The 55,828-nt window shown below is 55.8% G+C and carries 58 protein-coding genes (2 of these 58 only partly in view); 35 read left to right on the top strand and 23 right to left on the bottom strand.

Features of this window, described 5'->3' with window-relative positions; all coding sequences use genetic code 11:
* Positions 1–1,197 carry the 3' portion of an MFS transporter gene (locus ABJM03_RS16130; RefSeq protein ID WP_348418863.1) on the top strand. The gene continues 267 nt to the left of window position 1, outside the view, so the window shows 1,197 of its 1,464 coding nt (coding positions 268–1,464); the start codon falls outside the window, past its left edge; the stop codon is at positions 1,195–1,197.
* A 27-nt stretch (positions 1,198–1,224) separates the two neighbouring features.
* Here the strand turns inward: ABJM03_RS16130 and ABJM03_RS16135 are convergent, their stop codons facing one another.
* Entirely contained in the window at positions 1,225–2,001 is a 777-nt protein-coding gene (locus ABJM03_RS16135) for an enoyl-CoA hydratase (RefSeq protein WP_348418864.1), read from the bottom strand.
* Positions 2,002–2,063: 62 nt separating this feature from the next.
* The gene (mutM, locus tag ABJM03_RS16140; protein ID WP_348418865.1) at positions 2,064–2,915 is read right to left on the bottom strand and encodes a bifunctional DNA-formamidopyrimidine glycosylase/DNA-(apurinic or apyrimidinic site) lyase; all 852 of its coding nucleotides are present in this window, start codon (positions 2,913–2,915) and stop codon (positions 2,064–2,066) included.
* A gap of 17 nt (positions 2,916–2,932) precedes the next feature.
* Between mutM and ubiE the strand changes: the two genes are divergently transcribed.
* Positions 2,933–3,739 (top strand): bifunctional demethylmenaquinone methyltransferase/2-methoxy-6-polyprenyl-1,4-benzoquinol methylase UbiE, encoded by an 807-nt coding sequence (gene ubiE, locus ABJM03_RS16145; protein WP_348418866.1) that lies wholly within the window; start codon positions 2,933–2,935, stop codon positions 3,737–3,739.
* A 1-nt stretch (position 3,740) separates the two neighbouring features.
* The gene (gene ubiB, locus ABJM03_RS16150) at positions 3,741–5,273 is read left to right on the top strand and encodes a 2-polyprenylphenol 6-hydroxylase (RefSeq protein WP_348418867.1); all 1,533 of its coding nucleotides are present in this window, start codon (positions 3,741–3,743) and stop codon (positions 5,271–5,273) included.
* A gap of 70 nt (positions 5,274–5,343) precedes the next feature.
* Here ubiB and ABJM03_RS16155 read toward each other — a convergent pair whose 3' ends face one another.
* The 4 genes from ABJM03_RS16155 to ABJM03_RS16170 all read right to left on the bottom strand — a co-directional run bounded on the left by ABJM03_RS16155 (position 5,344) and on the right by ABJM03_RS16170 (position 10,230).
* Positions 5,344–6,522 (bottom strand): acetyl-CoA C-acyltransferase family protein, encoded by a 1,179-nt coding sequence (locus tag ABJM03_RS16155; RefSeq protein ID WP_348418868.1) that lies wholly within the window; start codon positions 6,520–6,522, stop codon positions 5,344–5,346.
* 79 nt (positions 6,523–6,601) lie between these two features.
* Positions 6,602–7,336, bottom strand: a complete 735-nt coding sequence (locus ABJM03_RS16160) for a metallophosphoesterase family protein (protein ID WP_348418869.1) — start codon at positions 7,334–7,336, stop codon at positions 6,602–6,604.
* A gap of 65 nt (positions 7,337–7,401) precedes the next feature.
* A complete protein-coding gene (gene serA / locus ABJM03_RS16165; protein ID WP_348418870.1) occupies positions 7,402–8,997 on the bottom strand; it encodes a phosphoglycerate dehydrogenase in 1,596 nt (531 codons plus the stop codon).
* Positions 8,998–9,087: 90 nt separating this feature from the next.
* A complete protein-coding gene (locus ABJM03_RS16170) occupies positions 9,088–10,230 on the bottom strand; it encodes a phosphoserine transaminase (RefSeq protein ID WP_348418871.1) in 1,143 nt (380 codons plus the stop codon).
* Positions 10,231–10,386: 156 nt separating this feature from the next.
* Between ABJM03_RS16170 and serB the strand changes: the two genes are divergently transcribed.
* Positions 10,387–11,262 (top strand): phosphoserine phosphatase SerB, encoded by an 876-nt coding sequence (gene serB / locus ABJM03_RS16175; protein ID WP_348418872.1) that lies wholly within the window; start codon positions 10,387–10,389, stop codon positions 11,260–11,262.
* 87 nt (positions 11,263–11,349) lie between these two features.
* Here the strand turns inward: serB and ABJM03_RS16180 are convergent, their stop codons facing one another.
* Positions 11,350–12,330, bottom strand: a complete 981-nt coding sequence (locus ABJM03_RS16180; RefSeq protein ID WP_348418873.1) for an asparaginase — start codon at positions 12,328–12,330, stop codon at positions 11,350–11,352.
* 193 nt (positions 12,331–12,523) lie between these two features.
* On the opposite strand from ABJM03_RS16180, the gene ABJM03_RS16185 reads away from it, so the two are divergent.
* The 3 genes from ABJM03_RS16185 to ABJM03_RS16195 all read left to right on the top strand — a co-directional run bounded on the left by ABJM03_RS16185 (position 12,524) and on the right by ABJM03_RS16195 (position 14,727).
* Positions 12,524–13,054 carry an invasion associated locus B family protein gene (locus ABJM03_RS16185; protein ID WP_348418874.1) on the top strand — a complete coding sequence of 177 codons (531 nt, stop codon included), beginning with the start codon at positions 12,524–12,526 and terminating at the stop codon, positions 13,052–13,054.
* A gap of 107 nt (positions 13,055–13,161) precedes the next feature.
* The gene (rlmN, locus tag ABJM03_RS16190) at positions 13,162–14,340 is read left to right on the top strand and encodes a 23S rRNA (adenine(2503)-C(2))-methyltransferase RlmN (protein WP_348418875.1); all 1,179 of its coding nucleotides are present in this window, start codon (positions 13,162–13,164) and stop codon (positions 14,338–14,340) included.
* A gap of 171 nt (positions 14,341–14,511) precedes the next feature.
* Complete coding sequence (locus ABJM03_RS16195; protein WP_348418876.1) at positions 14,512–14,727, top strand: hypothetical protein; 216 nt, start codon at positions 14,512–14,514, stop codon at positions 14,725–14,727.
* Positions 14,728–14,739: 12 nt separating this feature from the next.
* Here ABJM03_RS16195 and ABJM03_RS16200 read toward each other — a convergent pair whose 3' ends face one another.
* Complete coding sequence (locus ABJM03_RS16200; protein ID WP_348418877.1) at positions 14,740–15,582, bottom strand: LOG family protein; 843 nt, start codon at positions 15,580–15,582, stop codon at positions 14,740–14,742.
* A gap of 189 nt (positions 15,583–15,771) precedes the next feature.
* Here ABJM03_RS16200 and dapD point away from each other — a divergent pair, with 189 nt between their 5' ends.
* From dapD to ABJM03_RS16215, 3 genes are read left to right on the top strand one after another with little or no spacing between them, the layout of a single operon-like run.
* Complete coding sequence (gene dapD / locus ABJM03_RS16205; RefSeq protein ID WP_348418878.1) at positions 15,772–16,599, top strand: 2,3,4,5-tetrahydropyridine-2,6-dicarboxylate N-succinyltransferase; 828 nt, start codon at positions 15,772–15,774, stop codon at positions 16,597–16,599.
* A complete protein-coding gene (locus ABJM03_RS16210; RefSeq protein ID WP_348418879.1) occupies positions 16,599–16,955 on the top strand; it encodes a hypothetical protein in 357 nt (118 codons plus the stop codon). The genes dapD and ABJM03_RS16210 overlap by 1 nt, the downstream gene beginning before the upstream one ends.
* Positions 16,956–16,962: 7 nt before the next feature.
* On the top strand, positions 16,963–17,301 hold the full coding sequence (locus tag ABJM03_RS16215) for a hypothetical protein (protein WP_348418880.1): 339 nt from the start codon (positions 16,963–16,965) through the stop codon (positions 17,299–17,301).
* Between the two features lie 12 nt (positions 17,302–17,313).
* Here the strand turns inward: ABJM03_RS16215 and ABJM03_RS16220 are convergent, their stop codons facing one another.
* Positions 17,314–18,408, bottom strand: a complete 1,095-nt coding sequence (locus ABJM03_RS16220; RefSeq protein ID WP_348418881.1) for a Hint domain-containing protein — start codon at positions 18,406–18,408, stop codon at positions 17,314–17,316.
* On the bottom strand, positions 18,409–19,992 hold the full coding sequence (locus ABJM03_RS16225) for a Hint domain-containing protein (RefSeq protein ID WP_348418882.1): 1,584 nt from the start codon (positions 19,990–19,992) through the stop codon (positions 18,409–18,411). It abuts the gene before it with no gap.
* A gap of 269 nt (positions 19,993–20,261) precedes the next feature.
* On the opposite strand from ABJM03_RS16225, the gene dapE reads away from it, so the two are divergent.
* The 5 genes from dapE (at position 20,262) to ABJM03_RS16250 (ending at position 25,970) form a co-directional block, all read left to right on the top strand.
* Positions 20,262–21,416: a succinyl-diaminopimelate desuccinylase gene (dapE, locus tag ABJM03_RS16230; protein ID WP_348418883.1), complete on the top strand. Its 1,155-nt coding sequence runs from the start codon at positions 20,262–20,264 to the stop codon at positions 21,414–21,416.
* Positions 21,416–21,829, top strand: a complete 414-nt coding sequence (locus tag ABJM03_RS16235) for a GNAT family N-acetyltransferase (RefSeq protein ID WP_348419157.1) — start codon at positions 21,416–21,418, stop codon at positions 21,827–21,829. The genes dapE and ABJM03_RS16235 overlap by 1 nt, the downstream gene beginning before the upstream one ends.
* Complete coding sequence (locus tag ABJM03_RS16240; protein WP_348418884.1) at positions 21,826–22,398, top strand: TIGR04282 family arsenosugar biosynthesis glycosyltransferase; 573 nt, start codon at positions 21,826–21,828, stop codon at positions 22,396–22,398. Before ABJM03_RS16235 ends, ABJM03_RS16240 begins: the two co-directional genes overlap by 4 nt.
* 37 nt (positions 22,399–22,435) lie before the next feature.
* Positions 22,436–24,691 (top strand): ribonuclease R, encoded by a 2,256-nt coding sequence (rnr, locus tag ABJM03_RS16245; protein ID WP_348418885.1) that lies wholly within the window; start codon positions 22,436–22,438, stop codon positions 24,689–24,691.
* 79 nt (positions 24,692–24,770) lie between these two features.
* Positions 24,771–25,970, top strand: coding sequence for a lytic murein transglycosylase (locus tag ABJM03_RS16250; protein WP_348418886.1), 1,200 nt, complete (start codon positions 24,771–24,773; stop codon positions 25,968–25,970).
* Here ABJM03_RS16250 and ABJM03_RS16255 read toward each other — a convergent pair.
* From ABJM03_RS16255 to ABJM03_RS16275, 5 genes are all read right to left on the bottom strand, one after another.
* A complete protein-coding gene (locus ABJM03_RS16255) occupies positions 25,959–27,137 on the bottom strand; it encodes an ABC transporter permease (protein ID WP_348418887.1) in 1,179 nt (392 codons plus the stop codon). The genes ABJM03_RS16250 and ABJM03_RS16255 overlap by 12 nt on opposite strands.
* An 11-nt stretch (positions 27,138–27,148) precedes the next feature.
* A complete protein-coding gene (locus ABJM03_RS16260) occupies positions 27,149–28,753 on the bottom strand; it encodes an ABC transporter permease (protein ID WP_348419158.1) in 1,605 nt (534 codons plus the stop codon).
* Positions 28,754–28,927: 174 nt separating this feature from the next.
* Positions 28,928–30,019: an extracellular solute-binding protein gene (locus ABJM03_RS16265; RefSeq protein ID WP_348418888.1), complete on the bottom strand. Its 1,092-nt coding sequence runs from the start codon at positions 30,017–30,019 to the stop codon at positions 28,928–28,930.
* Positions 30,020–30,137: 118 nt separating this feature from the next.
* On the bottom strand, positions 30,138–31,238 hold the full coding sequence (locus ABJM03_RS16270; RefSeq protein WP_348418889.1) for an ABC transporter ATP-binding protein: 1,101 nt from the start codon (positions 31,236–31,238) through the stop codon (positions 30,138–30,140).
* Between the two features lie 209 nt (positions 31,239–31,447).
* Complete coding sequence (locus ABJM03_RS16275; protein ID WP_348418890.1) at positions 31,448–32,833, bottom strand: aspartate aminotransferase family protein; 1,386 nt, start codon at positions 32,831–32,833, stop codon at positions 31,448–31,450.
* Between the two features lie 225 nt (positions 32,834–33,058).
* Between ABJM03_RS16275 and ABJM03_RS16280 the strand changes: the two genes are divergently transcribed.
* The 5 genes from ABJM03_RS16280 (at position 33,059) to ABJM03_RS16300 (ending at position 38,351) form a co-directional block, all read left to right on the top strand.
* Complete coding sequence (locus ABJM03_RS16280; RefSeq protein WP_348418891.1) at positions 33,059–34,144, top strand: polyamine ABC transporter substrate-binding protein; 1,086 nt, start codon at positions 33,059–33,061, stop codon at positions 34,142–34,144.
* Positions 34,145–34,208: 64 nt separating this feature from the next.
* Entirely contained in the window at positions 34,209–35,336 is a 1,128-nt protein-coding gene (locus tag ABJM03_RS16285; protein WP_348418892.1) for an ABC transporter ATP-binding protein, read from the top strand.
* Positions 35,336–36,211 carry an ABC transporter permease subunit gene (locus ABJM03_RS16290; RefSeq protein WP_348418893.1) on the top strand — a complete coding sequence of 292 codons (876 nt, stop codon included), beginning with the start codon at positions 35,336–35,338 and terminating at the stop codon, positions 36,209–36,211. The genes ABJM03_RS16285 and ABJM03_RS16290 overlap by 1 nt, the downstream gene beginning before the upstream one ends.
* On the top strand, positions 36,208–37,026 hold the full coding sequence (locus ABJM03_RS16295; RefSeq protein WP_348418894.1) for an ABC transporter permease subunit: 819 nt from the start codon (positions 36,208–36,210) through the stop codon (positions 37,024–37,026). Before ABJM03_RS16290 ends, ABJM03_RS16295 begins: the two co-directional genes overlap by 4 nt.
* Positions 37,023–38,351 (top strand): FAD-binding oxidoreductase, encoded by a 1,329-nt coding sequence (locus ABJM03_RS16300; protein WP_348418895.1) that lies wholly within the window; start codon positions 37,023–37,025, stop codon positions 38,349–38,351. Before ABJM03_RS16295 ends, ABJM03_RS16300 begins: the two co-directional genes overlap by 4 nt.
* Here the strand turns inward: ABJM03_RS16300 and ABJM03_RS16305 are convergent.
* Together ABJM03_RS16305 and ABJM03_RS16310 are read right to left on the bottom strand one after the other, a co-directional pair.
* On the bottom strand, positions 38,348–39,025 hold the full coding sequence (locus ABJM03_RS16305) for a flagellar hook capping FlgD N-terminal domain-containing protein (RefSeq protein ID WP_348418896.1): 678 nt from the start codon (positions 39,023–39,025) through the stop codon (positions 38,348–38,350). The genes ABJM03_RS16300 and ABJM03_RS16305 overlap by 4 nt on opposite strands.
* Positions 39,026–39,034: 9 nt before the next feature.
* On the bottom strand, positions 39,035–41,245 hold the full coding sequence (locus ABJM03_RS16310) for a flagellar hook-length control protein FliK (RefSeq protein WP_348418897.1): 2,211 nt from the start codon (positions 41,243–41,245) through the stop codon (positions 39,035–39,037).
* A gap of 120 nt (positions 41,246–41,365) precedes the next feature.
* On the opposite strand from ABJM03_RS16310, the gene ABJM03_RS16315 reads away from it, so the two are divergent.
* From ABJM03_RS16315 to ABJM03_RS16340, 6 genes are all read left to right on the top strand, one after another.
* Entirely contained in the window at positions 41,366–41,650 is a 285-nt protein-coding gene (locus ABJM03_RS16315; RefSeq protein WP_348418898.1) for a rod-binding protein, read from the top strand.
* On the top strand, positions 41,640–41,993 hold the full coding sequence (locus ABJM03_RS16320; protein ID WP_348418899.1) for a flagellar biosynthesis protein FlgN: 354 nt from the start codon (positions 41,640–41,642) through the stop codon (positions 41,991–41,993). The genes ABJM03_RS16315 and ABJM03_RS16320 overlap by 11 nt, the downstream gene beginning before the upstream one ends.
* 237 nt (positions 41,994–42,230) lie before the next feature.
* Positions 42,231–43,073 (top strand): flagellin, encoded by an 843-nt coding sequence (locus tag ABJM03_RS16325; protein ID WP_348418900.1) that lies wholly within the window; start codon positions 42,231–42,233, stop codon positions 43,071–43,073.
* 76 nt (positions 43,074–43,149) lie between these two features.
* Entirely contained in the window at positions 43,150–43,503 is a 354-nt protein-coding gene (flaF, locus tag ABJM03_RS16330) for a flagellar biosynthesis regulator FlaF (protein WP_348418901.1), read from the top strand.
* 13 nt (positions 43,504–43,516) lie between these two features.
* Positions 43,517–43,921: a flagellar biosynthesis repressor FlbT gene (flbT, locus tag ABJM03_RS16335; protein WP_348418902.1), complete on the top strand. Its 405-nt coding sequence runs from the start codon at positions 43,517–43,519 to the stop codon at positions 43,919–43,921.
* Positions 43,921–44,712, top strand: coding sequence for a DUF1217 domain-containing protein (locus ABJM03_RS16340; protein WP_348418903.1), 792 nt, complete (start codon positions 43,921–43,923; stop codon positions 44,710–44,712). The genes flbT and ABJM03_RS16340 overlap by 1 nt, the downstream gene beginning before the upstream one ends.
* A 10-nt stretch (positions 44,713–44,722) precedes the next feature.
* Here ABJM03_RS16340 and ABJM03_RS16345 read toward each other — a convergent pair whose 3' ends face one another.
* Positions 44,723–46,060: a FliI/YscN family ATPase gene (locus ABJM03_RS16345; RefSeq protein ID WP_348418904.1), complete on the bottom strand. Its 1,338-nt coding sequence runs from the start codon at positions 46,058–46,060 to the stop codon at positions 44,723–44,725.
* Between the two features lie 81 nt (positions 46,061–46,141).
* On the opposite strand from ABJM03_RS16345, the gene ABJM03_RS16350 reads away from it, so the two are divergent.
* From ABJM03_RS16350 to ABJM03_RS16390, 9 genes are read left to right on the top strand one after another with little or no spacing between them, the layout of a single operon-like run.
* Entirely contained in the window at positions 46,142–46,528 is a 387-nt protein-coding gene (locus ABJM03_RS16350) for a FlgB family protein (RefSeq protein ID WP_348418905.1), read from the top strand.
* A gap of 11 nt (positions 46,529–46,539) precedes the next feature.
* Positions 46,540–46,932, top strand: a complete 393-nt coding sequence (flgC, locus tag ABJM03_RS16355) for a flagellar basal body rod protein FlgC (RefSeq protein WP_348418906.1) — start codon at positions 46,540–46,542, stop codon at positions 46,930–46,932.
* A gap of 39 nt (positions 46,933–46,971) precedes the next feature.
* The gene (fliE, locus tag ABJM03_RS16360) at positions 46,972–47,262 is read left to right on the top strand and encodes a flagellar hook-basal body complex protein FliE (protein WP_348418907.1); all 291 of its coding nucleotides are present in this window, start codon (positions 46,972–46,974) and stop codon (positions 47,260–47,262) included.
* Positions 47,262–47,531 (top strand): flagellar biosynthetic protein FliQ, encoded by a 270-nt coding sequence (locus tag ABJM03_RS16365; protein WP_348418908.1) that lies wholly within the window; start codon positions 47,262–47,264, stop codon positions 47,529–47,531. The genes fliE and ABJM03_RS16365 overlap by 1 nt, the downstream gene beginning before the upstream one ends.
* A gap of 2 nt (positions 47,532–47,533) precedes the next feature.
* Complete coding sequence (locus tag ABJM03_RS16370; protein WP_348418909.1) at positions 47,534–48,253, top strand: flagellar hook-basal body complex protein; 720 nt, start codon at positions 47,534–47,536, stop codon at positions 48,251–48,253.
* Between the two features lie 12 nt (positions 48,254–48,265).
* On the top strand, positions 48,266–49,051 hold the full coding sequence (gene flgG / locus ABJM03_RS16375) for a flagellar basal-body rod protein FlgG (RefSeq protein ID WP_348418910.1): 786 nt from the start codon (positions 48,266–48,268) through the stop codon (positions 49,049–49,051).
* Positions 49,051–49,470, top strand: coding sequence for a flagellar basal body P-ring formation chaperone FlgA (gene flgA, locus ABJM03_RS16380; RefSeq protein WP_348418911.1), 420 nt, complete (start codon positions 49,051–49,053; stop codon positions 49,468–49,470). The genes flgG and flgA overlap by 1 nt, the downstream gene beginning before the upstream one ends.
* A 4-nt stretch (positions 49,471–49,474) precedes the next feature.
* The gene (flgH, locus tag ABJM03_RS16385) at positions 49,475–50,209 is read left to right on the top strand and encodes a flagellar basal body L-ring protein FlgH (RefSeq protein WP_348418912.1); all 735 of its coding nucleotides are present in this window, start codon (positions 49,475–49,477) and stop codon (positions 50,207–50,209) included.
* Between the two features lie 14 nt (positions 50,210–50,223).
* Entirely contained in the window at positions 50,224–50,766 is a 543-nt protein-coding gene (locus ABJM03_RS16390; protein WP_348418913.1) for a flagellar basal body-associated protein FliL, read from the top strand.
* 14 nt (positions 50,767–50,780) lie between these two features.
* On the opposite strand, the gene ABJM03_RS16395 is transcribed toward ABJM03_RS16390, so the two are convergent.
* The 5 genes from ABJM03_RS16395 to ABJM03_RS16415 form a co-directional block, all read right to left on the bottom strand.
* A complete protein-coding gene (locus tag ABJM03_RS16395; protein WP_348418914.1) occupies positions 50,781–51,185 on the bottom strand; it encodes a hypothetical protein in 405 nt (134 codons plus the stop codon).
* Positions 51,182–52,267 carry a flagellar type III secretion system protein FlhB gene (locus ABJM03_RS16400; protein ID WP_348418915.1) on the bottom strand — a complete coding sequence of 362 codons (1,086 nt, stop codon included), beginning with the start codon at positions 52,265–52,267 and terminating at the stop codon, positions 51,182–51,184. Before ABJM03_RS16400 ends, ABJM03_RS16395 begins: the two co-directional genes overlap by 4 nt.
* A complete protein-coding gene (locus ABJM03_RS16405; RefSeq protein ID WP_348418916.1) occupies positions 52,264–53,037 on the bottom strand; it encodes a flagellar biosynthetic protein FliR in 774 nt (257 codons plus the stop codon). The genes ABJM03_RS16400 and ABJM03_RS16405 overlap by 4 nt, the downstream gene beginning before the upstream one ends.
* A complete protein-coding gene (gene flhA, locus ABJM03_RS16410; RefSeq protein ID WP_348418917.1) occupies positions 53,034–55,112 on the bottom strand; it encodes a flagellar biosynthesis protein FlhA in 2,079 nt (692 codons plus the stop codon). Before flhA ends, ABJM03_RS16405 begins: the two co-directional genes overlap by 4 nt.
* A 187-nt stretch (positions 55,113–55,299) precedes the next feature.
* Positions 55,300–55,828, bottom strand: partial view of a hypothetical protein gene (locus ABJM03_RS16415; RefSeq protein WP_348418918.1) — the end only. Its footprint extends 1,742 nt past the window's final position; only the last 529 of its 2,271 coding nucleotides appear in the window; its start codon lies off the right edge, out of view — the gene reads right to left on this strand; its stop codon occupies positions 55,300–55,302.

A 55,828-nucleotide genomic window follows, 5' to 3' on the forward strand; every position in this document is an offset into this window, starting at 1 on the left:
TTCACGCTCGCGTCCGGTTTATGCGGTGTAGCGTGGTCAGTTGACTCGCTGATTGGCGCGCGGGTGCTTCAGGGTGTTGGCGCTGCGATGATGTCTCCGCAGGCGATGGCGCTTATTCCCGCTCTTTTCGCGCCAAATGAGCGCGGCAGTGCATTCAGCTTTTTTGCGCTTGCGGCGGGGCTGGCTTCGGTTTCAGGGCCGATTATTGGTGGGCTTTTGATCGGGGGGAACCTGTTCGGGCTCGATTGGCGGCCGATCTTTCTGGTCAATGTGCCTGTGGGGCTCATCACGATCATGCTCGCCATCCGCTTGGTGCCGGATGTCGCGGGGGACAGGAAAATCGGTATTGATGGCGTTGGGATTCTGCTGGCGGGTTTTGCGCTGTTCAGCGCATTGGTGCCCTTGGTCGAAGCGCCGGGGATCGGTTGGCAAACATGGATGTGGTTCTTTGTAATCGCTTCGCCGATTTCGGCAGTCAGTTTTGCAAAATGGGAACACAGGCAGGCATCTTTGGGACGGCCACAGTTAATCCCTGTGACATTGATGAAAAAGAAATCATTCATATCGGGCGGGATTTTGGTCGGGTTGCTGTTTTCAGGGGTGCCGGGGTTCTTTTTGGTGATGGCGCTTTACCTGCAAGAAGGCTTTGGGCTGTCGCCGCTTTGGTCTGGCCTGACGGTCACACCGTTTTCCGTAGGGATTTTGCTGACTTCGCCTGTCTCTAAACGGCTGGGCAACCGATATCTGCGGGAGCGGGTCGTGGCCGGTTCCTTAACGCTTGCCGCAGCCCATGTGGCGCTGCATTTCGTGGTTTTGGCAGAACAGGGAACCTATAGCTGGATCGGGTTTGCGCCCATCCTATTTTGCGCGGGCTTCGGTCTGGGGTCGACAACGGGTCCGTTGTTCCAGATTGCCTTGTCAGGTGCCAGCGGCACAGATACGGGATCTGCTTCGGGGGCGTCACGCGCGATCCAGCAGGTGGGATCGGCATTTGGCATCGCGATTTTGGGCGGAATTTTCTTTGGCACATTGGGCAATACGCCAGACGCGGGGATGAGTGCCTATACCGCTGCGATGATCGCGTCATTGTACTATACGATCAGCGTATTCCTGATCCTGGCGGCCTCGGCGTTCTTTTTACGTATCAAGGCAGACCCTTACAGCGAAGATGCAGCGCATGCGCCTGTGACCGAATAGGTCACAGGAAGCTGTGCAAAAGCGCGGTTAACGGTCGCGGAACTGGGCTTCGCGTTTTTCAAGGAAGGCACTCATACCTTCTTTTTGGTCTTCAGTCGCGAACAGCGAATGGAACATCCGGCGCTCAAACAACAGGCCTTCGCGCAGCGGTACTTCATAGGCGCGGTTCACGGCCTCTTTTACCACCATCACTGACATGGATGACTTTTCGGCGATTTTCTGGGCGGCTGCCAATGCCTCGTCCATCAGCTTTTTCACCGGCACCACACGAGAGACAAGCCCGGAACGCTCGGCTTCTTCTGCGTCCATAAAGCGGCCCGTCAGGTTCATATCCATCGCTTTGGATTTGCCGACAAGCCGGGTCAGACGCTGTGTGCCGCCGATGCCCGCCACAACGCCAAGGTTGATTTCGGGCTGACCAAATTTTGCAGTCTCGGAACAGATGATGAAATCACACATCATCGCCAATTCGCATCCGCCGCCCAAGGCATAGCCGGATACGGCCGCGATGATCGGCTTGCGCACGCGCATGATCTGGTCGGTTTCTTCTGTGAATAAATCACCGCTAAAGACATCGACGAAAGATTGGTCTTTCATCATCGCAATATCGGCACCGGCGGCAAACGCTTTGTCCGAACCGGTTAGGATGATGCAACGCACCTTCTCGTTGTTTTGACATCCCTTAAGGCAATCCGCCAATTCGCGCATCAACTGGTCGTTGAGCGCATTGAGCGCATCAGGCCGGTTCAGCGTGATCGTCGCCACATGGCTATCAACGTCGAGAATGATGGTTTCATAAGCCATATAAGCGGCCCTTTGTTGTTGCACAGACGTAAGTGCATATCACGGGCGCATAAGCGATCAAGTTATCTTTGACATACCGGACAATAGAAAGATGACCGTCCCGATTGTACCACACGGGCAATTGACGCTACGCAACCTTGGGTTTTGCATGGGGCACCTTCACGACCATAAACATCAAAGGAATGTTGAAAATACCCAAGTTCTCCATCGGCTTGGCGGAAATCGCGCAAGGACGAACCACCCGCCTCGATTGCTTCGCCCAGCACGTCGCGAATGATGGGAACCAGCCCTGCAACCTTTGCTGCGGCAATCCGTCCCGCCTTGCGCTTTGGGTTTATACCTGCGCGAAAAAGCGTCTCACAGACGTAGATATTGCCCAATCCAGCAACAATCCGTTGGTCCAGCAGGGCTGATTTCACCGGTGTGTTTCGTCCTTTGAAGGCTTCAACCAGAATCGAGTCGTGAAAATCGTTGCTCAAAGGTTCTGGTCCCAGAACGGCCAGCAGTTTGTGGTCGTCCTGCTTTGCGGTCTCGATTAAATCCATCGCCCCAAATCTGCGGGGGTCATTAAATGTAATGCGTGCGCCGTTATCCATGTAAAAAACCACATGATCGTGTTTTTGCGCGGCTGGATGCTCATGCACAAATGCGCCCAGCGGATCGCCGGAAATCAGCATCCGCCCCGACATTCCCAGATGCACCAAAAGCGTTTCGCCGGATGACAAATCGGCCAACACGTATTTCGACCGTCTGCGCAACCGCTCCACCCGCTGACCTGTCAGGCGCTCTGCCATCCGTGCAGGAAAGGGCCATCGTAAGTCGGGCCGGTTCACATCGGCACGTGTAATCACCGCACCCTCCATCACTGGCGCAAGGCCACGGCGGACGGTTTCGACTTCGGGCAGCTCTGGCATAAAGGCTCCTGCGGCAAATGGCGGTTTGCACCTGCCTATCTGAGGCTATATCCCATGTGCAACAGATCAGGACACAGCCCATGAGCGACAAAACAACCCATTTCGGTGCACAAACAATCCCCGAGAACGAAAAGGCGGGCAAGGTCCGCAATTTGTTCACGGATGTGGCCAATAAATACGATGTGATGAACGATGTGATGAGCATGGGCATCCACCGCATCTGGAAAGAGGCGATGATGGACTGGCTTGCACCGCGTCCGGGGCAAAAGCTGCTCGATGTTGCGGGCGGTACGGGCGATGTGTCGTTTAAGTTTCTCAAGCGGGCAGGGTCCGGCCATTCTACGGTTTGCGATCTCACCGAAGGCATGTTGATCGAAGGCCGCAAGCGCGCCGAAGCTGAAGCCATGCAAGACAGCCTTGATTGGGTGGTGGGCGATGCGATGGACCTGCCGTTCGAGGATAACACCTTTGACGTCTATACAATCTCTTTCGGTATCCGGAACGTGACCCGCCCGCAGGTCGCGCTGAACGAAGCTTACCGCGTGCTCAAACCCGGTGGCCGCCTGATGGTGCTGGAGTTTTCGCAATTGCCAAACCCCGCCATGCAAAAGGCCTATGATCTCTACAGTTTTAATGTGATCCCGCGCATGGGCCAACTGATCGCCAACGACCGCGATAGCTATCAATACCTTGTCGAATCGATCCGCAATTTCCCCGATCAAGAGACATTCCTTGGCATGGTGCGTACCGCTGGGTTCAGTCAGGCAAAATACCGCAACCTCACCATGGGGATTGCGGCGCTACACTCGGGCTGGAAGATCTAGCATGCGCGGGATTCACAATATCTGGCGATTGATCCGTACCGGTGCCACGCTTGAGCGGACAGGTGCGATGAACTTTGTGCTGGATGCTTTCGAGGCACCCAAGGCGGTGCGCTTTGTCGCGCGCACCTTGGCGATCCCGTTCAAGCCGCTGGGCTACAAGGGCGACCCTGCGTTGCAACCTGCCACCCGTGCTCTGACGGCCCTTGGCCCCGCCTATATCAAATTCGGCCAAATCCTCAGCACCCGTCCCGATGTTGTGGGCGAGGAGATGGCACAACAGCTGCGCGTCCTTCAGGACCAGTTGCCCGCCTTTCCTGTTGAGGTCGCCAAGGCCGAGGTCGAAAAAGAGCTGGGACAGCCGATTGACGCGATCTTCTCCGAATTCAGCGAACCTGTGGCAGCGGCCTCCATTGCTCAAGTACACAAGGCACGCCTGAACAGCACAGGCGAAGAGGTCGCGGTTAAGGTTCTGCGGCCGGGCATTGAAAAAGCCTTTCAAAAAGACGTCGATGCCTTCTATCTAGCGGCAAGAATGGTCGAGCTGTTCTCACCAGGATCGCGCCGCTTGCGCCCGATGGACGTGATTGAGCATTTCGATGGCGTCGTGCGCGGCGAACTGGACCTACGCCTCGAATCCTCCGCAGCCTCTGAATATGCCGCCAATACGAAAGATGACGCAGGCTTTGAGCTGCCGGATATCAAATGGGACTATTCTGCGCGCCGTGTGATGACCCTCGGCTGGGCCGAAGGTGTGGCCATGGGCGATAATGCCGCCATTGACGCCGCAGGTCATGACCGCGTCGAACTGAGCGAACGCATTCTCGCGCTCTTCCTGCAGCATGCTCTTCGAGACGGCTATTTCCATGGGGACATGCATCAGGGGAATCTCAAAGTCGCAGCTAATGGCAACATCATCGCGCTCGACTTTGGCATCATGGGCCACATCGATGAATACACCCGACGCGTCTATGCTGAAATTCTCTACGGGTTCATTCGCAAAGACTACAAACGCGTGGCAGAGGTCCACTTTGAGGCTGGCTATGTCCCGGCTCACAAGGATGTGGACGAATTTGCCCGTGCCCTGCGCGCCGTAGGGGAGCCCATCTTCGGAATGGATGCCGACCGCATTTCTATGGCCCGCTTGCTTGCTTATCTGTTCGAAGTAACCGAACGGTTTGGCATGGAAACACGAACCGAGCTTATCTTGCTCCAACGCACAATGGTTGTCGTTGAAGGCGTTGCCCGCTCTTTGAACCCCCATATGAATATCTGGGAGGTCGCAGCGCCGATTGTCACTGACTACATCACCAAATCGATCGGGCCAAAGGCCGTGATTTCGGATTTGACCAAAACCGCGCGCGTATTGTCACGCTTTGGCCCGCGCCTGCCCGCCTTGGTCGAAGCCGCGCTGATCCGGCAGGCGCATCCATTGCCGCCTGCGCATAAGCCGTTCAAACGCTATATCGCTTTGGCCGCCATCCTTGGGGCTGTCGGTGCGACAGGTGTGATGGCCGTGGTACAGGCGCTGAGCTGATCCCTATTTTCTCTAGCTAGAAATACTCAAACACAGGGCAGGGGCTTAATGCCCCTGTCTTGTGTTCAAATCAAACCCGCTCGATGCCCAGTGCGATCCCCTGACCGCCGCCAATGCACATCGTGATCAACGCCCGCTTACCGCCGGTGCGCTGCAGTTCATATAGCGCCTTTGTGGTAATAATCGCACCGGTTGCGCCGACTGGATGCCCCAAGGCAATGGCACCGCCGTTGGGGTTCACGCGCGCGGGATCAAACCCCAATGCCTTGCTCACGGCCAAAGCCTGTGATGCGAAGGCTTCGTTGCTTTCGATGATGTCAAAATCATCCGGGCCCAATCCTGTCTTTTCAAACAGTTTGGTTACCGCCGGAATAGGACCAATCCCCATGACTTCCGGCCGGACGCCAGCGTGGGCATATCCGATAATCCGGGCAAGTGGCTTTAACCCTGCTGCTTGGGCACTGCTGGCGCGGCCAAGAACCAGTGCAGCGGCTCCGTCATTGATGCCCGAAGCATTGCCCGCAGTGACAGATCCGTCCTTCTGGAACACTGGTCGCAGTCCGGCGAGTTTGTCCAATGTGGTGGCTTTGGGGTGTTCATCAACCTCGAATACCACTGTCTCCCGCCCGCGGCGCACCTCAACCGGCACGATTTGCTCTGCGAAATGGCCTGCCTTGATTGCGGCCGCAGCACGTTCTTGGGATTGCATGGCAAAGGCATCCTGTTCAGTGCGGCCTATCTCATGCTCCTTGGCGACATTCTCGGCGGTGACGCCCATATGACCCGTGCCAAATGGGCAATTCAAAGCACCCAACATCATATCCATTGAGGCAACATCGCCCATTTTTTGGCCCCAGCGTGCAGCGGGCAGAATGTAGGGCGCGCGGCTCATGTTTTCGGCACCACCGGCCAGTGCAAACTCCGCATCGCCCAGCATCAGGGATTGCACCGCAGACACGATCGCTTGCACGCCGGAGCCGCAAAGACGGTTCACATTCATGGCAGGCACTGCCTCTGGCACACCGGCCTCTATGGCGGCAACGCGGCTCAAATACATGTCGCGTGGCTCGGTGTTGATGACGTGCCCAAAGACGACATGGTTGATCTGGGCCGGGTCAACACCGGCACGGGCTATAGCTTCACGTGAAACAACGGCTCCCAGCGATGTGGGTGGCGTTCCGGCCAACGCACCGCCGAAGGTGCCGATGGCGGTGCGCGCAGCACTCAGAATAACAATATCCTCTGTCATGGTCTCTCTCCCTACTGGTTATGCAAACCGTAGGGAGCCGTAGGCTGTTTGTCAGTTGAAACCTTCCGTCACAACGCAGCTATGGTTTCGGCAAAAGTGGCACGCGGCCTTCATCTTCCAAAGTCCAGCATGTGCGCCCCTCAAAGACGACAGCGCAGAGCGGCTTGCCATAGCCGGCACCGACGTCAATGTTGACCCGATTACCATAATGCGTGGCCCGTTCCACCGGCGTGTGGCCATGCACAACCAGCTTGCCATGGTCGCGCTGATCAATGTGGAACTCTTTGCGAATCCACAGCAGATCTTCTTCGTCTTGTTGGCCCAAGGGAACACCGGGCCGGATGCCTGCATGGGCAAAGAAAAGATCAGGCGTTTCAAACGACAACGCCAATCCGTTCAGAAATTCGACATGTGACTGCGGCACGGCATTTCTAGCACGTGCATGAACGTTCAACGCGCGGTCTGTTTCCGTAAATGCAATATCATAGGAGGCCAGCGTTTTGTCGCCGCCCAACCGTTCGTGCAACCAGTAAAGGTACACCGGAAGATAGGCGTCATGTCGTGGGTATTCTTGCAGGAACCAGCTGAACATGCGGTCGTGATTGCCTTTGAGGCAATGCCATGGCTTGCCTTGGGCGACGCCATCAATCAGCACATCCAATACCTGCGCCGAGGCGGGGCCGCGGTCGGTATAGTCGCCCATAAAGACGATCTCTGCGTTCTCGCCACCGTCTGCTTCGATCAGGGCTAATACGCGGGTGAGCTCGTTTAGTTGGCCGTGAATATCGCCGATGGCATAAATGGGTCTGGTCATGCTCTCTCCAATAAAAAAGGCGCGGCCCCGAGGGAGCCGCGCCTTTGGTTGTCTCATTGATAGGCTTAGGAGATGTCGAATTCCAGTGGTTTGACCTGCGTGAACAAACCGGTGTCACGCAGCTTGGCTACGACCTCGGCTGGTGCTGGTGCGTCTATTTCCAAAAGGCCAATCGCTTCGCCCTTCACATCGGCACGGCCGAGGGTGAAGTTCGCGATGTTGACGTCATGGGCGCCCATGGTTTGCCCCAATGTACCGATGATGCCCGGCACGTCAGTGTTGGTGGTATAGACCATGTGACGACCGACTTCGGCGTCGATATTGATGCCTTTGATCTGGATAAAGCGTGGCTTGCCATCCGAGAACACGGTGCCCGCGATGGAGCGTTCGCGTTTGTCTGTGACAACCGTGACTTTGATATAGCCGTCGAATGTGCCGGATTTGTCCTGATTGGTCGTGGAAATCTTGATGCCTTTTTCTTTGGCAACCACTGGGGCAGAAACCATGTTCACGTCCGGATTGGCACGCTTCATGATGCCCGCGACTACACCACAGTTCAGCGCATCGAGGTTCATTTCCGAAACAACACCGTCATAGAGGATGTTGATTGCTTTGATTGGCTCATCTGTCATCTGACCGGTGAAGGCACCAAGATGGCCTGAAAGCTTCAGCCAAGGACCCATGACCTGCGCTTCCTCGGCGGTGACGGACGGCATGTTGAGCGCGTTGGTCACAGCACCTGTCAGCAGGTAGTCGGACATTTGCTCGGCCACTTGCAAGGCGACGTTTTCCTGTGCTTCGGTTGTCGCGGCACCAAGGTGAGGCGTGCAAACAACGTTTGGCAGGTTGAACAGCGGGTTCTCGGTCGCTGGCTCTTGGGCGAAAACGTCAAAGGCAGCGCCGGCGACGTGGCCGGATTTCAACAACTCGGCCAGCGCTTCTTCGTCAACCAGACCGCCACGGGCACAGTTGATGATCCGCACGCCCTTTTTGGTTTTGGCGAGGTTTTCGCGGCTCAGGATATTGGCCGTTTGCTCTGTGAAAGGTACGTGCAGCGTGATGAAATCGGCGCGGGCCAGCATTTCGTCCAACTCAACCTTTTCAACGCCCATCTTTGCGGCTTTTTCTTCGCCCAAGAAGGGGTCATAGGCCACAACTTTCATTTTCAGACCGCGCGCACGGTCGCAGACGATCCCGCCGATGTTGCCCGCGCCAATAACGCCCAGCGTTTTGCCGGTCAGCTCAACGCCCATGAATTTGGACTTTTCCCATTTGCCCGCATGGGTCGAGGCCGAAGCTTCGGGGATTTGGCGTGCCACGGCGAACATCATCGCAATGGCGTGCTCGGCTGTGGTGATCATGTTGCCAAAAGGCGTGTTCATGACAATCACGCCTTTCTTGGAGGCGGCGTCTTTGTCGATGTTATCAGTGCCGATACCGGCACGGCCGATGACTTTGAGGTTGGTTGCCGCTGCAATGATCTTTTCGGTTGCTTTGGTGGCAGAGCGGATGGCGAGGCCATCATAATTGCCGATGATTTCGGCCAGCTTGTCTTTGTCCTTGCCCAATGTAGGCTGGAAATCCACGTCAATGCCGCGGTCTTTGAAAATTTGAACAGCTGCTTCGCTGAGGCTGTCGGAGATGAGTACTTTAGGCGCCATGAGTGCGGTCCTTTGAATTTTTGATAACGGAGGCTCGTCTCTTCCTTCGGGCGATCCTTGCGCGGATCGGCCCGAAGGGACGGAGGAGCGTTACTGTGCGTCGAGCTCGGCGTTGAACGCGTAGTCGAGCCAAGGCAGCATTGCTTCGATGTCGGATTTCTCAACCGTAGCGCCGCACCAGATGCGAAGGCCCGCAGGGGCATCGCGGTAAGCACCAATGTCGAGCGCGACATCTTCATCGCCCAGACGTTTTGCAACGGCTTTGGCAAAGGCCGCACCGTCTTTGATGCGGTCATCCGTGAACTTGAGGCATACGGATGTGTTGGAACGCGTCGCAGGGTCCACGGCAAGGAAATCAATCCAGTCGTGGGTTTCAACAAAGGCGGTGATCGCTGCGGTGTTCGCATCCGCACGGCCGATCATGCCTTTCAGGCTGCCCACAGATTTTGCCCATTCAAGGGCGAACAGGTAATCTTCAACGCATAGCATTGAGGGGGTGTTGATTGTGGCACCCGTGAAAATTCCGTCAATCAGCTTGCCCCCTTTGGTCAGGCGGAAGATTTTCGGCAGGGGCCACGCAGGGGTATAGCTTTCCAGACGTGCAACCGCGCGAGGGCTGAGAATGATCACGCCGTGGGCTGCTTCGCCACCCAGCGCTTTTTGCCAGCTGAATGTGGTGACGTCCAAACGGTCCCAAGGCAAATCCATCGCAAAAGCGGCAGAGGTTGCATCGCACAGGGTCAAACCGGCGCGGTCGGCAGGGATGTCAAAGCTTGCGGGAACCCGAACACCCGAAGTGGTGCCGTTGTAGGTAAAGCAAACATCATTGTCGAAGTTCACGCCGTCCAGATCAACAATCTCGCCGTAGGGGGCTGTTTTCTCTGTGGCATCAATTTTCAATTGCTTGAGCGCGTCTGTAACCCAGCCCGCGCCAAAGCTTTCCCATGCGAGCATTTCAACGTGACGCTCGCCGAGCAGGTTCCACATGGCCATTTCATATGCGCCGGTGTCAGACGCAGGCACGATGCCGATTTTATAATCAGCAGGTACGCCAAGGACTTCACGAGTTGTCTCGATTGCTTCCAGCAGCTTTGCTTTGCCAGGAGCCGCACGGTGGCTGCGGCCAAGGGGCGCGCCAGACAGCTTTGCGAGATCAAATGTAGGGGGTTTGGCGCAGGGGCCAGATGAAAAACGCGGATTGGTCGGCCGCGTGGCCGGTGGTGTAATAGCCATTATGCTATCCTCTCAGATAATCGCCCTTCGTTGGGGAAGGGTGTCCCGCCGCAAGACATAGGGCGGGTTGGGCTCTGGTACAAGCTGCAATTCGGGGCTAAACCGCCGCATGAGAAACTATTTGCGACACACCTGACGCTGATCGGAAACCAAAAGATGTATACTGTTGTTCTACTGACTGCCCCTGCTGGCCCCGCACTTGATCCTTCTTTGGTCGAGTCGCTTCGCAATGCTTGGGGAGGTGGGGATGCGGTTTGGTTGTGTCCCGATGTGGCCGCAGAGTTTGCTTTGGCGCAGATGCCGGATAATCTGTGGGATGTTTGGGATAGCTGCCAATCCATGCAGGTTGATCTGGTGATTGTCCCGACCGAGGGGCGTCGCAAAAAGATGCTATTGGCGGATATGGACAGCACCATGATCCAGCAGGAATGCATCGACGAGCTGGCCGATGAGGCTGGTGTTGGTGAGCGCGTCAAAGACATCACTGCCCGCGCCATGAACGGTGAGTTGGATTTTGAGGCCGCCCTGCGCGAGCGTGTTGGGCTTTTGAAAGGTTTGCCGGAAGCGGTGATTGACAAAGTGCTGGCTGAGCGGATCACGTTAATGCCCGGCGGTTCTGTTTTGCTGGCCACGATGAAAGCGAATGGCGCCTACGCCGCTCTGGTCTCTGGGGGGTTCACGGCATTCACGGCGCAAGTGGCGGGCATGTTGGGTTTTGATGAAAACAAGGCCAACACATTACTACACTCGGATGGTGTGCTCACAGGGGAGGTGGGTATGCCAATTCTTGGCAAGCAGGCTAAGGTCGATGCGCTGGAAGAGATCACGGCCAAGCTTGGGATTGCAGAGGTTGACGTGATCGCCGTTGGCGATGGTGCAAATGATTTGGGAATGTTGACGCGCGCAGGTTTGGGCGTTGCACTACACGCCAAGCCTAGCGTCGCCGCGCAATGCAACGTGCGGATTAACTTTGGTGATCTTACGGCACTTCTATATGTGCAGGGATATGCGCAGACGGATTTTGTTACTTAGGTAGGAAGATGGGGGCCAGCCCCCACCGGCCTGAAGGCCGGCTCCCCCGGAGTATTTTTAGCTAGAAGAAATGATCTGTTGCCGGGATCAGAGAAGGTTTTGGGCTGGTTTTAGCATGCCGGTGACGAGACCGTCCCAGTTTTTGATTGGCGTATTTATACGTTTAAGCGTTGCTGGGTGGTTCGCGTCCAATACACCGAGGCGGACAAGAAGAGCGGCGATTGCGGCTTCGGCTGCGCGGGTGGTGCCGCAGGCGGCTTTGAGCGCGATGCCCATTTTTAGTTCGGGCAGGATCGCGATGAAGAAACCTTCGGCACCGGTTTTGAGGGCGGCTTTGCCATTGCAGGCTTGCATCAATTCCGTACAGGCGCGGCCTTCGCCGGCGACCAGTTCGGGGTGCAGGCGCATGGCCTGGTGCAAGCGCGCTTCGGCGCTGCCATCGGGGGCAGCGGCGAAATGGGCCATGGCGCGCGCGACGCCGTGCAGGCTGGCGGCATAGTTCGGGGCAGAGCAGCCGTCGACGCCGTAGCCCGGGCTTGTTTCGCCTGTGACTTCCTCGAAGGCTTCAAGGCAGGCGCGCTGTACCGGATGGTCGGGCTGAACGTAATCAGGCCCTGCTTTTAGGTGTTGTGTGAGTGTCAGAAAGCCTGCGTGTTTGCCCGAGCAGTTGTTGTGCACGCGGCAAGGGCTTTGATGTGCGCGGATTTGCGCCTCCCTCACATTGCGGTCACGCGATTCCTGAGGGCCGCAGCGGAAGGCTTCGTCATCCAGACCCAGTTCGTTGATCCATGTATTTACGCCGTCCACGTGAATGGTCGCCCCCTCATGTGAGGCGCAGGCCAACGCCAATTGCCGTGTGCCCAGCCCGAAGGCATCGGCCGCGCCGGAGCGCACCAGAGGCAATGCTTGTAGCATTTTTGACGAGCTGCGCGGCAATACCACCAGATCGGGATCGCCCCAGGCGTCCACGATCTGGCCGCTTGCGTCGCAGATGACGGCATGGCCGCTGTGCACGCTTTCGAGGAACGGACCGCGCCAGATTTCGGCGAAGGGAGCGGGTTGTGTCATGGTCACGTCCTTTTGTGGCTTGCTATGCGCGAAAACCTGCCAATGCGGGGTTTTAGTACAGCCGTATTTCGCGTTATGGTGTTTGGTGTTGAGAATAGGACGGATCATCGCATCAAATTGGCCCACACGAAAGAGGTCGCTGCATGGTTTTGTCGATACGTTGAGGCAACAAGACGGCTGGAGAGTTGGACAGATGGCATTTTTGAAGACTGGTGTGACTGCTGCACTATTTGCGGGGTTGATTGCGGGCAGTGCGTTTGCACAAAGCCAAAGCAGCAACCGTGTTGCGGCACAGACCGATTGGAGCGTGTTTGTAGAGGACAACCCGACCGAGTGTTGGGGGGTCTCCACGCCGAAAGAGACCGTAAACTCACGCAATGGGAATGTGGTTGCGGTGAACCGTGGGCAGACGCTTTTGATGGTGTTCTACCGTCCTAGCGCAGGTGCCAATGGTCAGGTTGCCTTTACCGGTGGGTATCCCTTTGCGAGTGGGTCTTCTGTGACGCTTAATATCGGGGGCACGACGTTTGATTTGTTTACCGAGGGAGAATGGGCATGGCCTGCGACCACCGCGGATGATGCAAAGATTATCGCAGCCATGAAACGTGGCGCTGAAGCAAAGCTAACGGGCCGCTCTGGTCGCGGGACGCAGACAGACGATACGTTCTCTTTGTTGGGGTTCACGGCAGCTGTGGATGATGCGGCCAAGCGCTGCGGCGGCTAAACCGGACTTTATAATTCTACGCAGCTCTGTCCGGTCAGGATGGGGCTGTTTTCATTTCTGGCCCCAGGCCACTATATAATGCGCACACCTTTACAGGAATCGCTCTTATGTCCGCTCCGATTACTCAAGACGTCCACACTATCCCGCGCAAATTGCCTGATGGGCCGATGAACCTTGTGGGGTTGACCCGTGAGGCGATGCGCGATGCGTTGATCGCCATTGGTACGCCTGAAAAGCAGGCCAAAATGCGCGTGGGGCAAATCTGGCAGTGGATTTATAATTGGGGCGTGCGCGATTTTGATGCGATGACGAACCTGAGCAAATCCTTCCGTGCTGATCTTGCTGCGCATTTCGTGGTAGAAGTGCCCGAAGTTGTAACCAAACAGGTCAGCGAAGACGGCACGCGCAAATATCTGGTACGCATTGCGGGCGGGCACGAGGTCGAGGTGGTCTATATTCCCGAAGCTGATCGCGGCACGCTTTGCGTCAGCTCTCAGGTCGGGTGCACGCTGACCTGTTCGTTTTGCCATACAGGCACGCAAAAGCTGGTGCGCAACCTGACCGCTGGTGAAATCATCGGGCAGGTCATGGTTGCCCGTGATGATCTGGATGAATGGCCGAAAAGCGGTACGCGCACCTATGAGGCGCGGCTGCTGAGTAATATCGTGCTGATGGGGATGGGCGAGCCGCTTTATAATTTTGAAAACGTACGCGACGCGATGAAGATCGCGATGGACCCTGAGGGTATCCAGCTGAGCCGTCGCCGCATCACGTTGAGTACCTCTGGCGTTGTGCCGGAGATTGCCCGCACCGCTGCTGAGATCGGCTGTCAGCTGGCCGTTTCCTTCCACGCCACAACGGATGAGGTGCGCGATAAGCTGGTGCCGATTAACAAGCGTTGGAACATCGAGGCATTGCTGGATGCGCTGCGTGAATATCCGAAAGTGTCCAATTCCGAACGGATCACGTTCGAGTATGTCATGCTGCACGGCATCAACGACAGCGACGAAGACGCCCACCGTCTGATGAAATTGATCGAAGGTATTCCGGCCAAGATCAATCTGATCCCGTTTAATGAATGGCCAGGGGCACCCTATAAGCGTTCAAGCAATAACCGTATTCGAGCGTTTTCGGACATTGTCCACAAGGCCGGCTATGCTTCGCCGGTGCGCAAACCGCGTGGTGAGGATATCATGGCAGCATGCGGGCAGCTTAAATCCGAGACCGAGCGCGCGCGGAAATCCCGCCGCGAGATTGAAGCGGAAGCCGGCACTGCCCGCCGTTAGGTTATGATTCTTAAAAGACATGAATAAGGGCGCTTCGTGAGTAACGTAGCGCCCTTATTGTTTCCACTTTGGCCTGTTTAAAAACCTATATTCTGCCGTATTCTTATCCGAATTTCGCCATGGCGTGCAGTGAGATTGTTTCCATTGAGGAATTAATCAGGAGTGGAAACAATGTCAGTTGTCATTAAGCAAAGCGGCCCTGTCGCCGAAGAAGTCATTCAGTTGGTCACGCGCGAACGCGTATCTGCGCTTTCGGCGCGCGAATGGAAGCACCGCCTTGCTGGCTATGGTTATTCCATCCGCGACACGCATGACGGCAAACATGTGCTTGAAACACTGCCGCACCACGTTGCGCTGTGCGAATTGCCGTCAGAGTTGTTTCACTAAAATCGCGGTGATCTAGCGACCCGGAACGCTGCTTCGGGCCGATGCGTCGCCCCAGTTTTCGATCAGGTCCATGGCTTCGGCGGCTGTTTCGACGAAACGGAACAGGTCCAGATCATCTGCTGAAATCGTACCGGCATCGGCAAGCGCATCCCAGTTTATGATGCTTTCCCAGAATTCCCGGCCGAACAGCAAGAAAGGCACACGCTGCATTCGACCTGTTTGGATCAGGGTCAATGCCTCGAACAGCTCATCCATGGTCCCGAACCCGCCGGGGAACACGCAGATCGCTTTTGCACGCATCAGGAAATGCATTTTCCGGATTGCGAAATAGTGAAAGTTGAAACACAGATCCGGCGTCACAAATTCATTGGGGGCCTGCTCGAAGGGCAGCACAATGTTCAGGCCGATGGATACGCCACCTGCATCAACCGCGCCGCGATTCCCGGCCTCCATCACGCCGGGGCCGCCACCGGTCACGATCACATCCTCTTTCCCGCCGCTTTCGTTTGACTTGAGCGTCATCAGCCGCGCGAATTCACGTGTCTCGTCGTAAAATCGCGACAGGTCAGCCAGTGTTTTTGTACGCGCGGTGTCTTTTTTCGCGGGCTCCGGGATGCGTGCGCCGCCAAAGAGAACGATTGTCGATTGCACGCCGTATTCATCCAGCATCATTTGCGGCTTGAGTAGTTCAAGCTGCAGGCGCACGGGGCGCAGTTCATCCCGGCACAGGAAATCATTGTCGTTAAAGGCTAAACGATAAGCAGGTGCTTGTGTTTGTGGGGTGACGGGGACGCCATCCGCTGCAGCGCGGTCTGTTCCTGCATCGCGCAGTGGGTGTTTGTTCTTGTTGCTCATAAATACCTCGGACTTTTCTCTTGGTTACAGCATGCACGGGATCGTGGGCGATGACTATGACATTATAGTTTGCAACATCACAACACGCGGACGCGATGTGATGTTGCAGAAGCGGTGGTGAGCATTGCGCGGGCCCGCCCGTAAGCGTATAGCGCCACCTAACAGATTTTCTTGAAACGGAGTTCCGACATGTCCAATGCACAGCTTGAAACAGCCATCGAGGCCGCGTGGGAAAACCGCGACGCAATCACTTCGGCTACCACCGGCGAGACACGCGATGCGATCGAATCCACGCTTGCCGCACTTGATTCAGGCAACTTGCGCGTTGCCGAAAAGCTGGACAGCGGTGATTGGCATGTAAACCAATGGGCCAAAAAGGCCGTGCTGTTGGGCTTTCGCATCAAAGACATGGAACATCAGGAAGGCGGCCCGCAAGGCGCTGGCTGGTGGGACAAGGTTGATAGCAAATTCAAAGGCTGGGGTGATGCACAGTGGAAAGAGGCAGGCTTTCGCGCTGTGCCGAACTGCGTTGTACGCAAATCTGCCTATATCGCGCCCGGCGTGGTGCTGATGCCGTCGTTTGTGAACATTGGTGCTTATGTCGATTCAGGCACAATGGTGGATACATGGGCCACGGTGGGTTCTTGCGCGCAGATCGGCAAAAACGTGCACCTGTCCGGCGGCGTTGGCATTGGTGGCGTTCTTGAGCCGATGCAGGCGGGTCCGACAATCATCGAAGACAACTGCTTTATCGGGGCGCGCTCAGAAGTTGTTGAAGGCTGCATCGTGCGCGAAGGTTCGGTTTTGGGCATGGGCGTATTTATCGGCCAGTCCACGAAAATCCTCGACCGCGAAACCGGTGAAGTCATGTACGGCGAAGTGCCTGCCGGTTCGGTTGTTGTGGCTGGCTCCATGCCGTCCAAGAATGGCGTGAACCTGTATTGCGCCGTGATCGTAAAGCGCGTCGATGAAAAGACACGCTCCAAAACTTCGATCAACGAATTGCTACGCGACTGATGCGGTTCGCCCTGTCCCTTGTATTGCTTGCGGTTTCGGCTGTGGCGGTTGGGGCAGGGCCCTATGACGGGCGCTACCGGCCGGATCATTCCAGCGGTGACAGTTGGGATTGCAAATCTATCGGTCAGGATCAGGGCGCGGTTCTGTTGACCAGCAACATTTTCTTTGCGCTGGGCACCCGATGTACACTGCGGGATCCGGTCGCGGTTACGGGTATGGATGGCACGTTGTATAATGCGATTTGCCGTGCGGACGGAGAACCGTGGCATCGCCGAATTCTGATTATGAACAGGGAAAACGGCATCGCCGTGATCCAGAAAGGCGGGCATATCAATTTGCTGCGCCGTTGCGAATGAGGGTGTTATGACTGACGAGAAAAGGCCAAAGAAACCCTCCCGCCAGCAGGTTTATACCTTGTTGGTCGAGATCGGCCGCAAAGAAGGGGACGGTTTGCCTGACAAGGCAACGGGTGCGGCGCTTATGTGCTTTGCCTCCGGTATTGATGAAGCCGAGGCCGTACGTGAAACGGTTGCGATCCTGAAACAGGCTGACACTGCACCGCTGGATGTCACAGGCTACGGCACATTGGCCGAACGCGAGGCCGAGGGCCACGAGATTGACGCCGAGGAACGCGAGCTGATGCAGCGCGCTCTGGATGAGAATTCAGTTATCGTAGCCCAGATGACGCCTTTTTTTGACTAAGCTCGGGCGGCGTCAGGCTGCTCGGCGTTTGGCCAGATGAATGGCTTCATACCACTTTAGAACCTTATGCGATGGTGCGCGGTGTTCGGGCAGGTCCTGACGATCGACACCAAACAGCACGCTTGAAGACAGCTGATGGCTGTCGCGGCGAATACGTCCGATGTACATGCTCTCCAGCGGCGCGCCGCTGGCAAGGACCGTTTCATGGTTGGGTAGGATCAGCTGCGTGTAGGAGGTGAGAGGGCCGCAAGGCTCTGTCCGCGCGGCAAAGCCGTTGACCAGATGGCGCGCTGGCGTCAGCACTTTTTCGCAGGAAAACAGATATTCGACCTCTGGCCCGTCGATAACTACATGCTGCTCGGGGGCGATGATGATGTCGTCCTGAAGTCCGAAATAGGGGGCGCGCATCCTGATCGGAGCAAAGCTGCCGCGTGCAGGTACCGTCCGGCTGACCGTTTGCAGCACCGGCACCACCTCTCCTTCGGCGGTATAGACCGTGTCGCCGCGTTTGAGCGTGCCCGCATTGCGGTAGCCCCAAGGTGTCGCAATAGGTGTGTTGGGCGATAGGGTCGGGCTCACGCCAATCGGCTCGATCTCGTTCGACAAAGCGGCATAGACCATTTCGGGAGCATAATCATGGGAGCTGCGCCCCAGCATCAGGTCGCGCAGATCATCCAGCGTGAGCGGCAGCGGGTTTTCAACCGCGACAGAGGTGACCGCGTTTTCACCCACCAGTTCCAGTGTCAGGCGGCCCCAGTTGTATTTGGTGTCCCACGCATAACTTAGCCGCAGGATTTCGGCGCGTCCGGCGTTTTTATGGGCAATGGCGGCATGCGAAATCATATCGCCCTGCACATGTACCATAGCGACACCGCCGCCCGGAATGGCCTGAAATATCAGGCTGCGATGACGTGGGTGTGTGGTGGTATATCCAAACAGGACCTGAGGTTTGGTGTCCTCGGTCATTTGGGTTTCAAATGTGATCGTCCCGCGGGTCAGCTCCTGTTGGGGGTGATCGGCAATCACGGGGGCGGCGTGTTTTTCAGTACCAAGGCCACGAAGCGAGAGGCGGCGGTCGGTGTGGTCGGTCAGCGCAAGCCAGGTCATTTAAGCCACCTTTGCGGCGCGCAAAAGCTCCGCCTCATATCGTTTCAGGGTACGGCGCGCCGCAATGGGATAGCCTACACCGGTTTCAGGGTCTAATTCAGGGAAAATACTGTAAATCTCTTCGACCATATCCGCTTCAAAGCTGCTGGCGGTTTGCGGTCCGGGTAGAAAGCTCTCTGTCTCTAACCCTTCTGAAAACACCACTTGATGGCGGTCAAACAGCAGGTGGACATATGTGATACGGCCGCCCTCACGGCGGGTGATCGAGCGGTCATTGACTAGATCACGGGCCGTCACAAGCACTTCGGCTTCGCCAAAAAGGAGCTCGGCAAGGTTGTCGCGGATCAGCACGCGGTGCAGCGGTGACACAAGCAAATCACGGTGTTGGCCAAGCGTGTTGGCGCGGATGTGGATGGGCGCAAAGGCACCCGTCGCAGCGACCTGCCGTGCCCCGATCCAGCGCAACGGTTGTGCGCCTTCGTCCTTGGTCATCACCAGATCACCGGGTTGCAGGGTTTCCGCGCGGCGGTCGCCATCGGGCGTCGCAATGAGCGTTCCGGCTACAAAACATGGTACCGAAGTCGCGTTTACAAAACCCACATCCGTATCGACGCCATTGTCGACCGTGTAGGTAAAGTTGAAGTTTTCTTCGTCGCCATCACCAACAACAGTGATTGTGCCATCTGCGTTAAGCGTGACCGCCTGACCTGTGGGCAGTATGATTTCTGTCCCTACGTTGACGGGTTGGCCGTTAATATGCGTGATGGTTAGGGTCGAACCGGCAGTATTGTTCAAATCGTTGGCGAGTACGTCGAATGTTTTGGTCCCGTCCGGAAAGACCTCTACATTATCCGACAGGGCAACCAGATTGGTCTGAACAGAATCTCCTGCAATCAGAACGTTCGAGTCGAAATTGCTATCGCCTACATCAGCCAGCGCGATCCGGATCGAGTTTGTTTCGTTCGGGATGACGTCAATCGTCAGCGTCAGTGTGATGGTGAAACCGTCCATCTCGGTGTTGAAGTCGTCTGTGGTGTTGTCGACATACAGGTTGATGTTGTTCGTGGTCGAGATGTTGAAAGGGTCGGTATCCCCGTCGCCTACATCGTGCTCAACAAGTTGGCCATTGACCCAGACGCCAAAGAAATCCTGATAGATCGAATTGGCAAATTCCGGATATTCCTCTGACGCAAAGACAAATTGCATCGTCAGCGTGTCATTTTCGGGGATGAAATCGACATCCAGCGTCGCGGCGTCAAAGGTCGTTCCGCCTGCGGCGTTATTGTATTGGCTGAAATTATTGGTGCCAGAGGTGTTGGTACTGGTGTTTGTGCGTTGGTTTGCCTGTCCGTTGGAGTTTGTGAAGTCTTGGGCATTGCCGGTAGATAGAATCACACCGGTATCGCCGGGAACAACGCCGAGCGATGTTGAATCGCCACCCGTATAAATCCCGGCACTGTCGATATCACCAAAGAACGTGGCGTCGGTCACTGTGACGCCATTGCCGAAAATTTCCTCGGCCAATGCCCGCGCATTGGTGCCTTCGCGCACAGTTGTAATGTCGAGTTCGGATGCGTCTACCATGTCACTGCCTCAAACCTTTTGAGAGACAACACACAGTTGCAGATGGACCAAGGGCGTGCCCTTTTTCCAATCATGTCCGTTTTTCCGGACGTATCCACCCCTGTTTTCAGGTGATGAATCTGCTCATGCCCTGCCTCGGGTCATTATCATTCGATTACGTTATCACAATTTTGACATAAATGAAGTGTGATTTCAGGGTGGCCTGTGGGGCTGGCACTTTTGCGCCACAAGGGGGATAAGATGGCAAAAGCCGCAAGGAGCCCTGTATCATGTCCCTGAAATCAAATGTTGATCCGGTTGAATTGACCGCCGCCTTGGTCCGCTGCCCCTCTGTGACGCCTGCGGATGCCGGAGCGTTGGACATTCTGCATGAATTGCTGAGCGATGCGGGCTTTGCCTGCGCATGGGCTGACCGTGGCGGTATCCGTAATCTGTTTGCGCGCTGGGGCAGTCAAGGCAACACACGCAGTTTTGGCTTTAACGGGCATACTGATGTGGTGCCCATCGGGGATGAGGCAGCATGGACCATGCCGCCTTTCAGAGCCGAGATCAAAGACGGCATCATGTATGGCCGTGGCACGACTGATATGAAATCAGGTGTCGCTGCCTTTGCGGCGGCGGCGATTGATTATGTGCAAAACACGCCGCCCGACGGTTCGGTGGTGATCACGATCACCGGCGATGAGGAAGGCGAGTCGATTGATGGCACCCTCGCCTTGTTGGAATATATGGAGCAAAATAACGAGCGGATGGATGTCTGTTTGGTCGGAGAGCCGACCTGCCCCAATACCATGGGGGAGATGATCAAGATCGGGCGGCGCGGCTCGATGACGGTCAAATTTCGCGTGATCGGTAAACAGGGGCACTCGGCCTATCCGCACCGCGCGAATAATCCGCTGCCGGCGATGATGCGCCTGATGGACCGGTTGGCCAGCCGTGAACTTGATGCTGGTACGAAACATTTTGATCCCTCGACCCTTGCCGTTGTAACCGTGGATACCGGCAACCCTGCGACCAATGTGATCCCCGCCGAATGCTCGGCTGCTGTGAATATCCGTTTCAACGACGAACACTCGGGTGCCAGCCTAAGCGCGTGGATCAAAGAAGAGGTCGAAGCCATTCGCACGGGCTTTGGCGTGCAGGTAGAGACACATGTGAAGATATCCGGCGAAAGCTTTATCACTCCACCCGGTGACCTTTCGGCGATGGTATCGAGGGCGGTTCAAGAGGTGACAGGTGTGACGCCTGAGCTGTCCACAACGGGAGGCACGTCGGATGCCCGTTTTATGAAATCCCATTGCCCCGTGGTCGAATTCGGCCTTGTGGGGCAATCCATGCACCAAGTTGATGAACACGTAAGTGTCGAGCATATCGTGCAGCTCAAAGAGGTCTACACGCGCATTCTTCAGGATTACTTCGCGTGATAGGCATAGCACCGACAACAGATCTCGAGAGTTGCTACGCTCTTCGCCGCAAGGTGTTTGTGGACGAGCAAGGATATTCAGCCGAAGGAGAGGTTGATGCCCTTGATCCACTTAGCCATCACTTATTGGCGCATGAGGACGGCCTGCCTGTGGCAACTGCTCGGGTGTATCTTGAGGATGGCACAGCCAAGATTGGCCGCGTGTGCGTTTTGAATACGTTTCGAGGCACAGGTCTAGGGGCAGGGCTGATTTTGGCTGCCGTAGCGCTTGCGCGTGACCATGGTGCAAAGCGCGCTGTGTTGGGCGCGCAAATCCATGCCGTGGGGTTCTACGAAAAGCTTGGATTTAGCCCCTATGGTGATGTCTATGCTGACGAAGGGGAACCGCATCAGATGATGGAACTTAGCCTGTGAAGCGAACACTTGTTATTATGCTAAAGGAACCCCGTGCAGGGCGTGTAAAGACGCGGTTGGGGCGCGACATCGGCATGACCGCCGCCGCGTGGTGGTTCCGTCACCAGACGCGGCGTCTGCTGCGCCGTGTGAGTGATCCGCGTTGGACGGTTGTGCTGGCGGTTGCGCCGCATGATCGGGTTAAATCCTCGCGGGCGTGGCCTGCGCATTTCCAGCGTATCCCCCAAGGCAGTGGCAATTTGGGCGACCGGATGGCCCGCGCGCTGCGGCATGCTCCTGCGGGGCCTGTTTGTGTTATCGGTGGGGATATTCCGGGCATCACTGCGCCGCGCATCGCTGAGGCGTTCAAAGCCCTAGGTAGCAATGATGCGGTGTTTGGCCCGGCGCCTGACGGAGGGTATTGGCTTATCGGGTTGCGCCGGTCACGGGCTGTTCCGCCACGTCTTTTCAACGGTGTGCGCTGGTCAACCGAGCATGCATTGGCTGATACAATGGCCACTTTACCGGATCACCGCATCGCCCATGTGGCCACGTTGCAGGATGTGGATACGGTGGAAGATTTAAAATAATGTGACGTGGGCCCATGCGCATGCTACCTGCAGTCATATGAATAATATCCCTACCAAGAAAGAGATCCTTGAATGGATCGAACAAAACCCCACCCTGACCGCCAAGCGCGACATCGCCAAGGCCTTCGGGATCAAAGGGGCTGCCCGTATTGACCTTAAGCGCCTGCTCAAAGAGCTGGAGGCCGAAGGCCATCTGGAGAAGCGCAAAAAATCCTATGCCGATCCCGAGCGTTTGCCGCCTGTCAGCGTTTTGCTGGTGACGGGTGCGGGCCGCGATGGCGACCTATATGCCAAGCCGATGGAATGGGGCGGCGAAGGTGTTGAGCCCATTGTGCTGATGATCCCGCGTGCGGCCGATCCCGCGCTTGGCGAGGGGGACCGCATTCTTGCGCGCCTGACATTGGTGAAGGGCGAAGACCACCATTACGAAGGTAGGCTGATCCGTCGCATCGGCTCTAACCCGAAGAAAATCGTGGGGATTTTTCGAAAGCAGGCCGAAGGTGGCCGGATCAAACCCATCGACAAGGGCGCGGATAAGGAATGGATCGTCTCGGCGGATGCCACTGGCGGTGCCAAAGAGGGCGAACTGGTCGAGGCCGAGCTTGCCGGACCCAAGGGGCGGATGGGCCTACCCCGCGCGCGTATTGTCGAGCGTTTGGGGGATCCCTCCGCTCCCAAAGCTGTCTCGCTTATCGCGATACATGAACACAGTATTCCCGACGATTTCCCCGATGACGTAATCGCCCAAGCAGATGCCGCAGAGCCGATGGGCCTCAAGGGGCGCGAAGATCTGCGGACATTGCCATTGGTCACGATCGATCCGTCTGATGCCCGTGATCACGATGACGCCTGTTTTGCCGAGGCGGATACCGATCCTGCCAATGAGGGTGGTCATATCCTGTGGGTCGCGATTGCCGATGTGGCGGCATATGTCACGCCCGGTTCTGCGCTGGATCGCGAAGCACGCAAGCGCGGTAATTCGACTTATTTCCCTGACCGTGTTGTGCCGATGCTGCCGGATGTATTGTCCGGTGATCTATGCTCCCTTCATGAAGGGGTCGAGCGGGCCTGTATCGCGGTGCGGATGGTATTGGATAAGGATGGCAACAAACTGCGCCATGATTTCCACCGCGGATTGATGAAATCGCCCGCCAGCTTGCATTACGAAGAGGTGCAAGAGGCGATGGATGGTGCGTCGAATGCACGCACCGAACCTATGTTAGAGACTGTTATCAAGCCGCTTTATGCTGCCTATGATGCATTGGTTGCGGCAAGGGAACGACGTCAGCCGCTTGAGCTGAACCTGCCGGAACGGCGGATCGAATTAGATGACAATGGCACTGTCCGGTCGGTCAATTTCCGGATGCGGCTTGATGCGCACCGGTTGATTGAAGAATTTATGGTGCTGGCCAATGTCGCCGCCGCCGAGACATTGATCGCCAAGAAAACCCCGTTGTTGTTCCGCACTCATGAGGAACCCACACCGCAAAAACTGGATGCGCTGCGCGAAACCGCAGCGGCTGCGGGGTATACGCTGGCCAAAGGGCAGGTGTTGCAAACCGCACATCTTAACCGCTTGCTGGATCAGGCAGCGGGTACAGATGACGCAGAGCTGATCAATATCTCTACTCTGCGTTCGATGACCCAAGCATATTACGGGCCGGATCATATTGGTCACTTTGGCCTCGCCCTTCGGTCTTATGCCCATTTCACCTCGCCGATCCGCCGCTATGCAGACCTTATCGTGCACCGCGCGCTGATTACGGCGCATGGTTGGGGCAAGGATGGGCTGTCGCCTCATGACATCGAGGATATGGAGGCCACCGGCGCGCATATCTCTGACACTGAACGCCGCTCGATGATTGCTGAACGTGACACGACTGACCGCTACCTTGCGGCCTTCCTCTCAGAGCGTGTGGGGAACGAAATGACAGGCCGTGTCAGCGGTGTTGCCCGCTTTGGTGCCTTTGTAAAACTGGATGAGACAGGCGCGGATGGCCTGATCCCTATGCGCAATCTCGGGCGGGAATATTTCCACCATGATGCTGATTCCAGCACGCTGATGGGCTCGGATACCGGCATGATGATCGGGTTGGGCCAGCGGGTGACGGTGCGCCTGTCCGAAGTCACACCAATCACCGGCGGTATCGCGCTTGAACTGTTAGAGATCGAGGATCAGAAAATTCCGCAGGGTCGCAAAAGCCCGGCAGGCAAAAGTCCGCGACGTAAGGGTGCCCGCGCGAAAGGCAAGAAAGCTGCTACCAAGCGTAAGGTTACCCGCAGCCGCCGCTGAGCGATGCATTGCGCGGTACTTTTCCTGGATCGTGATTGTCGATAGGTTGAAAACAATTGACCTATGATAAGGGTGCATCATGCGTGGGATATCACTTGCTGTTTTCATGTTGTCGGCTTTGCCATTGGGTGCACAGACGGCCGCGCTGAGTGATGCGGGACTGAAGGAATGGATTTCAGCGTTTAAGCCCAAAGCGGTTGCCGCAGGGATAGAGCCTGTTTTTTATGATAGTGCGATGGATGGCGTCCGTTTTGCGCCCAAAGTGGTAGAGCGGGATCGTAACCAGTCCGAGTTTACCAAAACCATTTGGGATTATCTGGCGACTGCTGTTTCCGATCAACGAGTGAGCAATGGAAAAGCTGCGCTAAAGCGGGAAGAAAAGGCGCTGAAGGCGATTGAGACGCGCTACGGTGTGCCTGCAGAGGTTGTCACGGCGATCTGGGGACTGGAAAGCGCCTATGGCACCTTCCGTGGCAGCGACCCCATTCTGAATTCCATGGCGACCCTTGCCTATGACGCACGGCGCGCTGCGTTCTTTGAAGAGCAGGTGATCGCCGCGCTGATGATCTTGCAGGATGGCGATACCTCGGCGGCAGCATTGCGCGGCAGTTGGGCAGGGGCGATGGGCCATACGCAGTTTATGCCCAGTTCATTTATTGACCACGCTGTTGATTGGACAGGGGACGGAATGCGGGACATTTGGGGGGACGATCCCCGCGATGCGCTGGCGTCTACGGCTTCTTATCTCAAGGAAAATGGTTGGATAAGTGGTCAGCCGTGGGGTGTTGAGGTCCACGTGCCGGACGGGTTCGATTACAGGCTGGCCAGCCGTGATAGTCTCAAATCACCGGCCGATTGGGCGGCTCTTGGCGTGCTGTCTGTGGATGGTACCGCTGTGCCAGATCACGGCCCTGCTGCGATCTTACTGCCCGCAGGAGCGCAGGGCGCTGCCTTTATGATATTCGAAAATTTCAGGGTGCTGGAAACTTATAACACGGCTGATGCCTATGTGGTTGCTGTGGGGCATCTGGCGGACCGGATTGGCGGGGCTGGCCCGCTCAAAGGGGACTGGCCGCGCGGTGATCGCGCATTGACCTATGACGAGCGGATCGAGCTTCAAAAGCTGTTGACCGCGCAGGGCTTTGATACGCAAAAGATCGACGCCAAAATTGGCCCGCTTACTATCAATGCCCTGCGCAATTGGCAGGTGTCGCAGGGGCATGTCCCGGATGGCTATGCCTCACTGCGCATGTTGGAGCTGATACGCTCAGCTGGGTGACATTCCGCGCAGGCGCTCTGAGCGGCGGCGCAGCAGTTCTACCACCGTCAGCAAGCAGATCGAGATGCCGACAAGGATCGTAGCAACGGCCAGAATGGTGGGGCTGATCTGCTCGCGCAGGCCGGTGAACATCTGCCATGGCAGGGTTTTCTGACCAGCAGAGCCGACAAACAGCACAACAACCACCTCATCAAAGGAAGTGATAAAGGCGAACAAACCGCCCGAGATCACACCAGGCAGGATCAGCGGCATCTGCACGCGGAAGAAGGTTGTCACGGGGTTTGCCCCCATATTCGCCGCAGCACGGGTAAGCGAGCGGTCAAAGCCGACCAATGTTGCCGTTACAGTAATGATCACGAAGGGGATGCCAAGCGCCGCGTGGGCCAGAACGACCCCGAGATAGGTACCTTGCAGGCCGATGCGGCTGTAGAAAAAGTACATGCCCGCAGCCGAAATGATCAGTGGTACGATCATCGGTGAAATCAGGATCGCCATAATTGCGCGGCGGAATGGCACATGTGGTTGGCTCAGGCCGATCGCGGCCAGCGTACCAAAGCTTACCGAGAGGATTGTCGCGACGGGGGCGATTTTCAATGAGTTCTTCATCGCATTCTGCCAATCGGCATTGTTAAAGAAATCCTGATAATGCTTTAGCGAGTAGCCAGCGGGATCAAAGCGCAACATTTCCGGAGTAAAGGTAAAGAAGTCCTGCGCGTTAAAGCTGAGCGGCATTACTACCAGAATGGGTGTGACCAGGAAAACAAAGATCGACCCACAGATGGTGCGGAAAGCGAAATGCCAAAGCACCTGACCTGAGGTGAGGTAAGGGGGGAGTTTGGCGCGGTACCGGCCTTCGTACACCCAAAAGATCAAAAACCCGAAGAACCATCCGAAGAAGGCTCCGATCAGTACACCGGGGATCCCGGCAAGAGCTAGACCGCCAAGGGCCATCAGTACGGTGAGCCCCCAGCGCGACGCGCGTTCGTTTTTGACTATGGTGGTAAGTAGGAAGGCAAGCGCGCCCATTAGAATGGCTCCGCCAAGGACGCCAATGATCATGCTTCCCTGACCAGTGCCGATGAATATGCCAAAGAACGCACCAAAGGCGGCGACGACGGGGACGTAGAACGCAGGTTCGGTGCGCGAGATGGGGGTGAGTGCTACCATGGTTTCGCTCCTTAACCGAGTTTCACGTTATCAATGCCGACAATCTTGTCGTATGCGTAATAGAGCAACAAAACTGCTGCCAACAGGATCGCACCAAGCGCAGCACCAAGGCCCCAGTTGAGCGAGCTACTGATGTGATAGGCGATCCGGTTCGAAATGAATGTACCTGACGTACCACCGACGATTTCAGGCGTGATGTAGTAACCGATAGCAAGAATGAACACGAGGATACTGCCCGCACCGATCCCCGGAATGGATTGCGGGAAGTAGACGCGCCAGAAGGCTGTCCAATTCGTTGCGCCAAGGCTTTTGGCGGCGCGCAGATATGACGGTTGGATCGTTTGCATAACGGAATACAGCGGCAGGATCATGAAGGGCAGCAAGATGTGCGTCATGGCGATGATCGTGCCGGTTTGGTTGTTGATCAGGGCAAGCCGGTCATCGGTTCCCACAAGGCCCAGCCAGACAAGCGTGTCGTTAATGACACCTTGTTGTTGTAACATAACCTTCCAGGCTGATGTGCGGACCAACAGGGATGTCCAGAAGGGCAGCAGTACGAGGATCAGCAGCAGGTTTGCCTGACGTGTTGGCAGGTTGGCAAGAATCCACGCCACAGGATAACCAAGCAGGATGCATGACAGGGTAATTGTCACAGACATCACCATCGTGCGCCAGAACAGGATGCCATAGATGCGTTGGCTTTCAGGGCGCAGTTCGGCTCCATCAACTGATTTCTGCATATCGACGGCGTTCAGAAAATACCCTTCGGTGTATTTAGGGCTGTAGAGCTTGATCGTCTGCCAAACGTCCAGCGCATGCCAGTCGTCGTCAATATCTTCGAATGCTTGTGAGAAGTTTACGGTCTCAAAGCCGGTCGCAGCGGTCTGGGCTGCGGCCAGTTGCTCTTTTGCAGGGCCATCATAGGCTGCAAGCCCGTTCTGACCTGCCAGATCGTCATACAAAGAGGAGTATACAATTGCCCAAGGGTCTTCTTTATAAAGATTGTCCTCGTCTACATTCTGGATGAAATCAGCAAAACGGGTGTAGGCAACGGCCGTGGCAGGGAGAGCGTCGTCGATCCCGTCGCGCAGCTCAAAAGCGGGCTGGCGGCCATCGTCTGCGGACCAGTCCTGCATCTGGGCAAGCCAATCCTCGCTTGCCATAAAGCTTAGCCAGTTTTCGCTATCCTTCCAAAACCCGTCGAGGTCCTCAAATTGATCCTGATAGACTTCGCCCATGTCCTCAACGCGGCGCCCGGACTTGCGAAACAGGGAGGATACGCCGGTTAGTTCATAGTTGAGGCGCGAACCCAGGCGTGTGTGAAGCTTTGCCTCTTTGGCAAAGAACATATCGTCATAAAGCGCTGCAAAAACGGTCTCATCGGGGATCGAGTCGCCATGTTCGTCCCAATCAGCCAGCATGGATGTGGTCTGGGGAAGCGTGTCGGCGACGATCTCGTTCTCGACGGAACGGAACAGCATATCGGCAATAGGGGCGATAAACGTGACCAAAACAAAAATTAGCAGAGGTGCAATCAGGGCCAGTGCCCGCATTTTTTGCATCCGCAAAGCGCGATTAAGCGATTTCTTGAGCGGGGTGCCATCCGCGGCAATCATCGGGCCGGTATGTGCGGCGTCAGCGATACGCGCCTGCGCGGCAGAGGAGGAGGCAGTCTGGGCTGTTGGTGCGTCGCTCATGGGGTTCCCATCGTCTTGGTCGGATTAGGTAAAGGGAGTGATAAAAGGTGCGGAGAGGGCCACAACGGGCCCTCCCCTCAAGCTGCTAACAGCTTATTGTACCAACCACGCCTGGAATTTGGCGTCGATGTCGTCACGGTAGTCGGCCCAGAACTCGTAGTTATACAGGAACGTGTTCTTTGCGTTTGCCGGATCGGTTGGCATGTGTGGTGCCATTTCGATGCCCAGCTCTGCGTGCTTGCCAACCAGTGGTGCGGAGGATTTGCGTGCAGGACCGTAAGAGATGTATTTGGCCTGATCGGCCAGGCGCTGCGTGTCTGTCGCGAACATGATGTAGTCAAGCGCACGCGCTTCACGCTCAGGGGACAGACCGGTTGGGATGATCCAGCCGTCAAGGTCGAACACCTGTGCATCCCACAGCATCGCAACAGGCTGATCCTGCTCTTCGATCAAGCTGAACAGACGGCCGTTGTAGGTCGAGCCCATGATGACTTCGCCATCGGCGAGCAGCTGTGGAGTGTCGGCACCAGCGGACCACCAAACAACGTCGTCCTTGATTGTTGCCAGTTTGTCGAGCGCTTGCTGCTGACCTTCGTCGGTCTCAAGCACGTCGTATACGTCGTCTTTTGCGACGCCGTCACACAGCAGAGCCCATTCCATGTTGTTGATCGGGCGCTTTTCCAGCGAACGCTTGCCGGGGTATGTTTCGGTATCGAACAGCGCGCAGATTTCTGTCGGCGCAGTGTCGCCAACCAGATCGGTGCGGTAGCCAACAGTGGTGGAATATACGATTTGCGGGATGAAGCAGTCGCCAACCAGCAGGTCGCCGAAGTCTTCGGAAGCTTTGGAGCCATCATCGCCATCGGCCAGCTGCGTGTCAGGGTCGATTTCCAGCGCCAGACCTTCGTCGCACAGACGCAGGGCGTCAGCAGCAACAACGTCAACAACATCCCATGTCACGTTGCCCGCTTCGTTCATCGCGCGCAGCTTTGACACGGCTTCTGCAGAGGATTCGTCGTTGATGATTTTTACGCCGGTCTTTTCGGAGTAAGGGGTGTGGTAGGCGTTTTGCTGTGATGAGGAGTACGCGCCGCCCCAAGAAACGATGGTCATTTCTTCAGCGTTTGCAGCACCGGCTGCAACCGTAAGGGCGGTGGTCGCCAAAAGTGTCTTTGTGAGGTTCATTGTTATCTCCCAGTTTTATCCCGTTTGGGTAGTCCAAGGCAGCAACAACGGGTTTAGTTGCTACCTCTTATTCATCATGCGGCACATGTGCCGCATGATATGACACGCGCATGTCGCTTTAGGCGTCCAGTGCGCGGCAATCTTCGGGCAACCAGCCGATTTCAATCTGGCTGCCGGGGGTCAGGCGTACCTGATCAGGGGCGTTACGGGTTTTCACAACAAAGTCGTCGCGCCCGGCCACACGCAAGCGCGTGCGGAAAATGTCACCCATGTAAATGAATTCCAGCACTTCGGCTTTGAGGGTAAAGGCACCCTCTTGCATCCGCGATTTGTCGAATTCGACACGTTCAGGGCGGATCGAAACGCGTGTACGATCCCCTGCGGCGGTTACATTCACAGGCTTGGCCTGAATGATTTCACCACTATCCAGCTGAACAGTGGCGACATCGCCTTTGATTTCTTTGACCACGCCTTCAAGGGTGTTATTTTCACCAATGAACTGAGCGACAAAGCTGTTTTCCGGTTCTTCATACAGCGTGTCTGGCGGTGCCAGCTGTTGAATGCGGCCATCGTCAAACACGGCAACGCGGTCAGACATGGTAAGTGCTTCGGTCTGGTCGTGGGTTACATAAACCACGGTAATGCCCAGATCATGAGCCAGTCGGGTGATTTCAAACTGCAATGTCTCACGCAGCTGTTTGTCCAGCGCGCCAAGCGGTTCGTCCATCAAAACCAGCTCGGGTTCGAATACCAATGCACGGGCAAGGGCGATCCGCTGCTGCTGGCCACCCGAAAGCTGCGCAGGGCGACGGCCTGCGAAATCTTGCATCTGGACCATGCCAAGCGCGCGCATGATCTTTTCCTCGCGCAGGGATTTGCCCATCTTGCGGACTTCCAGCGGGAAGGAGAGGTTTTCCGCAACCGTCATGTGCGGGAACAGGGCGTAGTTCTGGAACACCATGCCAATGCCGCGTTTATGCGGTGGGATGTTGTTGATCGACACACCATCAAGGCGGATATCACCATGAGTTGCGGTCTCGAAACCGGCAAGCATCATCAGGCAGGTGGTTTTGCCAGAGCCCGAGGGCCCGAGCATGGTCAGAAACTCGCCCTTTGGCATGCTGAGGTTAAGATCTTTCACAACGAGGTTTTCCCCGTCATAGCTTTTTTGCACGCGTTCGAATTCGACGAATGCATCGCTGCTTTTTATATCGGCCAAACTTGTGGCTCCCCGTGGTCGCTATTTTTTATTTAGACAGAGTAAACGCAGGGGGATAATAGTTTGCAACTGAATAACGCTATTTTTTTGATCACATGTCGGATTCAAGGAAGTTTACCTGAATTTTGCTGAGAAAAAGGTAAATTAACTGCTCTAAAAATGATCAAACCGGATGCGCACCGGTGGCCCGACGGGGGACGAGATGCCTGTTAAAGCATCCCGTTGTCCTTAAGTTGCTTGTAGGTTTCGTCTAACGCAAGCGTGGCGCGGGTGTGGAAAATGTCGATTTCCTCAGGCGTGATTACCAAGGGCGGAGAAATGATCATCCGGTCGCCGACATGGCGCATCACGAGGTTATTGGCAAAGCACCGTTCGCGGCACATGAAGCCGGCCGTACCCTCGTCCATCGCAAATTTTGCGCGTTTGTCCTTGTCAGGTGACAGGGGCAGGGAGGCCATCATTCCAGCGACATTCATACCGCCGACAAGCGGATGTTCAGCCAGTTTCTCTAGCGCAGACCGCAGCGCGGGGGCGGCCACGTTGTTCACGTGATCCATCACGTTTTCGTCTTGCAGCAGCCGCAGGTTTTCCAATGCAACAGCGGCGCAAACCGGATGGCCAGAATAGGTATAGCCGTGGTTGAATTCAACCGCGTTGATGACTTCGGCGATCTCGTCACACACGATTGATCCGCCGATCGGCACATAGCCAGAGCTGAGGCCCTTGGCGATGGTCATGATGTGTGGCTTGATCCCCATTGTGGTGGAGCCAAACCAGTTGCCGGTGCGGCCAAAGCCGCAGATGACCTCATCCGCGATGATCAGCACGTTATGCGCTTCGCAAATGCGCTGAATTTCGGGCCAGTAAGTGCTGGGCGGGATGATCACGCCACCTGCGCCCTGCACGGGCTCGGCGATGAAGGCTGCGACGTTTTCGGCACCAAGCTCGTTGATCTTGGTCTCAAGCTCTTTGGCGCGCATCAGGCCGAATTCTTCGGGGGACATATCGCCGCCTTCGGCCCACCAATCGGGCTGCCCGATGTGATGGATGCCCGGAATAGGCATGCCGCCTTGCGCGTGCATATAGGACATGCCGCCCATGCTGCCCGAGCCCATGGACGATCCGTGATAGCCGTTCTTGCGGCTGATAATATGTGATTTTTCGGGATGACCCTTTTCGGCCCAATAGGTGCGGACCATACGCAGGTTGGTGTCATTTGCTTCTGACCCTGATCCCGCAAAAAAGACGTGGTTCAATCCTTCGGGTGCCAGTTTGGCGATCTCGGCAGCCAGCGCGATGGCGGGGGTATGAGTCGTGTTGAAGAAGGTGTTGTAATAGGGAAGTTCGGCCATCTGGCGCGTCGCCGCTTGAACCAGCTCATCGCGGCCGTAACCCATGTTCACGCACCACAGACCCGCCATGGCATCCAGAATCTCGTTTCCTTCGCTATCGCGCAAGAAAACGCCTTTGCCGCTGGTGATGACACGCGCGCCTTTTGCCGCCAATTCGTCATTCGTGGTGAACGGGTGCATATGGTGTGCCGCGTCGAGCGCTTGCAGTTCGGCGGTGGGCAAATGATTGGATACAGATGTCATGAAATGGGCCCCTATCAGGCTGGAAAATCGTTTCGCCCAAAATATGATCAAATTATGCCAAGGTCAATCATTCAGTATCTAAATAGCGGTTGAAAGGTTCTTGATTTGCGCGTTTTGAGGCCAGAGCAGGCGGGGCCGGATGAAATCCCTTGGCAAAGCGAATAAAATTTGATCACATATTTCCAATGTCGGGGCGCACCCGATTTCAACTGTGGGAGTTACCTGATGATGAGAACATTCTTGAGCGGTACAGCAGCGGCAGCGCTGATGGCCAGCACGGCGATGGCCGAAGAGGTCCGTGTATACAACTGGTCCGATTACATCGACGAAGACCTTCTGGCAAAGTTCGAAGAAGAAACCGGCATTGATCTTATTTATGACGTGTTCGACAGCAACGAAGTGCTGGAGACAAAGATGTTGGCGGGGGGCTCGGGCTATGATGTGGTGGTGCCATCGGGCACATTCCTGCAACGCCAGATCATCGCAGGCGCGTTCCAGAAACTGGATATGTCCAAGCTGCCCAACATTGAGAATATGTGGGATGTCGTGTCCAGCCGGACCGAACAGTATGACCCTGAAAACGCCTACTCAATCAATTACATGTGGGGGACCACAGGTATTGGCACAAATGTTGGCAAAGTGCAGGAAGTCCTTGGCGAAGACGCGCCTATCGACTCGCTCGAACTGGTGCTGAACCCTGACAACATGTCCAAGCTGGCCGATTGCGGTGTCTACTTCCTTGATGCTCCGGCCGAAATGATCCCCATGGCGCTGAACTATATCGGTGAAGATCCCGATAGCCATGATCCCGAAGTGATCGCAAAGGCCGAAGAAGTCCTGCTGAAAATCCGTCCCTATATCCAGAAATTCAACAGCTCGGAATACATCAACGCGCTGGCGAACGGTGATATCTGTGTGGCTGTCGGTTGGTCCGGTGACATCCTGCAAGCGCGCGATCGTGCCGCTGAAGCGGAGAACGGAGTAGAGGTTGCCTATCACGCGGCCAAAGAGGGCGCGCAGATGTGGTTTGACCAGATGGCAATCCCTGTAGATGCGCCAAACCCTGATGCTGCTCACAAGTTCCTGAACTTTATCATGGACGCGGAAAACATGGCCGCGGCGTCGAACTATGTCTATTACGCCAACGGCAACGAGGCCTCGCAAGAGTTCCTGATCGAAGACGTGAGCGGCGATCCGGCGATCTACCCTGATGCCGCGACGTTGGAAAACCTTTTCACCACCACGCCTTACCCGCCAAAGGTACAGCGTGTTGTAACCCGCAGCTGGACCAAGATTAAATCAGGCACCTGAAAAATCGGGGTGGTGCAGCCATGCGCCACCCCACGCCACATGGCATCTTTAAGGAATACATGAGTTGAGTACATCCGTTTTCGCCCCTTGGGATGACCCGAACGAAAAGCCGCTAATTCGTTTTAAAAACGTAACCAAACGGTTCGGTACTTTCGTTGCGATAGACAACCTGACCCAGGACATCTACGCCAAAGAATTCTTTGCCCTGCTCGGCCCGTCCGGTTGTGGTAAGACGACAATGATGCGGATGCTTGCCGGGTTTGAGACAGTCACCGAGGGCAGCATCGAACTGGCTGGGCAAGATATTGCAAATGTGCCGCCTAACCAGCGCGCAGTGAACATGATGTTCCAGTCCTACGCGTTGTTTCCGCATCTGAGTGTGTATGAAAACATCGCCTTTGGTCTGCGCCGTGACAAGCTGGATAAGGGAACGATTGATACGCGCGTGGCGGACATGCTCAAACTCACCCGCCTCGAGAAATTCGCCCGCCGCAAACCACACCAGATATCAGGTGGGCAGCGCCAACGCGTGGCACTTGCCCGCTCGCTGGCCAAGGCACCCAAGCTATTGCTGCTGGATGAGCCGCTGGGCGCGCTGGATAAAAAGCTGCGGCAGGATACCCAGTTCGAATTGATGGATATTCAAGAATCCACCGGCACAACTTTTGTCATCGTCACCCACGATCAGGAAGAGGCAATGACCGTTGCCTCCCGCGTGGCTGTGATGGATGAGGGCCGGATCATTCAGGTCGCCACACCGGGCGGTATTTATGAAGCGCCCAACAGTGTCTATGTTGCGGATTTTATCGGGGATGTGAATATCCTGACGGGCACGGCCAAGCCCGCAGGCAAGGATATGTATTTTGTCGATTGGGGTGCAAATCAGGCCCCGATCCTTGCGGTATCCGAGCGCCCGTTCAGCGATGGGCAGGAATGCCACCTTGCCATCCGTCCAGAGAAAATAAGCATTACCAAAGAAAAGCCGGAAGAGGCGGAAAACGCTGTGCAAGGCAAGGTGTTGGATATTGCCTACCTTGGTAATCTGAGCACCTATCACGTTGAACTTCCGGGCGGACAAATCATCAAGGCACAAACGGCCAACACGCGCCGCCTGTCGCGCCGCGGCATTACGTGGGAAGATTCTGTTTGGATTCGTTGGAACGCCACAGCTGGCGTGTTGCTGGATCAATGATGCGCCGCTTTGCCCTGATTGCAGTTCCTTATGCATGGCTGCTGGCTTTGTTTCTGATCCCGTTCCTGATCGTGTTCAAGATATCGCTGTCGGACATTGCATTGGCGATCCCACCCTATACGCCGACGATCAAAGACGGCTTTGGGGCGCTGATTGACGGACTGGACTTTGAAAACTTTGCTTTCCTGGCCTCTGATGCTCTTTATTACAAAGCCTACCTGAGCAGTCTCAAGATCGCGGTTATCTCAACCGTGCTGACGTTGCTGGTGGGCTATCCGATGGCCTATGGTATGGCCCGTGCGCCGCAAGAATGGCGCGCGACCTTGATGATGCTTGTGATCTTGCCTTTTTGGACCTCATTCTTGATCCGTGTCTATGCGTGGATGGGAATCCTCAGCAACGAAGGGCTGCTGAACCAATTGCTTCTTGGTATGGGGGTGATTTCCGAGCCTCTGACGATCCTCAACACGAACATCGCCGTCTACATTGGCATCGTTTACACATACCTGCCGTTCATGATCCTGCCCATTTACGCCGCGCTCGAGCGGATGGACGATAGCCTGATCGAGGCCGCCGAAGACCTTGGTTGTTCGCGGCTTTCGGCCTTTTGGCTGGTCACGGTGCCTTTGTCGAAAAACGGGATCATCGCGGGGTGTTTTTTGGTATTTATCCCCGCGTTGGGCGAGTTCGTGATCCCCTCGTTGCTTGGCGGGTCCGGCACGCTGATGATCGGTAAAGTCTTGTTCGAAGAGTTCTTTAACAATCGTGATTGGCCAGTGGCGAGCGCGGTCGCCGTGGTGTTGCTGCTGATCCTGATTGTTCCAATTGTCCTGTTCCAACGTAACCAACAAAAACAGGCGGAGTTGGAGTTATGAGGCGGCTTAGTCCTTTCAATGTAACGGCCCTGACACTCGGGTTTGCGTTTCTCTATTTGCCGATGGTTCTGCTGGTGATCTACAGCTTTAACGAAAGCAAACTGGTGACTGTTTGGGCCGGATTCTCGACCAAGTGGTATGGAGAGTTGCTGCGCGACGAAGCGTTTTTGAGCGCGGCTTGGGTGACCATAAAGGTCGCAGTGATGTCGTCGACGCTTGCCACAATACTAGGTACGATGGCGGCTTATGTGTTGGTCAATTCGGGGCGGTTTTTGGGCCGTACGCTGTTTTCCGGCATGATCTATGCGCCACTTGTGATGCCCGAAGTGATCACCGGTCTGTCCTTGTTGTTGCTTTTTATCGGCATCGGGTTGGATCGCGGTGTCCTGACGATTGTTTTGGCCCATACGACGTTTTCGATGTGCTACGTCTCGGTTGTTGTGTCTTCGCGTTTGACCAGCTTTGACCGTTCGCTTGAAGAGGCCGCACTTGATCTGGGGTGCACCCGTTTTGATGCTTTCCGGTTGGTGACACTGCCGATTATCGCCCCTGCGGTGATCTCGGGATGGCTGTTGGCATTTACGCTTAGCCTTGATGATCTGGTGATCGCGTCATTCGTATCGGGCCCGTCCTCGACCACCCTGCCGATCAAAATCTGGAGCGCCGTACGCCTTGGTGTCTCTCCCGAGATTAATGCGCTGTCGACGATGATGATCGGGATTGTCACTGTCGGGGTGATTACGGCCTCGCTCGTCTCGAAACGGGGTGCGGTGCGTGCACAAAAGGATGCGCAAACGGCCGAACGTAGCGCGTGAGCCGCATTTTTGACGCCTACGCCTATGGCAACGGCCCACGTCGTGGTTGCTGGTGGGATACCACATGCGTGTTGCCGCGTCCTACGCCGGTTTCTCAAAGTGGACACACAGACGTAGCTATCATTGGCGGCGGGTTTACCGGTGTCTCAGCTGCGCTTCACCTCGCGCGGGCGGGTGTGGGCGTAAAGGTGCTGGAGGCAGAGCATATCGGCTGGGGTGCGTCAGGGCGCAATGGCGGGTTTTGCTGTCTCGGCGGCGGGATGGATGAGGATGCCTCGCTTGACAAACGATACGGAAAGAGCGGCCGCATCGCCTTTCGACGTACCGAACGTGCGGCGATCGAATTGGCCGAGCAGCTTATCACAGATTACGATATAGACGTGGACCGCCATTCGCGGGGCGAGACATCGCTGGCCCACCGCGCAAAAGATATGGATGCGCTGCGCAAGACGGCTGAAAACGTCGCGGAAAATTACGGCGTGGGTCATAGCCTGCACAGCCAGATCGAATTGAAAGCGCTGGGCATGGCGGGGCCTTTTCATGGCGGGCTGACGATTGATGCAGGCTTCGGCCTTAACCCTCGCAAATATATCGCAGGCCTTGCTGCTGCTGCGCAAAATGCGGGCGCGCTGATACATGAGAAAAGCGCGGTGACGCGGTTGAACCCAGATGGTCAAGGCTGGCAACTGGAAGTCAATGGTCACACTATACGTACGGACCACGTCATTCTTGCCACCAATGGTTATTCTGCCGAAGATTTACCGCCATGGCTGGCAGGGCGGTACTTGCCAAGTCAATCCAATGTGATTGTCACACGCCCTTTGACACAAGAGGAGCTTGTCGCCGCGGGATGGTCTACGGATCAGATGGCTTATGATACGCGCAACCTGTTGCATTATTTTCGTCTGATGCCGGACCGGCGGTTTTTGTTCGGGATGCGGGGCGGTGTGCTGACGGGGCCGGCAGCCGAAGCGCGCGCCACGCGTAAAATACGTGCAGCATTCGAAGGGATGTTTCCTGCTTGGCGGCATGTTGAGGCTCAACATGGCTGGTCCGGCATGGTTTGTCTGGCCCGTGATCTGATGCCATTCGCGGGACTGGTCCCGGATCATTCCGGCCTATGGGCCAGCCTGTGCTATCACGGCAACGGTGTCGCCATGGGCAGCTATTGCGGCGCGCTACTGGCCGAATTGATTCAGGGGAAAACACCGTCGATGCCCTATCCCGATGCGCTCAAAGGACCGTTGCGGCGATTTGAACTGGGCCGCTGGCGCAGGGCAATTATGCCCTTTGCCTATGCGGGCCTTATGATAGCGGATCTCTAAACAGGTTCGCGCAAAGCGGTGATCGCGGCGGCCGATACTTCGGATCCGCCAGCAAAGGTGACCCGAGCCTCACCGCTCACCGTACTGACCTCCACGATTGGTGCATAGGCTTCGGCCAACGAGCTGGGGAGTTCGGTTCCACCAGCGCCAAGCGCTTCGGTTTCAAACCGGTAAGAGCCTGCCGGCAGTACTGTACCACTCGATGTCACACCGGCCCATTGTACAGGCTCGGATGAAACTGGCATAGCAAGGCGGTCAACCTCGGCCCCTGAAGAGTTGTAAACGACAAGGGTCATTTCCTGTGCGCCAATCGGAGGATCGGGGTAGATTGTGACGGGATCGGTATTGAACGGGACGGCGGCCGTTGTGCGCCCTTCCATCCCGATCCATCCGGCCATTTGCCCCATCGAGCTGCTGCTCAATTGTCCCGCAAGCGCGGTCAGCAAATCGTTGGAAAGGACCTGCTGCTCTACCATCGAGAATTGGGCAAGCTGGGCGGCATAATCTGAACTGTTGAGCGGCTCTAACGGGTCCTGATATTCGGCTTGTGTGGTCAACATTTTGATAAATGTCTCAAAGTCGGACGATAAAACGGCATCAGCCTGCGCAGAGGTAGCGGCCGTGCTGGCGATGGTTGCACTGGAACCGGAAGAGGTGACTGTGGGGGAAATCATAAAAGCTCCTTACAGGCGAATGTCGACGCCGGTGGTTGTGGTGTTTAGGGGTGAGAGGGATTCGGGTGTTGTTTGTGCGCTGGCAGGATCACCCGACGAGCCATTCGCGCGGGCCTCGGCTCCGCTTCCTTGCGGGCCTGCATCATCTGGTGGGCTTTGATCGCTGGCGTCACTGCCTTGCCCAAAAGCAAAAGTGATTTGCTCATAACCCATGGATCGGAAGGATTGGCCAAGCTGGTCAATATGGCGGCGCATCAGATCAAGTGTTTCGGGGCGCTCGGCAAGGATATTGACGGTGATTGCACCGTCATCTTTTGAGATAGACATGCGCACGCGCCCCAGCTCCTCGGGAGACAAAGCGATCTCAACGGGGCGTTGGGCAGCGTGAGGCATCGCCTCGGCTATTTGCCGGGCGACTTGGGGTGCTAAATCCGCGCGCAATGGTTGGAGCTGCCCGACCTGCTGGGTCTGGGGTTTGGCAGCCTCCCAATTCATTAGATCGGCTGCTTCGGACGGGGCCAGCAGGGAAATGCTTTGTTCGGTTCTGGCTTGCTGCTCGATAGATTGGCCCGTTGGTGCACTGGTGATGGCCGCCGGCTGGGATAGCGTGGGCAGCGGCGTTATGGATTGTGGTGAGGGGGCTGCATTGGCTGTTGAAGGGGCTAATGTCTTGGTTTCGGCTTTGGGCGCGTCCATGGGTTTTTGAGTGGCTGTGGTTTGCGGCTTGGTCGTTTGTTGCACAGGCTGAGAAACTACAATTCCGGTTTGAATTGGGGCGGCTGTGGAAGGAGCGGGTACGCTTTGCGTGGAAGCGGTCGTGGGTGCTGTTTGCTTGGGCAGTTCCGCGCGTGCTGCGATCGGTTGTTCGCTTGATGGATCGGTTTGCCCTTTGACTTGCGGCTCTGTTGCAATCAGCGGGCGCAAGGGCCGCGCGTTGTCTGGCGTCGGTATAGTGGTGGTAGCATTGATTGGTTTGTCACGTTGTAGCGGGGCTGGCGTTGCGTTGTCGCGTAGTAGCGGGGCAGGTGTTGGGTTGTGGGGCGTGGCTGAACCGCCTGCATTGGTCAGCAATGTTAATCCGGCCGGCTGGCGGGTGGTTGTCTGCTGGGTTGGGGTGGCTGAACCATCTGCATTGGCCGTAAATGTTAAACCGGTCGGCTGGCGGGCAGGGGTCTGCTGATTTGGTGTGGCGATGGTGTTCTGTGTCGGAGAATCAACCTTTGCGATTTGGGGCTTCTCTACTGCCTCCGTTGGCGCTTTCGGCAGCAAGGATGAAGTATCTTTCTGGGAAAGCTTGTCAGCCTGAATAACGGGTTGCTGCGCGGCGGTATCCGCGAGGGGCGCCTTGGTTGGATTGGGGTCCGCTGGCAATTCGGGCTGGAAGCTTTGGCCTTTTGCGGGTGCCATTACGGTAGCTGTTTTCAGAGGTTCAACGCTTTCTGATGCCGCGATGATTGGTTTATCCGGCGCATTTTGCCGAGCAGGGATTTCCTTGTCATGGAAGGTCGCGTTATTCTTAGTTATCTCTTCGCCGAAATTACGCGGCGGCAGATGTGTTTCAGGCTGCGTGGTGTTCGCTGTTTTAAGAAACTCTGGCTGCGCCTGTTCCGTGAACGGCATGACACTGCGTGCTGGCGGATTGCCTTCCGAATGCGCGATCGGAGCGGTTGCTGCAAGAACATGAGGCTGGTCCGCTGTTTTTCTGACAGGCAGTGTCCAGTCGCGTTCTTCGGTATATGATTTCGCCGCTTGAGGGGCTTCTACAGGTTTCATTTTTACCTGTTGCGGCGCGGGGGACACTTTGCCCTCTGCCAGCGCGGCGGGTTGTTGTCTGGGCAGGCCATGCAAACGCTCGGATAGGGTTTGTGGGGGAGGTGAGGAAGGTTCGCTGGATTCTACCTGCTGTGGTTCACCAACCTTCCCGGGGCGTGGCGCGGTTTTGGCAATAGGCTCCGGTTCCGTACTCACGGTTGATAAGGGGGCACTTTTAACATCGGCCTCGATTGCCGGGCGTTCGGTGGATTCGGGTTCCGCTGCATCAGCTGGCGGTGGTGCTTGATCGGTAGATTCCTGAACTGGCTCGGATGCATCCGGTATAGCGGTAAAGGCCGCGGCAAAGTCACCTTGTTCGGGGTGGATTGCTTTCACCGGTAGTGCAGTGTCTGCCGTGGCAGACGTCAGAATGGCGGCAAGGCCTGTATCTGAAGTGGGGAAATTCATAGCGGCACCTTTCGGGATTCTACCTCGATCTGGCACAACTATCGGCGTTCTTCGTTACTGGTTGTTTACTGGTCTGCGTTCATGTTCAGGAAAATCCACCTAATTTGAGGAGTATTTCCAATGAACTCGATTCCCCCACCCGCTGTCGCCGCTGTGGTACCAGCAGCCCCGCGTGACCGTGCCTTGATGGAGGCGGCGCAAAACCTTGAAGCTGCATTTTTGTCTGAAATGCTGCAATCCGCCGGGCTGGGTAAAACCAGCGAGAGTTTCGGTGGCGGTGCGGGGGAGGAACAGTTTGGTTCATTTTTGGTGAGTGAGCAGGCCAAACACATTGTTAAAGGCGGTGGCATCGGGCTGGCGCAATCTCTTTATGAAGCTTTGAAGGAACAAGCACATGACACCTAATCAAAACGATTTTTCCGATCTGGATACCTTGCTGGAGCAAGAGCGGAGTTGCCTGCTGGATGGGGATCTTGAAACTTTGGGGGGATTGCTGCCCGCAAAAGAAGAGCTGGTGGAAAAGCTCTTGCAAGACAACCGGTTGAGTCGCAGCATGCTTGCTCCGCTCGAGGGAAAATTACAGCGCAATCAGTTGCTGTTGGACGGCGCGTTAGACGGAATCAAAGCGGTGTCGGCACGGCTTGCGGCGTTAAAACAAGTGCGCACGGCGTTAGATACTTATGACGCGCAAGGGCGTAAAAAGAGTGTTCTCACATCAACCGTTTCCCAAATGGAAAAGCGTGCGTAAGGCCCTACTGGTCCCCGCAGGGAAGATGCGGGGACCAGTTTATTCAAATGCGCGAAATACGGTTTTTCGCGATTAAGAATTTGGAAAGCTCACCGCGGTCATGGTGCAGATGCATCCAATGATTGGGTGGCACAGATCTCCGGCGGAGACATCTGTTCAGGTCAGAATGGCATTCCTGTTCACGCTTATGTGGACTTCCACCGGCGTAAAGCGCCGACAAAAAAGGATTATGCTTCAATGTCGAGCATTAACACAAACAATGGCGCAATGGTTGCGCTGCAAACCCTCAAATCCATCAACAGCAACCTGACAGATACGCAAAACGCTATCTCGACCGGTAAAGACGTTGCCACAGCCAAAGATAACGCTTCGGTCTGGGCAATTTCCAAAGTGATGGAATCCGATGTGTCCGGTCTTGATGCTGTGTCTGACAGCCTTGCAACCGGTCAATCCGCTATTGCGGTTGCAAGTGCGGGTGCTGAACTGGTTGTTGAAACCCTCAAAGAAATGTCGGCACTGGCAGTTTCTGCACAGTCTGAAGGAGCGAACTTCACTCAGATTGGCGCGGAAATGACTGCCAAAAAAGCTCAGTTGGATTCGGTGATTGCAGGGTCTCAGTTCAACGGTGTGAATCTGCTGAACGCCGATACGGACGGTCTTGGGTCCACTGGTCTTGATGTTGTCGGTTCCATCAACCGGGTTGGTGCCGGTGCTGCAACGGCAACAACAATCACGGTTAATACCGCTGATCTGGAAACAAGCATCACCAATGGTACACTGACCGCTATTACGGACACAGCCACAGCGGCGACAGCGTACGACGACTTGGAAACGATGCTGACCGCTGCGATCACCGGTGCCGCTGACTTGGGTACTTCGGCCAAACGTCTGGATGACCAGTCTAACTTTGTCTCCAAACTTTCCGACGCATTGACATCCGGTATCGGCGCACTTGTCGATACTGACATGGAAGAAGCATCGGCCAAGTTGCAGGCTTTGCAGACGCAGCAACAGTTGGGTGTTCAGGCTCTGTCGATTGCCAACCAGGCCCCTCAGACGATCCTGTCTCTCTTCCGTTAAGGCGGAGGATCGTAAAACTGCCAGAGGCGCGTTTTCGCGCGCCTCTGGCTTCACAAACAATGAGTAGGGACAAAACGTGAATAGTCGACAACTTGCCCGTCAGGGATATGCGCCAACAACTGCGCCACTAAAATCAGAGCGACAGGTTGAATATGATGTTATAGGACGCATTACCTCGCGCATGACCACGGCTATCCGGTCCAGAGATTTCAATAAGCTTATCCATGCTTTGCATGAAAACCGAACCCTTTGGCGCAAATTGGCGATGGATGTGGCGCATCCTGATAATTTGCTGCCCGATGAATTGCGCGCGCGGCTCATATATCTGGCCGAATTTACAGAGCATCATACCCGCAAAGCGATCCGTCGAGAGGCTTCGGCCACGCCGCTTGTCGAGGTGAACACCGCTATTATGCGCGGCTTGAAATAGATTGGAAACCAATATGAGCGGTCTTGTCCTGAAACTTGGTCCAAAAGAGCGGGTATTGATAAACGGTGCCGTTATCGAAAACGGAGATCGCCGCAGCCGACTGGCGATAATGACCCCGGACGCAAAAATTTTGCGGTTACGCGACGCGATCCATCCTGAGGATGCGAACACGCCAGTGCGCCGTGTATTGTTTGCCGTGCAACTTGTGTTGTCAGGCGACAAGGATAGCGATAGTTCGCATATGCCCTTGTTACGGCAAGTGGAAGAGTTGAGTCAGGTATTTACCGACCCTGATAGCCGGGTCATTCTGGCTGACGCCACCAAAGCCCTGGTCGAAGAACAGCATTACCGGACATTGAAATCATTGCGGGCCTTGCTCCCGCGGGAGGAGCGGCTGATGGCCGTTCGGCCGAGCTGATGTTCCAGCCAGTTATTCCAATAAGCGGTCTTGCCGGCTGGCGGTTTTTGCAATCCACCTACGACAGCCAGATGGAGACGTTCAAGCAGAGCATAGAGCTGCAACGTGACACCGATTACTTTCGTGAGAATATCGGAAATGTCCAAACAGCGGAAGAACTGGTCGCGGATCGGCGGTTATTGACCGTTACACTGGGCGCATTTGGTTTGCAGGACGATATCGATAGCAAGTATTTCATCCGCAAGATGCTTGAAGAGGGCGTTGAAAGCGATGATGCGCTTGCAAACCGGTTCACTGATACCCGTTATCGGGAGATGTCGCAGGCCTTTGGCTTTGGCCCTGGTGAGTTTCTGAAGGTTGGGGAGCCTGTGTTTGCCGAGGCGATTATTGAGCGTTTTGAGGTTATGGAGTTCGAGGTTGCCGCAGGCGATCAGGATGAATCCATGCGCTACGCACTTTACGCCGAGCGGGAGCTGCCTTTGCTGGCGGGAGAGGATATGTCCAACGATGCCAAGTGGTACTCGATTATGGGGGACGCTCCCTTGCAGGAGTTGTTTCAAACAGCGTTCAACCTGCCAAGCTCTTTTGCCCAGATCGATCTCGAACAACAACTGGGTGTCCTGAAATCCCGCGCGCAAAAGGAATTTGGCTCTGACGATGTGAGTGTTTTCACAGACCCTGCGGTTCTGGAGGACCTGGTCACAAAATACATTGTGCGCGACCAGATTTCTGACTTCAACAATAGCTATTCATCCAATGCAATCGCTTTGACGTTGCTGTCTGGTGGATAGACGCCTTTCTCTATGAGAGCCCGACACCGGCACGCCGCAGCAGCAATTCCAGCTGGCTAAAGCTCCGCGTTGGATCACTTGCCTCTGACTTTGCCAGAAAGGCTTCGATTTCCGGGTAGAGTTGGATGGCTTTGTCGACTTCGGCATCGCTTCCATGTGTGTACAGGCCGGCACGGATCATCATCGCATTTGCGTCATACAGGCCCAGCATTTTGCGTGTTTGGGCAAGCAGGGCATTTTCTTTGTCGTTTGCTGCTGCTGGTAGACTGCGTGAGACAGAGCGCAGCACATCTATCGCAGGAAAACGTCCACGTTCGGCGATGGCGCGATCCAGTACGATATGCCCGTCAAGAACACCACGCAGGATATCAGCGATAGGTTCATCCATATCAGATCCGGCGACGAGCACGCTGAGCAAGGCGGTGATGTCACCTTGGCTGCCGCTACCGGGGCCAGCGCGCTCACACAGCGACATGATCATATGCGTTGTAGAGGGCGGATAGCCGCGCAATACGGGGGCTTCACCCGCGGCGACGGCCACCTCTCGATGTGCTTCGGCAAAGCGGGTGATCGAATCAGCAAGGAAGAGGACAGAATGCCCTTGGTCGCGGAAATGCTCGGCCACGGCCATTGCTGTCCAAGCGCATCGGCGGCGCATCAGTGGGGATTGATCCGATGTGGCCGCAACGACGACGGAACGGCTTAGCCCTTCCTCCCCTAAGACCTGTTCTACAAAATGGCGCAGCTCGCGGCCCCGCTCGCCGATCATTGCAATGACCACGACATCTGCGCTCATATGGCGGGCAAATTGCCCTAAAAGACTGGATTTCCCGACACCGGAGCCGGCAAAAAGACCCATCCGTTGACCTTTGACCAGTGGCAACATGGTGTTTGTGACGGCTAATCCGGTGCTGAGTCGCGGACCAAAAGCGCGCCTTTCAGCGGCGTTGGGTGGTGGGCACAGCAAGCGGCGGGCATATTGTCCACGTAGCAAGGGCTGGCCGTCCAGAGGCATCCCGAGAGGGTCAATGATACGGCCTAGCCATGTGTCGGCAGGCGCAACAACCGCCGGAGACATCAGGGTAACGGCATCATGTAAACTCACCCCTTCGGCAGGCCCTTCAGGCAGCATTACAAGGCGATCACCGATGATTTGCACCACCTCGCCGGACAAGGGTGCGCCGCGTTTGCGATAAACTTTAAGCCCGTCTCCGATCGAGGCATCGCGTGTAAGGCCGCTGATGTGCAACGCTGCACCATCGGCCTGCACCACGCGCCCCACTGGGCGCACAGAGCGTTGATCGGCGATATGGGCCGTGAGCCCGTCGATAAGGGATGCATTGGTCATGATGTTCCTTTGGCTGCTGCTCACTGTTTCTAAAGGAATCACCCTTAAGCCTTCATTGAGATCGTAGCAGGGAGAATCCCGATGTTCGAAAACCTAACTATATTCAAAACGGCCTCTGCCATGGCGGGCCACGCCGCGCAAAGTCAGGCGTTGATATCCCAGAACGTGGCAAATGCTGACACGCCTGGATTTGTGGGCAAGCAATTGCCGCCCTTTGCGGAGCTGTATACGCCGCAGGACTCAACCGGTTCGCAACGTGCAACACGGGCGGGACATTTGCATGGCTCTACCGACGCTCAGCAGATGGCATCGGTTGATATGCGCGTCGCAGACAATCCCAATGATAATTCAATTTCGCTGGAGACCGAGCTGCTCAAGGCGGCAGACGCCAAGAGCCAGCATGACCGTGCACTCGCCATTTATAAATCGGCGATGGATGTTCTCCGCACGGCTGGAAGTACCAGATAGGAGGTTATGTAATGAGTGATTTTTCATCCGCCCGTTCAGTTTCCGCTAGCGGCATGCAGGCCCAAGCACAAAGATTGCGGCATCTCTCCGAGAATATATCAAACGCGGATACGCCCGGTTACCGCCGCAAGCTGGTCTCGTTCGAGACGACGCTCGGGCAGGGCGACCGCATATCCGCCGTTGAAGTGAGCCGGGTTCATCTGGATCAGAGTGAACTGAAGCGCATTTATGATCCGTCTAGTCCGCTTGCGGATGAAACGGGAGAGTTTTCAGGCTCTAACGTTAACCTTTTGATCGAATTGGCAGACGCCCGTGAGGCGCAGCGCAGTTATGAGGCGAACCTCAAGATGTTTGATCAAGCCCGTAAAATGTCCACCAGCCTGATGCAACTATTACAACGCTAAAGCGTCAGAAGGCGATCCACTTAACTAAGGAGTTCCAGAATGGAAATGAAATCACTATCCGCGATCCAGAATTATACCTCGGCAAAGCCGGCCACAACGCCGGCCGATGGGGAAGGGGGTGCCGGTGCCGCCTTGAAAGGGATGGTTGGTGACTTTGCTGCGACGCTGGCAAAATCCGAACAGGTTGCCCAATCCACCATGATGGGGAATGCTGATCCGCATGCGTTGGTGCAGGCACTGGCACAGACAGAGCTCGCCGTGGAAACGGCAGTGAATGTGCGTAACAAAGTCGTTGAAGCCTATCAGGAAATTCTGCGGATGCCCGTCTGATGATGGACGAAACGGTGTTCTTTGACACCATGCGGCAGGGGCTTTGGGTGGCGTTCATTATCTCGATCCCCATCCTTGTTGCTGCTCTTGTTACGGGCGTGTCGATTGGTCTGGTTCAGGCGCTTACATCGGTTCAGGAAATGACCCTGACCTTTGTACCAAAGCTGGCCGCGATCGCCGTCGTGTTCTGGATGTCGATGCACTTCATGACCCATACATTAGTTGCCTTTTTTCACGATCGAATAATCCCGCTCATCATTGGAGGATAAGCATGGAAAGTACCGGTTATATCACCTTGAGCCGCCAATCAGGTCTGCAGCGCGAAATGCAAGTTGTCGCCAATAACATCGCTAACGCCAGCACGACCGGCTTTCGCGCGGAGGGCGTGATTTTTTCGGAATACGTCAAGGGAATGGACAAAGGGCCATCATTGTCGATGGGGCAGGGTAACATCGCCAAGACCTCGTTTGAGCAGGGCGCATTGACCCAGACAAACGGGACCTTTGATTTTGCCATTGAGGGGGACGGCTATTTTGTTGTGCAGACCCCTTTGGGTGACCGTTTGACACGGGCCGGTGCGTTTTCACCGGATGCAGAGGGGCAGCTTGTTACGCCTGATGGTTTTCCCGTTCTTGATGCGGGGCGCGCACCGCTATTCGTGCCCGCGGGTGCAGGTACGCTATCGGTTTCCTCTGATGGCACCCTGAGTATGGATGGCGCACCCTTGGGGCAGATTGCAGTTGTGCGGCCGCTGGAGCCTTTGAACATGGTGCGTGAGGACGGTGTGATGTTTCGCGCCGATGAGGGGGACGAACCCACCGAGCAAGCCCGCGTTTTGCAGGGCTTTGTAGAAAGCTCCAACGTCAACCCGCTGCTGGAGCTGAGCCGCATGATCGAAGTGCAGCGCGCCTATGAGATGGGCCAGAGCTTTTTGAAAACCGAAGATGAGCGCGTTCGCGCTGCGGTCAAAACCCTGACTGAAACCCAATAAAGGAGAGAGCCCATGCGTGCCCTCAAGATTGCCGCCACCGGAATGAGCGCCCAACAGATGCGGGTCGAGACGATTTCCAATAACCTCGCGAACATGAGCACCACAGGCTATAACGCCCGTCGTGCCGAGTTTGCAGATTTGCATTACCAACAGGTCGCGCGCGCAGGTTCGGTCAATGCATCCGATGGCACGGTGTTGCCGACGGGTGTTCAGCTGGGTCTTGGGGTGCGGCCGGCCGCGGTGAGCTTGCATTTGCAGCAAGGGTCACTTTCTGCGACGCAGGGGGATTTGGATGTCGCGATCGAGGGGCTTGGATATCTCGAAGTGACGTTACCTAGTGGGCAGACGGCCTATACTCGCGATGGCGGGCTTAAACGTACCGGTGAGGGTCTGATCGTCACGTCCGAGGGCTTCCCTGTCGGCCCTGAAATTACCATTCCTGACGACGCCCGGAGCATTTCGATCAATGCGGATGGCGAGGTCTATGCCTATTTTGACGACGCGCCGGCGGGACAGCTTTTGGGGCAATTCACCCTCACAGGGTTTGCCAACTCCAAAGGCTTGGAAGCGATTGGCAGTAACATGTTTCTCGAGACCGAGGCCTCCGGCCCTGCGCTTCCATCCACGCCCGGAGAAGACGGGCTAGGCACCCTGCGTCAGGGATATCTTGAGGATAGTTCGGTTGACGCAGTACGCGAGATTACCGAGCTGATTGAAGCACAGCGTGGCTATGAAATGAACGCAAAAGTCATCTCTGCGGTTGATCAGATGATGAGCGCTACGACGCAGGTGCGCTAATGAAAGTTCTTGGACTGATCTCTGGCGTTGCCCTGGCATTTCCGGCTTTGGCCGAAACAGTTGTACCATCACGCACAATCCGCCCCTACCATATCATCACTGAAATGGACGTGACATTTGCTGCGGGGGATCTGGCAAGCGGCTTTGCGCGTTTGTCAGATGTGATTGGGCAAGAGGCGCGCGTCGCTCTTTATGCGGGCCGCCCGATATTGGTTGGCGATATTGGTCCGCCCGCAATCATCAACAGAAACCAGATTGTCGCGCTGCGTTATAATGCCAATGGCATCAGCATCGCGACCGAAGGGCGTGCGTTGGAACGGGGGGCCATTGGTGACCGTATTCGCGTGATGAACCTCGGCTCACGCGCGACGTTGTTCGGCAAAATTCTGGAAGACGGCACTATTCGAGTAAGGAACTGATACCATGCATATAACTCTCAAACTGTGCTGTCTGGCCTTTGTCGGCCTGGCAATGGGCTGCGCGCGTGTCGACCACATCGGCAAACCACCCAGTTTTACACCTCCGGAGGAAACCCCCGAGATTCAGGCCATGGTTGCCCCGGATTTCCCGGTTCAGGTCCTTCCGCAGCGCGCGGCAGATGCTGCATCTCTTTGGTCGCCATCGCGTATATCACTCCTTGGGGACCGCCGCGCCGTGGTGCGGGGTGATATCCTGACCGTTGTGATTGAGATCGACGAGAGTGCCGAGATATCAAATTCATCAGACAGGAGCCGGTCAGGATCGGAAAACCTCAGCGTGCCGAGTTTAATCGGCTTGCCGCAGCGACTGGACGAAAAGTTGCCCGAGGGTGCCACATCTGACGACCTTGTTTCGATTACATCCGGCAGCAGCTCGTCCGGCGATGGATCGGTGAGCCGCAATGAAAAGCTGGAGCTACGGATCGCGGCGACAGTTGTTGATGTTCTTCCGAACGGGGTTTTGTCGATTTCAGGTAGTCAAGAATTGCGCGTCAACTTTGAGCTTCGTGAGCTTCTGGTCAGTGGTTTTGTCCGTCCTGAAGATGTCTCGCGCCAGAATGAGATTACCTATGACAAGATAGCATCCGCCCGTGTTTCCTATGGCGGCCGGGGTCAAATCAGTGACGTCCAACAACCGCGCGTCGGTCAGCAGGTCCTTGACGCTGTATTGCCCTTCTAAACAGGAGCTATTTTATGAAAAAACTTCTTCCGCTTATTTTGCTTTTTATTGGCGCAGGTGCAGGTGTGGGGGCGGGCATTTTTCTACGCCCGGACCCGCCGCCTGAGGTTGCGGAAGCCGATGCTGATGGCGAAGGCTCCGAAGAAGGAGAGGAGCACGCAGATGAGGACGGGCATGAGGAGGATGAGCATGCCGCCGACGAGGACGGCGAAGGCGATGGAGAAGCGCCGACCACTGCTTTTGCCAAGATGAGCAACCAGTTCGTGATCCCTATCGTGGCCAAGGAAAAAGTCGCAGCATTAGTGGTGATGTCCTTGAGCCTTGAGGTGGCTGCGGGTGAAGAGGACGACATATACCTGCGCGAGCCCAAGCTACGTGACAGCTTTTTGCAGGTACTATTTGATCATGCGAATATGGGCGGTTTCAACGGTAATTTCACCGATGCCAAAGTACTGGGCCGTCTGCGCAGTGCGCTTGTTGAGGTCGCTCAGAGGGATGTGGGCAAAAAGATTCTCAAAGACGTTTTGATTATCGAAATCGCGCGGCAAGACTATTAGCGTCTCGCATTATTTCAAAATAGCATTGAGGATATGGCGCGGTCTAGCTGAGACTGCGCCGTTTTTTGTGCATCTTGTTTGCGAACTTCCGCGTGTAACTCTTGTGTGGCCAGGACTTTACCATAGGCTTGTTTAACTTGGGTGATATGGCGCTCTTTTATGGCAAGTACTTGTGCCAGTTGCATATTCAGTTCCCGCTTGTTTCGCCCTACCCAAGCTTGCCAGACAACGTCGGCACCAATCGCTTTGTGTGATGCATCTGTATTGTTTCTGCTATCGGCCAGATGTGTGTCGAGTTTTGCCAATGATGCACGCAAGGCGTTTTCTTGCATGATGAGCCGGCCAAAGCTTTCTTGTTGCTGGCGATACTTCATATCGACCAGCTGTTGCATCATCGCGAGATCGGATTGGATGCTCATACGCGGCCTTTGGCGCGGCGACGCATGTCTTCGGCAAAACGGATAGCGGCAGCAACAGGCGCGTAATCCTCCTGTCTGATCTGTTCTCCGATTTCGACCGCAGCATGCAAAGCGCGCGCGGTAGGCGGATCGGAGTGGATCGGCACGCCCGCCTCGGCCCCGAGCTGGCGGATGGTTGCGGCGATTTCATCGACACCTTTGGCCACGCATACCGGCGCTTCACCAGGGAGGCGGCTCCATTTCAAAGCAACGGCATAATGCGTCGGGTTTACGATGATGACGTCAGCCTGTGGGACATCTTTCATCATCTGGCTTTGCGAAGCGGCCATCGCACGTTGACGACGCTCCTGTTTGAGATGGGGATCCCCTTCGCTTGCCTTGTTCTCATCGGTGATTTCCTTGCGGGACATGCGGTTTTTGCGCATGTGGGACGCGTGTTGCCACAGGGCATCAACAGCACCAATCAGGCCAGACACGACAACGACCACGCTTAGAAACCCAATGCAAACTTTGGCCAGCAGCGCGATTGCAGTTTGTGGGTCGGTCTGTAGCACGCCGATCATATCGGGCAGCCATGCGCGAATGAAAAGCGCGAGGCAGGCGGAAAAGATTAGTAGTTTCACGAAACTTTTCAGAAACTCGAAAATCCCGTCTCGGCCAAACTTGTTCTTGGCGTTCGAGATGATCGAGATGCGGTTTAACTTTGGCTCTAGTTTACTGGGGGCAAAGACCCATGCCTGCTGCGCGAAGAGTGCAAGGATCACACCGATCGCTGGCAAGGCGAATATGGGCGCCAATGCCCAGCTGATCGATTTCATCAAACCGGCAGTTGGCACCGATGCGTTCCCGCCAAAAAACACCTCCGTCAACTTGTCTGCCTGATCAATCAGCACCATCATGGTCGATCCGAACTGTTTGAGGGTGCCAGCCCCTAAACCGAGCAGCGCGATCAATAGGCCAAGATAGGCACAAGAGGTCAGCAAGTCGGTGGATTTGGGGACATCCCCTTTGCGACGCGCTTCAAGTAGTTTTTGCGGGGTGGCGTCGAAGGTCTTGTCTGCTTCGTCGTCATCACCGCTCATGGAACAGGCTCCAACGGATTTGAGATGAAGCCATTGAAAGCCTCCAGCCACGTGATCAGCAGCAATGGAGAGGCCAGGCAGAGTAGCAACAGCCCGCCGGCCGTGATCACCGGTGCACCGACAAAGGCGACCATGAGCTGGGGCATTGCTTTGTTAATGACGCCAAGGGCGACGTTATAAAGTACCGATAAAATCACAAACGGTGCAGCAAGCGTGAAAGCCAGTGAAAAGGCACGGCGAATCTGGTCAACACCCCAGCCAGACACGTCGATGCCATCAGGCAGGCGACCCATGGGAAGCATCTGATAGGAAAGGATCAACATTTCCGCCACTTTGACATGCAGCCCCGTCATCACGGCTAGGGCGAGCGCACCCATGACAAGGATATGCCCCATCGCGGGCACCGGTTCGGCGACCGCACCACCAAGGATTTGCGCAAGCGAAGTGGATTGGGCCGCGATTGAGCCTGCGGTTTGCAGAGCCAGAATGAACAGACGAATACCGATGCCAAGCAATAGGCCTGCGGCGATTTCGGTGAGGGAAAACCATATAACATTTCCGAATTGCATAGGCAGAACCGGTGCCGGGATCGCCGGTGCGACAATCATGGTAAAGGCAAAAGCAATCCCGAGCTTCACCCGTGCAGGTACTGATTGCTCACCAAAGGCAGGCAAAAGGCTCACCAATGCGCTGACCCTCAAAAAGACAGAAAAACCATGCCATAGCATCGCATCAGTCAGATGCATCAGCGTTGCCAGATCGTCGATCATGCGGGGATAACGCCGACAAGAGAAGGCCGCGCATCCAGCCCGATTTCCTCGAACGACAACACGGGCGCGCTAATCCCTCTGGTCCGTATGACTGTATGTAGAAACCTGCGCCGACGGGTGTTGGTCACCAGTGCGGGATGGATTCCGTTCTGGTTTGCATCATGCAGTTTTTCGGAAACACCGTCGGCAAGTTTGTTGAACAAGTCGGGCGGCAGTGCGATATCAAGGCCGCGATCCGCGTCGATTTGATAAGTGTTAAACGTGTCCTCCCACTCAGGTGCGAGCTGTACCAGAGGCAGCGTGCCATCGTCGCGGCGGATCTCTGCGACGAGCTGGAAGCCGAGGCGCTGGCGCACCAATTCGCAAATGGCTTCGGGTTGCGCATTCTGGCCTCGCGCTTCGGCGACGGCTTCAAGGATCAGGGGGAGGTTACGGATGGATACCTGCTCCGCCACAAGCAGGCGCAGCACGGCATGAAGGACATCAATCGGAACCTTGTCTGGAATCAGCTCATCGAGCAGTTTTCGGTTCGCCGCAGCGCGGCTAGGAGAGGAGATATTGACCATCTCGTCAAGCAGACGCCGCAGGGCTTTCAACGTGAGCAAACGCGGGAAGTTGCGTTTGATGACCTCCAGCAAATGGGTGGCAAGCACCTCGGTCGGGGTAACCATAGTGATACCGGTAAGGGCTGCTTCTTCTTGGTCGGTGGTGTTAATCCAACGGGCGGGTGCACCGTAAACAGGCTCTACCGTGTCTGTTCCGGGCGGCAAAGTGGATAAATCTTCAGGGGCGAGGGCAAGCATTTGATGGGGGTGAATAATCGCGCGGGCCTGCTCCACCCCCTGAATCCGTAACAGATAGGTGCTGGATGGAAGGGAGGGGTTATCGGTTAAACGGATTTCAGGCAGGATAATCCCGAAGACCGATGCGACATGGGTGCGCATGTTCACAATGCGCGCATCCAGACCAGTGCCGGAATCAAGTACCATGCTCACCAGATCGGCGGCAAATTCAACATGGATGTCATCAAGCTCAAGCACGTCACCCATGGGTTTGTCGCGGGGCAGAGGTTCGGGCTCTTCTGCTGTTGTCTCAACAGGGGAAAGCTTGGCCTTTTGGAACATATGGTAGGATACGTATCCAAGGCTAGCAGAGCCAAATATAAAGGGCAAAAACGGCATCCCCGGAACCAGGGCAAACAGGGCCATCAAGACAGCCACCGTGGCCAGGGCCGCGGGATGTTTGCTTAGCTGCGCGAATACAGCCAGATCGGTTGTGCCCTGTGCGCCACCACGCGCCAACAAAAGTGCCGAGGCGATTGAAATGATCACAGCCGGAATTTGAGAAACCAGCCCGTCGCCGACTGTCAGGATCGCATAGGTTTCAAATGCGGACCCGATGGGCATCCCGTGGATTAGGGTTCCCATCACCAATCCTGCCACAAGGTTTAGCAGCGTGATCAGTAAGCCAGCGATTGCATCCCCTTTTACAAATTTTGAGGCACCATCGAGAGACCCGAAAAAAGTGGTCTCCTGCTGTTCGCGTGCACGTCGTTCTTTTGCCTCTTCATGGCTGATGGCACCGGCGGACATATCGGCGTCGATGGCCATTTGTTTGCCGGGCATTCCATCAAGGGCAAAGCGGGCGCCGACTTCAGCCATCCGGGTAGCGCCCTTGTTAATAACCATAAAGTTCACGATGAGCAGAACCAGGAACACGACGAGACCCAGAAAAACAGAACCACCCATGACAAACTGGGCGAACCCTTGAATGACGTCTCCGGCGGCGTCGGTACCGGTGTGCCCTTGACCAATGATGAGTTTGGTCGAAGACACATTAAGTGACAGGCGCAACATCAAAGAGGCGAGTAGGATCGTCGGGAAGGCGGAGAAATCCAGAGGGCGTTCAATGAAAAGCGTGACCGTGAACATTAAAATGGCCAAAGCAAAGGATGCTGCAAGCCCTGCATCAAGAACCCATGACGGCATCGGCAAAATCATCATCACAATGATCGCCATTAAGGCAACGGCGAGAAGCACTGTAGGCTGGTAAAGCGCGCGGATAGAAAAATTCATGAAACGTGACGCTTCAGGCAATGCTTAAGGAGCAGGCAGGCTTCAATTTTTTCTGTAAGGTTCTTTGAACGCACCAATTCGCTGCATCTTCTCATAGGTATTCTGCCCTTTGTTGCACCGCGTTCTGCGGGTCAGGGCCAGATTAGATGAGGGGGGTTTATTTTCTGTAACCAAGCCAGAAACAACTTTATGATTCCGGGGTCATTTGGACGGTTGGGTCGTTCAATAACTGCTCAAGTGTCGTACGTGCTGCCGCACTTTCCTCTAATGCGCGATCGGCGCGGCCGAGCGGGCCGACCAACGGATCATTGTCGGGTTGAGGCGGTTGTGCCATCACCGCAACGGGACCAAATTCAGGGGTATCAGGGGGGGTTAGGTCCCGCCAATCATCAGACAGCCAAGCGGCTTGCAAGGCTTGATCCGTCGCATTGTTTTCGATCAAAATTTCATAGGCTTCACGATAATCTCCAACCATTTCTTTCGCCTGGGCCAACAATAGAGGTACCCTCGGGTCCTCTATTCCGATCAAAGCAGCCTGCGCTTGAAACGGTTGCTGAAGCTGTATCGCAGCGCGTGCAGCAAGCAATTGGCGTTCGGCCGTGCGCGGTCTGTCAGGTATACTCGCAATCATGCTCTGGACTTGTGCACCAAACCCTAGATCCATTAGCCTAGCGGCCAGCATCAGCTTTGTTTTGTTTGGTAGATCCGCCAAAGTA

It is taken from the genome of Sulfitobacter sp., assembly GCF_039977885.1.
In the GTDB taxonomy this organism is placed as follows: domain Bacteria; phylum Pseudomonadota; class Alphaproteobacteria; order Rhodobacterales; family Rhodobacteraceae; genus Sulfitobacter.

Bases quoted from the DNA above. Each gene is read 5' to 3' on its own strand.
- ABJM03_RS16135 (WP_348418864.1), bottom strand. From the start codon at position 2,001: ATGGCTTATGAAACCATCATTCTCGACGTTGATAGCCATGTGGCGACG.
- mutM (WP_348418865.1), bottom strand. From the start codon at position 2,915: ATGCCAGAGCTGCCCGAAGTCGAAACCGTCCGCCGTGGCCTTGCGCCA.
- ubiE (WP_348418866.1), top strand. From the start codon at position 2,933: ATGGCGGTTTGCACCTGCCTATCTGAGGCTATATCCCATGTGCAACAG.
- ubiB (WP_348418867.1), top strand. From the start codon at position 3,741: ATGCGCGGGATTCACAATATCTGGCGATTGATCCGTACCGGTGCCACG.
- ABJM03_RS16155 (WP_348418868.1), bottom strand. From the start codon at position 6,522: ATGACAGAGGATATTGTTATTCTGAGTGCTGCGCGCACCGCCATCGGC.
- ABJM03_RS16160 (WP_348418869.1), bottom strand. From the start codon at position 7,336: ATGACCAGACCCATTTATGCCATCGGCGATATTCACGGCCAACTAAAC.
- serA (WP_348418870.1), bottom strand. From the start codon at position 8,997: ATGGCGCCTAAAGTACTCATCTCCGACAGCCTCAGCGAAGCAGCTGTT.
- ABJM03_RS16170 (WP_348418871.1), bottom strand. From the start codon at position 10,230: ATGGCTATTACACCACCGGCCACGCGGCCGACCAATCCGCGTTTTTCA.
- serB (WP_348418872.1), top strand. From the start codon at position 10,387: ATGTATACTGTTGTTCTACTGACTGCCCCTGCTGGCCCCGCACTTGAT.
- ABJM03_RS16180 (WP_348418873.1), bottom strand. From the start codon at position 12,330: ATGACACAACCCGCTCCCTTCGCCGAAATCTGGCGCGGTCCGTTCCTC.
- ABJM03_RS16185 (WP_348418874.1), top strand. From the start codon at position 12,524: ATGGCATTTTTGAAGACTGGTGTGACTGCTGCACTATTTGCGGGGTTG.
- rlmN (WP_348418875.1), top strand. From the start codon at position 13,162: ATGTCCGCTCCGATTACTCAAGACGTCCACACTATCCCGCGCAAATTG.
- ABJM03_RS16195 (WP_348418876.1), top strand. From the start codon at position 14,512: ATGTCAGTTGTCATTAAGCAAAGCGGCCCTGTCGCCGAAGAAGTCATT.
- ABJM03_RS16200 (WP_348418877.1), bottom strand. From the start codon at position 15,582: ATGAGCAACAAGAACAAACACCCACTGCGCGATGCAGGAACAGACCGC.
- dapD (WP_348418878.1), top strand. From the start codon at position 15,772: ATGTCCAATGCACAGCTTGAAACAGCCATCGAGGCCGCGTGGGAAAAC.
- ABJM03_RS16210 (WP_348418879.1), top strand. From the start codon at position 16,599: ATGCGGTTCGCCCTGTCCCTTGTATTGCTTGCGGTTTCGGCTGTGGCG.
- ABJM03_RS16215 (WP_348418880.1), top strand. From the start codon at position 16,963: ATGACTGACGAGAAAAGGCCAAAGAAACCCTCCCGCCAGCAGGTTTAT.
- ABJM03_RS16220 (WP_348418881.1), bottom strand. From the start codon at position 18,408: ATGACCTGGCTTGCGCTGACCGACCACACCGACCGCCGCCTCTCGCTT.
- ABJM03_RS16225 (WP_348418882.1), bottom strand. From the start codon at position 19,992: ATGGTAGACGCATCCGAACTCGACATTACAACTGTGCGCGAAGGCACC.
- dapE (WP_348418883.1), top strand. From the start codon at position 20,262: ATGTCCCTGAAATCAAATGTTGATCCGGTTGAATTGACCGCCGCCTTG.
- rnr (WP_348418885.1), top strand. From the start codon at position 22,436: ATGAATAATATCCCTACCAAGAAAGAGATCCTTGAATGGATCGAACAA.
- ABJM03_RS16250 (WP_348418886.1), top strand. From the start codon at position 24,771: ATGCGTGGGATATCACTTGCTGTTTTCATGTTGTCGGCTTTGCCATTG.
- ABJM03_RS16255 (WP_348418887.1), bottom strand. From the start codon at position 27,137: ATGGTAGCACTCACCCCCATCTCGCGCACCGAACCTGCGTTCTACGTC.
- ABJM03_RS16260 (WP_348419158.1), bottom strand. From the start codon at position 28,753: ATGATTGCCGCGGATGGCACCCCGCTCAAGAAATCGCTTAATCGCGCT.
- ABJM03_RS16265 (WP_348418888.1), bottom strand. From the start codon at position 30,019: ATGAACCTCACAAAGACACTTTTGGCGACCACCGCCCTTACGGTTGCA.
- ABJM03_RS16275 (WP_348418890.1), bottom strand. From the start codon at position 32,833: ATGACATCTGTATCCAATCATTTGCCCACCGCCGAACTGCAAGCGCTC.
- ABJM03_RS16280 (WP_348418891.1), top strand. From the start codon at position 33,059: ATGATGAGAACATTCTTGAGCGGTACAGCAGCGGCAGCGCTGATGGCC.
- ABJM03_RS16290 (WP_348418893.1), top strand. From the start codon at position 35,336: ATGCGCCGCTTTGCCCTGATTGCAGTTCCTTATGCATGGCTGCTGGCT.
- ABJM03_RS16295 (WP_348418894.1), top strand. From the start codon at position 36,208: ATGAGGCGGCTTAGTCCTTTCAATGTAACGGCCCTGACACTCGGGTTT.
- ABJM03_RS16305 (WP_348418896.1), bottom strand. From the start codon at position 39,025: ATGATTTCCCCCACAGTCACCTCTTCCGGTTCCAGTGCAACCATCGCC.
- ABJM03_RS16310 (WP_348418897.1), bottom strand. From the start codon at position 41,245: ATGAATTTCCCCACTTCAGATACAGGCCTTGCCGCCATTCTGACGTCT.
- ABJM03_RS16315 (WP_348418898.1), top strand. From the start codon at position 41,366: ATGAACTCGATTCCCCCACCCGCTGTCGCCGCTGTGGTACCAGCAGCC.
- ABJM03_RS16320 (WP_348418899.1), top strand. From the start codon at position 41,640: ATGACACCTAATCAAAACGATTTTTCCGATCTGGATACCTTGCTGGAG.
- ABJM03_RS16325 (WP_348418900.1), top strand. From the start codon at position 42,231: ATGTCGAGCATTAACACAAACAATGGCGCAATGGTTGCGCTGCAAACC.
- flbT (WP_348418902.1), top strand. From the start codon at position 43,517: ATGAGCGGTCTTGTCCTGAAACTTGGTCCAAAAGAGCGGGTATTGATA.
- ABJM03_RS16340 (WP_348418903.1), top strand. From the start codon at position 43,921: ATGTTCCAGCCAGTTATTCCAATAAGCGGTCTTGCCGGCTGGCGGTTT.
- ABJM03_RS16345 (WP_348418904.1), bottom strand. From the start codon at position 46,060: ATGACCAATGCATCCCTTATCGACGGGCTCACGGCCCATATCGCCGAT.
- ABJM03_RS16350 (WP_348418905.1), top strand. From the start codon at position 46,142: ATGTTCGAAAACCTAACTATATTCAAAACGGCCTCTGCCATGGCGGGC.
- flgC (WP_348418906.1), top strand. From the start codon at position 46,540: ATGAGTGATTTTTCATCCGCCCGTTCAGTTTCCGCTAGCGGCATGCAG.
- fliE (WP_348418907.1), top strand. From the start codon at position 46,972: ATGGAAATGAAATCACTATCCGCGATCCAGAATTATACCTCGGCAAAG.
- ABJM03_RS16365 (WP_348418908.1), top strand. From the start codon at position 47,262: ATGATGGACGAAACGGTGTTCTTTGACACCATGCGGCAGGGGCTTTGG.
- ABJM03_RS16370 (WP_348418909.1), top strand. From the start codon at position 47,534: ATGGAAAGTACCGGTTATATCACCTTGAGCCGCCAATCAGGTCTGCAG.
- flgG (WP_348418910.1), top strand. From the start codon at position 48,266: ATGCGTGCCCTCAAGATTGCCGCCACCGGAATGAGCGCCCAACAGATG.
- flgA (WP_348418911.1), top strand. From the start codon at position 49,051: ATGAAAGTTCTTGGACTGATCTCTGGCGTTGCCCTGGCATTTCCGGCT.
- flgH (WP_348418912.1), top strand. From the start codon at position 49,475: ATGCATATAACTCTCAAACTGTGCTGTCTGGCCTTTGTCGGCCTGGCA.
- ABJM03_RS16390 (WP_348418913.1), top strand. From the start codon at position 50,224: ATGAAAAAACTTCTTCCGCTTATTTTGCTTTTTATTGGCGCAGGTGCA.
- ABJM03_RS16395 (WP_348418914.1), bottom strand. From the start codon at position 51,185: ATGAGCATCCAATCCGATCTCGCGATGATGCAACAGCTGGTCGATATG.
- ABJM03_RS16400 (WP_348418915.1), bottom strand. From the start codon at position 52,267: ATGAGCGGTGATGACGACGAAGCAGACAAGACCTTCGACGCCACCCCG.
- ABJM03_RS16405 (WP_348418916.1), bottom strand. From the start codon at position 53,037: ATGATCGACGATCTGGCAACGCTGATGCATCTGACTGATGCGATGCTA.
- flhA (WP_348418917.1), bottom strand. From the start codon at position 55,112: ATGAATTTTTCTATCCGCGCGCTTTACCAGCCTACAGTGCTTCTCGCC.